The sequence below is a fragment of the Streptococcus infantis genome (assembly GCF_047465525.1).
Taxonomy (GTDB): domain Bacteria; phylum Bacillota; class Bacilli; order Lactobacillales; family Streptococcaceae; genus Streptococcus; species Streptococcus infantis_R.
In genome coordinates, this window is sequence record NZ_JASGZS010000001.1 from 115,344 (window position 1) to 168,251 (window position 52,908).

Here is a 52,908-nt window from a genome sequence, read left to right on the forward strand (position 1 = left end):
TAGACAGAGAAAGGAGAAGGTCAAGGAGACCTATAGTCCTAGTCCTATCACTATGTCTGTCTCCAAGCAGCTGACAGCAGTGATGAGAGCGGAGGCTCATATCCTCTACCGAATGATGGAACATCCTTTGGTGCTCAATGACTACCGCTTAAGAGATGACTTTATCTTTGAAACACCAGAGTTTCAGACCTTGTATGGACTCCTGATTGATAATGGAAGTATCTCGTCTGAGGATTTGGCTCATCAGACCAGAGAAGTGGAGAGTGCTTGGTATCAAGTCCTAGCCTTAGATTTGCCACCTGAGATGTCCCCTCACGAGTTAGCTGAAGTGGAAGAGTCTCGAAAAAGAGCTCTTTTGAATCAGGAAAATCTGCAAATTAAAAAGAAAGTTCAGGAAGCTAGCCATGTCGGTGATACAGACACCGCATTAGAAGAGCTAGAACGCTTAATTGCCCAAAAAAGAAGAATGGAGTAAGAATGGCAACAAAACAAAAAGAAGTAACAACCTTTGACGTCCAAGTAGCGGAATTTATTCGCAATCATAAAAAGACTGGTACAGCAACTGATGATGAAATCAATAACGCCCTCGTAATTCCCTTCACTTTAGATGTGGAAGGTATTGAGAATCTTTTGCAACGCATTCAAGATGCTGGTATCTCAATTACTGACAACGAAGGAAATCCAAGTGCGCGTGTTTTGAGCACTGAGGAAGAACCAGAGTTGACTGATGAAGATTTGATCGGTTCAACCTCAGCTAAGGTCAATGACCCAGTCCGTATGTATTTGAAAGAAATCGGGGTTGTACCTCTTCTTACAAATGAAGAGGAAAAAGAATTAGCTCTTGCTGTTGAAGCGGGTGATATCGAAGCTAAACAACGCCTTGCAGAAGCTAACCTTCGTTTGGTAGTATCTATCGCTAAACGTTATGTTGGACGTGGAATGCAGTTCCTTGACTTGATCCAAGAAGGAAACATGGGCTTGATGAAGGCCGTTGATAAATTTGACTACTCTAAAGGGTTCAAATTCTCAACTTATGCGACTTGGTGGATTCGTCAGGCTATTACTCGTGCAATTGCTGACCAAGCTCGTACCATCCGTATCCCAGTTCACATGGTGGAAACCATTAACAAGCTTGTTCGTGAACAACGTAATCTTCTTCAAGAATTGGGACAAGATCCAACTCCTGAACAAATCGCCGAACGCATGGATATGACACCTGATAAGGTCCGTGAAATTCTCAAGATTGCCCAAGAACCTGTTTCTCTTGAAACACCTATCGGTGAAGAGGACGATAGCCATCTTGGTGACTTTATCGAGGACGAAGTGATTGAAAATCCAGTGGACTATACAACTCGCATCGTTTTGCGTGAGCAGTTGGATGAAGTCTTGGATACTCTTACAGATCGTGAAGAAAATGTCTTGCGTCTCCGTTTTGGTCTTGATGATGGGAAAATGCGTACCTTGGAAGATGTTGGTAAAGTCTTTAACGTGACTCGTGAACGTATCCGTCAGATTGAGGCCAAAGCTTTGAGAAAACTTCGCCAGCCAAGTCGAAGCAAACCACTTCGTGATTTCATTGAAGATTAAGTTGAGGGAGAGTGAAGATGGCTTATACAGAAGAGCAAATTGAAAATATCAAAACACGTATTTTGACAGCCTTAGAAGAAGTGATTGACCCAGAATTAGGGATTGATATTGTCAATCTAGGCTTGATCTACGAGATTCGTTTTGATGGCGATACAGGTGAGACTGAAATTGATATGACCTTGACAACCATGGGTTGTCCCTTGGCAGATCTTTTAACTGACCAAATCTATGATGCTATGACAGATGTTCCAGAAGTTACTAACGTTGAAGTCAAATTAGTATGGTATCCAGCTTGGACAGTTGAGAAAATGAGCCGTTACGCTCGTATCGCTTTAGGTATCAAGTAAGTATATTATGAAAAGAGAAATAGTGTAGACGCCAGGAATTCCCAGCTTTTATGCTATCTCTCTTTTTATTTGCTGATTTTATTTGAAGAAAATGGTATAATGGTTACTATGGAAAAAGAGAAATTACGCATCAACATGCTAAGTTCAAGTGAAAAAGTGGCAGGCCAAGGTGTGTCTGGCGCTTATCGTGAACTGGTGCAGCTTTTAAAACGAGATGCGAAAGACCAACTGATCGTAACAGAAAATCTTCCAATCGAAGCGGATGTTACTCATTTTCATACGATTGATTTCCCTTATTATCTCTCGACCTTTCAGAAAAAACGTTCTGGTCGTAAGATTGGCTATGTTCACTTCTTACCGGATACCTTGGAAGGTAGTTTGAAGATTCCATTCTTCTTAAAGGGGATTGTCAAACGCTATGTGTTTTCTTTTTATGACCGTATGGAGCATCTGGTAGTGGTCAATCCTACCTTCATTGAGGATTTGGTTGCTGCTGGAATTCCACGTGAAAAAGTGACCTATATTCCTAACTTTGTTAACAAAGAAAAATGGCATCCACTTCCTATAGAGCAAGTTGAACAACTTCGTAAAGATATGGGAATTGATGAGAATCAGTTTGTAGTCGTTGGTGCAGGTCAGGTTCAGAAGCGTAAAGGAATCGATGACTTTATCACTCTAGCTGAGGAATTACCTGATATCACTTTTATTTGGGCTGGTGGCTTCTCTTTTGGGGGAATAACCGATGGTTATGAACGCTATAAAAAGATTATGGATAACCCTCCTGAAAATCTAATTTTCCCAGGGATTGTTGATCCAGAAAGGATGAGAGAATTCTATGCCTTGGCTGATCTTTTCTTGCTTCCAAGTTATAACGAGCTCTTTCCAATGACTATTTTAGAGGCTGCGAGTTGTGAAGCACCCATTATGCTTCGTGATCTAGATCTTTACAAGGTCATTCTTGAAGGAAATTACAGACCAACAAGTGATGTAGAAGAGATGAAAGAGGCTATCTTGGAATACCGAGAGCATCCAGAAGCATTGAAAGAGTTGAAAGAAAAGGCTAAGGCCATTTCAAAAGAATACTCCGAAGAGCATCTTCTTGAAATCTGGCTAAAATTTTATCGGGAGCAAGCAGCTTTAGGAAAAAAATGAGGTAGTATATGCGAATTGGATTATTTACAGATACTTATTTCCCGCAGGTCTCGGGTGTTGCGACCAGTATTCGAACCTTAAAAACAGAACTTGAAAAGCAAGGACATGCCGTCTTTATCTTTACAACAACAGACAAGGATGTTAATCGTTATGAAGACTGGCAGATTATCCGTATCCCTAGTGTTCCTTTCTTTGCCTTTAAGGATCGTCGTTTCGCCTATCGTGGATTTACAAAAGCTCTTGAGATAGCAAAGCAATACAAGCTGGATATTATTCATACGCAGACCGAATTTTCTCTTGGTTTATTAGGGATTTGGATAGCGCGTGAGTTGAAAATCCCTGTTATTCATACCTATCATACCCAGTACGAGGATTATGTCCACTATATCGCTAAGGGGATGTTGATTCGTCCAGGTATGGTCAGGTATCTTGTAAGAGGCTTCCTTCATGATGTTGATGGTGTGATTTGTCCGAGTGAAATTGTGCGTGACCTTTTATCTGACTATAAGGTAAAAGTTGAAAAGCGTGTTATTCCTACAGGGATTGAGCTAGCCAAGTTTGAACGACCAGAGATTGGACCAGAACATATCGCAGACTTACGGGTTAAACTAGGTATTAAGGAAGATGAAAAAATGCTTCTTAGCCTTTCGCGTGTGTCTTACGAGAAGAATATTCAGGCGGTACTAGCTGCATTTGCAGAGGTTCTAAAAGAAGAACAAAAGGTGAAATTAGTCGTTGCTGGTGATGGGCCTTATCTGGAAAACCTCAAGGAGCAAGCAGGAGATTTGCAAATTCAGGATTCTGTTATCTTTACAGGTATGATCGCTCCGAGTGAGACAGCACTTTACTATAAGGCTGCTGACTTCTTCATTTCAGCTTCTACAAGTGAGACTCAGGGGTTAACCTATCTAGAAAGTTTGGCTAGCAAGACACCAATTATAGCTCATGGAAATCCCTATCTTGATAACCTCATCAATCATAAAATGTTTGGAACGCTTTATTATGAAGAGAGAGATCTAGCAGGGGCTATTTTAGAAGCTTTAATTGCAACTCCAAAGATGGATGAGAAACTTTTGGCTGAAAAATTGTATGAAATTTCAGCTGAGAATTTTGCTAAGAGAGTCCATGAGTTTTATTTGGATGCTATCATCTCAAACAATTTTGAAAAAGAATTGACTGCAGATGAACCTGTTACGAAACGTATTTTAAAGACAGTATTTTATATACCACAACAGGCAGTTTCAGTTCCAGTCAAAAGTTCTAAACGAATGTTAAAGGCATCTAAGAAACAGTTGAATGATTTGAGAGATTATTGGAATGACTAAGATCATCGAAGAAAGGAAATGAAGAAATGAAAAAGAAATTTATGAGAAGCAGTCGAGATCAAAAAATTGGTGGAGTATGCGCTGGTTTAGCTAATTATTTTGATATTGATCCTACAATTGTACGTGTAATCTGGGGAGTTCTAGCTTTTTGTTATGGTAGTGGACTTATTGCTTACTTGATCTTGTGGGCAATTGCTCCAATTTCGGAAGAATATTAAAAATAGGGAATTATAGAAAAGGAGAAAATAATGGCATTTGGTGATAATGGAAAACGTAAAAAAACATTTTTTGAGAAATTGACACTATTCGTCGTTTTGATTATGTTGTTTGTAACCTTAGCAGGTATCTTTGCTACAGCCATTGGTGTATTTAGCAGATTTTAAAATGCTAGATTTTCTAGCAAGTAGTAATAGTTGGTGACTGGGATTTCCCAGCCCTTTTTAGAGTGAGAAAAGAATATGAGTATGTTTTTAGATACAGCCAAGATTAAGGTCAAGGCTGGAAATGGTGGCGATGGGATGGTTGCCTTTCGCCGTGAAAAATACGTCCCTAATGGCGGTCCATGGGGAGGTGATGGAGGTCGTGGAGGGAACGTTGTCTTTGTTGTAGATGAAGGTTTACGTACCCTGATGGACTTCCGTTACAATCGTCATTTCAAAGCCCAATCGGGTGAAAAAGGGATGACCAAAGGAATGCACGGACGCGGTGCAGAAGACTTGATTGTTCGAGTACCGCAGGGAACAACTGTGCGTGATGCAGAAACTGGAAAAGTTATCACTGACTTGATTGAGCACGGCCAAGAGTTTATCGTTGCTCACGGTGGTCGAGGTGGCCGTGGGAATATCCGTTTTGCGACACCAAAAAATCCTGCTCCAGAGATCTCTGAGAATGGAGAACCTGGTCAGGAGCGCGAATTACAGTTAGAACTTAAAATTCTTGCTGATGTTGGTTTGGTTGGATTCCCTTCAGTTGGAAAATCAACTTTGCTCAGCGTAATTACCTCTGCAAAACCTAAAATTGGTGCCTACCACTTTACCACGATTGTACCAAATCTTGGTATGGTCCGTACCCAGTCAGGCGAGTCCTTTGCAGTGGCAGACCTCCCTGGATTGATTGAAGGTGCTAGTCAAGGCGTGGGTTTGGGAACTCAGTTCCTTCGCCATATTGAGCGTACTCGCGTTATCCTTCACATCATCGATATGTCAGCCAGTGAAGGTCGCGATCCTTACGAAGATTATCTAGCTATTAACAAAGAGTTGGAATCTTACAACCTTCGTCTCATGGAACGTCCCCAAATCATTGTTGCTAATAAGATGGATATGCCAGAAAGTCAGGAAAACCTTGAAGAATTCAAGAAAAAATTGGCAACTAACTTTGATGAGTTCGAGGAATTACCAGCAATCTTCCCAATATCAGGTTTGACCAAACAAGGTTTAGCACCTTTATTGGACGCAACGGCTGAACTTCTTGATAAGACCCCAGAATTCCTTCTTTATGATGAGTCAGAAATGGAAGAAGAAGTTTATTATGGCTTTGATGAAGAAGAAAAACCATTTAAAATTAGTCGTGATGATGATGCAACTTGGGTACTTTCAGGTGAAAAACTCATCAAACTCTTTAACATGACTAACTTTGACCGTGATGAGTCTGTCATGAAATTTGCTCGTCAGTTGCGAGGTATGGGAGTCGATGAAGCTCTCCGTGCCCGTGGCGCCAAGGATGGAGATTTGGTTCGTATCGGTAAGTTTGAGTTTGAATTTGTGGACTAGGAGATAGCTATGGGAGATAAACCGATATCTTTCCGTGATGCTGATGGAAATTTTGTTTCTGCAGCAGATGTCTGGAATGAGAAGAAATTAGAAGAACTGTTTAATCGCCTCAATCCAAATAGAGCTTTGAGACTTGCAAGAACTAAAAAGCAAGCTGAAAATAGCAAATCATAAAATTAACCCGTGATGATAGCCATCACGGGTTTTTGTTACCGATCAAAAAATAGAGGTGGTGCAAATTGTTTGAGGCGTTCAAAGCAAGATTGAGCTTGTTCCTTATCCTCGCAGATAACCAAACAGACATCATTTCCACAGATAGTAGCCACTATTTCAGGAAAGTTTAGCGCATCCAAGATAGATCCGAAAGATTGTGCCAAACCTGGATAGGTTTTGATAACAACCTGGTGTTGGACGGGTTGCATCATGTAGAGTGCTTCTTCCATATAGACTTCTAGCCGTTTTTCCCACTTGGATGTAGAGTCAGTGTTGATTGAATAATAGGAGTGCTCACCTTCACGAATCTTAGAAAGATTCATCAGATTGATGTCTCTTGAAAGTGTTGCTTGTGTGACCTGTACTCCGTTTTCAATCAGTAGTTCTTGTAATTCAGTTTGGGTATGAATTTTTTGTTTAGTGATTAGGGCTCGGATGAGCTGGTGTCTTTGCTCGGCTTTGTTCATCTACAGTTACCTCCCTTTGAAAAGGTATCTCAAGATTGGACTGTTCAAGATCGACAGTCAAGTGATAGTCTGTATTGTCACGTACAGTAATCTCAAAGTCTGTTGTGTAAAGAACGAGACGTACTGTATCGCCTTCTTTTAGTTTGTAAATAGTTGGTTGGAGTTCAAATTGAAATTCCAACCATTCATCTGGCTTAATTTCTTCAATTTTCAATAAATCATGACGATTTTGAAGATTGAGATAGCCTTTGGTGATAACACGTTGAGCATTTGGGATAAATGGTAGCTCGCAAAGGTTTTCCAGCATATGGTAACGACCATTATCAATGGTACGAGCAGACAAGACTCCTGGATACGGTTGTAGGTATTTCTTTTGACCAAGTTCGAGAAGTTGAGCAGAAAGTAAGCCTTTATTGGTACTTGATTTGAGACGGAGGTTTAGTTTAACACGACCGTTGAGATGAAGGTCTTCTGTCACTGGCAGATCAATAGTTACCTGATTGACTTTCCCTTGATAGAGTTCATTGTTAAAGGTTTGGTAGGTCTTTCCAAAACGTTCAAAGTCTGATTCTTGGTAATGATTTTCAATGACAGCTTCTTCAGTACCTAAAGAGAAAGTTTTATGGTCACTTTGATTTCCAAAATCTTCAAGAGTCATCCAGGTTTGAGGAGCAGTATTGTCTTGCCAAACGACTCTTGGAAGTTGGTAGTCAGTTTCTTGGTCCAATAATTTCTGCGTCAAAAGAGCATTCATGGATTCACGGAAATCAATAGACTGCCAGTTGTTCATATAAACATGGGCACCGTTATGATAAAAGAGATGTTTCTTAATATTGCTTGGAAGAGCATTGAACATTTGATAGACATGAAGTGGTTTTACATTCCAGTCTTGCGAACCGTGGGTAAAGACAACTTCAGCCTTAACTTTTTTAGCATTGAGTAGGTAGTTTCTGTCATGCCAAAATTGGTTATAATCACCAGTTTTACGGTCTAGATTTTTCTTCAGTTCTTCTACAGAATCTTTATGAGCTTCGTTTCCGCGAATATAGTCACCAGCTAAGAGATTACGAGAATAAGTTAATTCATCTAATGAATCGAAGTCCTCCCCTGGATAACCACCAGGGCTTGTTACCAGACCATTTTCTCGGTAATAGTTGTACCAAGAAGAAATACCGGCTTCAGCAATGATGACCTCTAAACCATCAACTCCTGTAGTAGCAAGACCATTAGACATTGTTCCTAGATAAGAAAGACCAGTAGTTGTAACTTTTCCATTTGACCAGTCAGCCTTGACCTGACGTTCACGACTATGGTCTGTGAAGGCACGGCAACGACCATTGAGCCAATCAATGACATTTTTATAGGCTTCAACTTGTCGGTAGTCACCATTAGTCATCTGACCTTGAGAATCCTTGGTACCAAGACCAGATACGTAGATATTTGCAAATCCTCTTGGAAGGAAGTAGTCGTTAAGTGTGTAGCTGCTATTGATATGAGTCAGTTTTTCTTCAGCTTCTGGAACGAGTTCTGCTTGGCCAACTGGTTCAACAAAACTAATACTTGGTTCTTCTAAGCTAATCTCGTGAGGTTCTTTGACTGCTAATTCACCTTCCATTTTGTAGAGGGCCTTATCACTAGCCTTGTCATTAGTTCCCTGGTGGTATGGACTTGCCGTCATAACAGCTGGAATTTTGCCATGGTAAGACGGACGGATGATGTTGACTTTGACGAGGTCAGGTAGACCATCATTATCAGAATCAATACGACTTTCCACATAAACAACTTCCCGAATAGCATTGTTTGCAGAGAAGGTTGCCAAACTCTTTCCATTGAAGTAGTGGTAATCATTGTCCTCAGGGATAAGACCATCGCTAACCAATTGATCGATCAAGGTATTTCCCTTTTTAGTGCGCGTGTTAAGGAGTTGATAGAGATTGTCAATCAAATCTCCGTAAGCAATAGGGAATGCCGTTTCTTTGTGAAAAATAAGACCATCTTCAAAGTCCGTTAAGTAACTGAAACCAAGCAACTGAAAGGCAACAGTATAGAAAATTTCTGCAGTTAATTCACGATCAGAATTGAAGAAAGTGAGCAGATCAGTTTCATTATCAACCGCTAAAGTTGAGAGGGGATAATCCGTATTTTTGTAATTGAAAAAGCAAGTTCTAACAAAAGCTTCAAATAGTTCTTTCGCAGAATTTGATTGGTCAAGCTTGAATCCAAGGCTGGATAATTCCTGTAAAGCTTCTTGCTGGTTTACAGGATAGTAACTGAATTGATTAAAACGCATAGATGCCTCCTTTGAAGAATCATTAAATTTATTTTATCAAAAAAGTAGGGAAAATGATAGAAAATACAAGCAACTGTTATAATAAACTAAAAAGGATGACTTCGTGAAATGGAATATAAAAAGACAGATTCGAGGAATCTATTAAATTAAAAATACAGAAATCATAGATTTGAAAAATAATTGAAATATTTTAGATTGCACGCTTAATATAAAATAAAAAACTAGCCATGGAATTAGTAGTAGCTACTAAATTCTGTGACTAGTTGTAGAGTTTAAGGTTTTGACTTGATAATTTTAGTTTGTTTAGACAGTGATTGGAGTGTTTGGTCATTTAATTTTGAATCAGTGATAATGTTGTCGATATCTGAGATATTGTAAAATGTAAAGAAATCAAATTTATCAAATTTGCTATGGTCAGCTAGGAGATATTTTTTATTGGCGTTTTCTAGTGCTAATTTCTGTGCTTCACCTTCGTCTTCACTAAAAGTAGCGATAGCATGATCCTTGATACCATTACAACTAACGAAGGCTTTTGAAAATTGCAAACTAGCGATATCTTGAAGGGTTAGAGTACCGACAAAAGCTCCTGTAATTGAACGATAATTACCACCGATTAGAATGAGATCAGTTAGCTTACGCTCATTTAGAATGAGAAATACAGGCAAACTATTAGTAACAACACGAATGTTATCGATAGGAAGTTCACGCGCAAAGAATTCTAATGTGGTACCTGGACCAATGAAAATAGTTTCTCTTTCTTCAACTAAGTGACCTGCAAAGCGAGCAATTTCTTGTTTTTCTGCTGTTTGTAGCCCTTGTTTTTCAACGTTAGAACGCTCATTGTTTAATAAGGAACCTGTTCGAAGTTTCTCAGCTCCTCCATGAACTCGAACCAGCAAATCCTTATCCGCTAACTCTTGTAAATATCGTCTAGCTGTCATATCGGAAATATCAAGGCGATTCATAATCTCTTTAACAGTGATAGTTCCTTTTGTATTAACAATGTCTAAAATAGTATCTAATTTTTCTTGCTTCAGCATTGAACCACCCCCAAATCTAATATTATTTTATCATATTTTAAACAGCTAAGCAACTTAAAGAAAACAAAAATAAACAAAAAAAAACATCTAGTTTGTAATTAAACTTAGATGTTTTTTAGGTTAGGTATTAATTTAGTCCATAGTTATAGTCATCATCCTGCATAGCTTCAACTTCACCAAGTAGATAGCCATTACCAACTTGAGAGAAGAAGTCGTGGTTTGATGTACCAGTTGAAATCCCGTTCATAACGATCGGGTTGACATCGTCAGCTGAGTCAGGGAAGAGAGGATCTTGCCCCAAGTTCATAAGGGCTTTATTTGCATTGTAGCGAAGGAAGGTTTTAACCTCTTCAGTCCATCCGACTTCGTCATAGAGGCTCTCTGTGTAGCCTTCTTCATTCTCATAAAGAGTATAGAGAAGGTCGTACATCCATTCTTTGAGTTTTTCTTGCTCATCTTCTGGCAATTCATTGAAACCAAGTTGGAATTTGTAGCCGATGTAGGTTCCATGAACTGATTCATCACGAATAATCAATTTGATAATTTCTGCCACGTTGGCCAACTTGTTGTTTCCAAGATAGTAGAGTGGAGTAAAGAAACCAGAGTAGAAAAGGAAGGTTTCAAGGAAGACACTCGCTACTTTCTTTTCAAGAGGAGTTCCGTTTAGGTAGATTTCATTGATAATCTCAGCTTTTTTCTGAAGATATGGATTGGTGTTGGTCCATTCGAAAATCTCTTCGATTTCTGACTTAGTATTCAAGGTAGAAAAGATAGAAGAGTAAGACTTAGCATGAACAGATTCCATAAATTGGATATTGTTAAAAACAGCTTCCTCGTGAGGCGTACGAATATCAGCACGAAGGGCTTGAACACCAGTTTCTGATTGCATGGTATCAAGAAGGGTCAAACCTCCAAAAACTTTACCAACAAGGTCTTTTTCCTTGTTAGAAAGCTTTCTCCAGTCGTCTAGGTCATTTGACAAAGGGATACGCGTATCAAGCCAGAACTGCTCAGTCAGCTTTTCCCAGGTTGATTTGTCAATGACATCTTCGATGGCATTCCAGTTAATGGCTTTGTAGTAAGTTTTCATTTGAAATCTCTTTCTGTGTGTAGTAATGCGATAACATAATCATTCTTATTTTATCATAATTCTATGCTATAATCGAACAAAAAGTCGGTAGCCCGACTTTTATGTTCTTACATGATTCTATCAGCAAAATACGTTTCGTTTAATGGATTAAGTAAATGTAATTTTTTGAGAGTTGAATTAAATCACACAGCTCTCGCATTGGTTAGCACCGACTTCTCCACCATCATCTGTAAAGGTACGGACGTAGTAGATAGACTTGATACCTTTGTTGAAGGCATAGTTACGAAGGATAGACAAGTCACGTGTCGTTTGTTTGTTTTCTTTCTTCCATTCGTAAAGGCCTGTTGGAATATCACTACGCATGAAGAGTGTGAGTGAAAGTCCTTGGTCCACGTGCTCAGTCGCAGCAGCATAAACATCAATTACCTTACGCATATCCATGTCATAAGCGGAAGTGTAGTAAGGAATTGTTTCTGTTGACAAACCAGCAGCAGGATAGTAGATCTTACCAATTTTCTTCTCTTGACGTTCTTCGATACGTTGCGTAATTGGGTGAATAGAGGCAGAAACATCGTTGATGTAGCTGATAGAACCATTTGGCGCTACAGCAAGTCGGTTTTGGTGGTAAAGTCCATCTGCTTTAACTTTATCACGAAGTTCAGCCCAGTCAGCAGCAGTAGGAATAAAGATATCTTTGAAGAGCTCTTTAACACGGTCTGATTTCGGAAGGAATTCGCCAGTTAAATACTTATCAAAATAGCTTCCGTTAGCATAGTCTGATTTGTCAAAGTTGTGGAAGGTAACACCACGTTCACGTGCGATATTGTTTGACTCAACCAAGGTCCAGTAGTTCATAAGCATAAAGTAGATGCTTGTAAATTCAACAGACTCAGGTGATCCGTATTCGATCAATTGTTGAGCAAGATAGCTGTGAAGTCCCATAGCTCCAAGTCCAAATGTATGAGCTTGGCTGTTTCCGTGGTCGATAGTAGGAACAGCGACGATGTGTGAACTATCTGTAACGAAAGTAAGGGCACGAACCATAGCACGGATGGAGCGACCAAAGTCAGGTGAAGTCATCATGTTGACCACGTTTGTTGAACCAAGGTTACATGAAACGTCAGTCCCCATTTTAAGGAATTCTTGAGCATCGTTGATAAGACTTGGCTCTTGAACTTGAAGAATCTCTGAACACAAGTTACTCATGATGATCTTACCATCGACAGGATTTGCACGGTTAGCAGTATCGATGTTGACTACATAAGGATAGCCAGATTCCTGTTGCAATTTAGAAATTTCAGTTTCCAAATCACGCGCCTTGATTTTTGTCTTACGGATGTTTGGATTTGCAACTAGTTCATCGTATTTTTCAGTGATGTCGATGTAGTTGAATGGCACACCGTATTCAAGCTCTACAGAGTAAGGGCTGAAGAGGTACATTTCTTCATTTTTGCGAGCCAATTCGTAGAATTTATCTGGTACCACAACACCAAGTGAGAGAGTCTTGACACGCACTTTTTCATCGGCGTTTTCCTTCTTAGTTGAAAGGAAGGCGATGATATCTGGGTGGAAGACGTTAAGGTAAACAACCCCAGCACCTTGACGTTGACCGAGTTGGTTAGAGTAAGAGAAGCTGTCTTCGAAAAGCTTCATAACTGGTACGACACCAGAAGCAGCACCCTCATATCCTTTGATAGGAGCTCCAGCTTCACGAAGGTTGCTGAGGGAAATTCCCACACCACCACCGATACGTGAAAGTTGAAGAGCAGAGTTGATAGAACGTCCGATAGAGTTCATATCATCTGTTACCTGGATTAAGAAGCAAGATACCAACTCACCACGACGAGCACGACCTGCATTCAAGAAAGAAGGAGTAGCAGGTTGATAACGTTGGTGAATGATTTCATTAGCGATATCAATAGCAATCGCTTCATCACCATCCGCGAAGTAAAGGGCATTAAAGAAGACACGGTCTTCCATGCTTTCAAGATAGTACTCTCCGTCATTAGTTTTCAGAGCATACTGATTATAGAATTTATAGGCAGCCATGAAAGACTTAAACTGGAAGTTTTGATCCTTGATAAAATGGTGTAGTTCTTCCAAAAATTCTGGACGGTATTTCTTGATAAATGCTGTCTCAATGTAGTTATGCTCAATGAGGAAGTTGATTTTATCCGTAATTGAGTTAAAAACCATTGTATTTGGTACAACATTTTCTTTAAAGAAGGCTTCTAAAGCTTCCTTGTCTTTGTGAAGCATGATTTGTCCATTCACAGGACGGTTAATTTCATTATTAAGACGGAAGTAAGTCACATCTTCAAGTTGTTTTAATCCCATAAAAAATCCTTTATCTAATTACAAAAGAAAGGCTTCTAAGGTAGACATAGAAGCTTTTGTCCTGATTCTTAAGCAAGTTGTTTAAGTTTACCTGGTTGGAAACCAGAGAAAACTTCTGTCGGTGTCTGAATAATAGGAGCAGCACTAAAGCCAAGCTCTTTTACTTGATCAATGTATTCAGGTTGTTCATCAAGATTGATTTCTTTATATTCAACATTATTACTGTCTAAAAAACGTTTCGTCATTTTACATTGAACACAGTTGTTTTTAGAATATACGGTTACCATTTCTGTAACTCCTCTTTAAAAAATTATTACTTTCTTAGTATATCAGAAAAAAAAACTTTGTCAACTTTCTAAAACTAAATCTTGTGTACTTATTTTACTGATTTTACCAACAAACACAATATATAGTGTAGTATTAAAAAATAATTACAGAAAAAGCAATGATTTCATTATAGGTATCTCGACAAAAACTACATACTGTGTTTTGCTAAATTTAATAGAAGATTTTCAGCAAGTTATCTGAAAGGAAATTGAAGAAAGTCCATAAAATACTTGAAAAATATCAATGAAGGTGATATAATACTAAATTGTAAGGGTTATCAGATATGTAACTCAACAAGAAAACTATTAAAGGAGAGTCAAACTATGGCTTCTAAAGATTTCCACGTAGTGGCAGAAACAGGTATTCACGCACGTCCAGCAACATTGTTGGTACAAACTGCTAGCAAATTTGCTTCAGATATCACTCTTGAGTACAAAGGTAAATCAGTTAACCTTAAATCTATCATGGGTGTAATGAGCCTTGGTGTTGGTCAAGGTGCTGACGTTACAATCACTGCTGAAGGTGCAGACGCTGATGACGCTATCGCTGCAATCTCAGAAACAATGGAAAAAGAAGGATTGGCATAAGGAAATGACAGAAATGCTTAAAGGAATCGCAGCATCTGACGGTGTTGCAGTTGCAAAAGCATATCTACTCGTTCAACCGGATTTATCATTCGAGACTGTTACAGTCGAAGATACAAATGCAGAAGAGGCTCGTTTGGATGTTGCTCTTGAAGCTTCTCAAAACGAGCTTTCTCTTATCCGCGAGAAGGCTGTAGGTACGCTTGGTGAAGAAGCGGCACAAGTATTTGACGCCCACTTGATGGTTCTTGCTGACCCTGAATTGATCGGTCAAATCAAAGAAACTATCCGTGCTAAGAAAGTGAATGCAGAAGCAGGTCTGAAAGAAGTTACAGACATGTTTATCACAATTTTTGAAGGCATGGAAGACAACCCATACATGCAAGAACGTGCAGCGGATATCCGCGACGTAACAAAACGTGTATTGGCTAACCTCCTTGGTAAAAAATTGCCAAACCCAGCTTCTATCAATGAAGAAGTAATCGTGATTGCTCACGACTTGACTCCATCTGATACAGCTCAATTGGACAAAAACTTTGTTAAAGCTTTTGTAACAAACATTGGTGGTCGTACAAGTCACTCAGCTATCATGGCTCGTACACTTGAAATCGCTGCAGTTTTGGGTACAAACAATATCACTGAAATCGTTAAAGATGGTGACCTACTTGCCGTTAATGGTATTACAGGTGAAGTGATTATCAACCCTACTGAAGAACAAGCCGCTGAATTTAAAGCAGCTGGTGAAGCTTACGCTCAACAAAAAGCTGAATGGGCACTTTTGAAGGATGCTCAAACTGTTACTGCTGATGGTAAACACTTCGAATTGGCAGCAAACATTGGTACTCCAAAAGACGTTGAAGGTGTTAATGACAACGGTGCAGAAGCTGTAGGTCTTTACCGTACAGAATTCTTGTACATGGATTCTCAAGACTTCCCAACTGAAGACGAACAGTACGAAGCATACAAGGCTGTTCTTGAAGGAATGAACGGTAAACCAGTTGTTGTCCGTACAATGGATATCGGTGGTGACAAGGAACTTCCTTACTTCGATATGCCACATGAAATGAACCCATTCCTTGGATTCCGTGCTCTTCGTATCTCTATCTCTGAAACAGGAGATGCAATGTTCCGCACTCAAATCCGTGCTCTTCTTCGTGCTTCTGTACACGGTCAATTGCGTATCATGTTCCCGATGGTTGCGCTTTTGAAAGAATTCCGTGCAGCTAAAGCAGTCTTCGATGAAGAAAAAACTAACCTTCTTGCTGAAGGTGTTGCAGTTGCGGATGACATCCAAGTTGGTATCATGATCGAAATTCCTGCAGCAGCTATGCTTGCAGACCAATTTGCAAAAGAAGTTGACTTCTTCTCAATTGGTACAAACGACTTGATCCAATACACAATGGCAGCAGACCGTATGAACGAACAAGTTTCATACCTTTACCAACCATACAACCCATCAATCCTTCGTTTGATCAATAACGTTATCAAAGCAGCTCACGCTGAAGGTAAATGGGCTGGTATGTGTGGTGAAATGGCTGGTGATCAAACAGCTGTTCCACTTCTTGTCGGAATGGGCTTGGATGAGTTCTCTATGTCAGCAACATCTGTACTTCGTACACGTAGCTTGATGAAGAAACTCGACACTGCTAAAATGCAAGAATACGCTAATCGTGCTCTTACTGAATGTTCAACAATGGAAGAAGTTCTTGAACTTTCTAAAGAATACGTTAACTTCGATTAATCAATTACAAATCCTTGTAGCTTCTAGCTATGAGGATTTTTCTTCTATTTTCTAGAAAACTCCATCTGTAAAATTTATCAAAAATATGGTAAAATAGACAAGGGAAAAAACAAGGAGGCTACAATGCAAAATAGACCAATCATTATCGGAGTAACAGGTGGATCTGGAGGAGGAAAGACAAGTGTATCTAAAGCAATCTTGTCACATTTTCCAAATGAGAAAATTGCTATGATTGAGCATGATTCCTACTATAAAGATCAATCTCATCTAACCTTTGAAGAGCGTATCAAGACCAACTATGATCATCCTTTTGCTTTTGATACTGATTTGATGATTGAGCAAATCAAAGAGTTGTTGGCAGGTCGTCCAGTTGATATTCCTACCTATGATTATGCTGCCCACACCAGAAGTTCTAAAACTTACCGTCAAGAACCTCAAGATGTTTTTATCGTTGAAGGAATCCTGGTTTTGGAGGACAAACGACTTCGTGATTTGATGGATATCAAGATTTTTGTAGATACAGATGATGATGTTCGTATCATTCGCCGTATTAAACGTGATATGGAAGAACGTGGTCGCAGCCTGGATAGTGTTATTGACCAGTATCTTGGTGTGGTAAAACCCATGTATCATCAATTTATTGAGCCAACAAAGCGTTATGCAGATATCGTTATTCCAGAAGGAGTAACCAACACAGTAGCTATCGATTTGCTAACGACAAAAATTGAAAAGATTTTAGAAGAAGCACGTCTAGCCCAATAATAAGTAGATAAAAGGCTATGGGAAAGTAATTATTTTTCCAAGATTGAAGCCTTTTCCAATATCAGTGAGTCTTTACAATCATGCTTTTAGATAGAAAAAATCTTCTTTCAAAGGATTTTCTAAGTCTTTAAGATCCACTAAATGCTGGAGCAGAGTTTCAGTGCAAATAAAAATTGAGGTCGGGATTTTCCCGACCTCTTATTTTTTGATTTTTTCAAGTCTCGGAACAATAACTAGGGTAAGTATTGCTGAGATTATGAGTTCTGCGATAGAATTTGTTGAGATAACAGTAGCTAATAGTTTTTGGATATTTCCGTCAAAAACATTTCCAAAGAGGAAGAAGATTCCGCCTAGTACAAATACAGTATTTGTGAGGGAACCGAGTGCTCCCGCGAAGATGAGCCCTGCCTTGTTTCTGAGTAGTTTGTAGACAAAGTATGGAGTTAAACCAATAAGGATGCGTGGTACAATCGCAATAACTAGGGAGTAGATGTTACCATTTGGTACAAAAGGAGAGAAGAGGTAGCTAGTTGGGAGAATCGTGATTGTATTGACTGTCAAGCTAATCATTCCCATCAAGAAACCTAAGATGGCCCCAATCCGTGGTCCGTAGATGATACTAGCAATGATGACCGGGATATGGACAATGGTTGGTTTAATTGGAAATGGCAAGACATTAAAGACAATAGAACTCAGCAGATGAATGACGATCATGCTGGCAAAAAAGATAGCAATTGGAGCAATATTAGAGCGTTTGTTCATGAAGTTTTTCCTTTATCTGTTGTAAAATAGTATCAAGATCAGCAAGAGCACCCCGTCCTACGTCTCCACAGGCGAGTAGGGATTCTTTAGGAGAAATAATTGTATAACCATAATTTTCCAAAGTTTTTAGGTTTGTTTGAGTTGCTGGATGGTCATACATTTTGGTATTCATAGCAGGTGCTACTAGTTTTGGAACATAGTTTGGCAAGGCAAGAGCAGTAGAGGTTACCATATTGTCTGCAAAACCATATGCTACTTTTGCAATCGTATTAGCGGTTGCAGGGGCAAGGATAAACAAATCTGTTTCTTTGCCTAACTCGATATGATTGACTTTGTCAGGATAAGGTTCCTGCATAACATCCAGATGTACCGTATTTTGAGATAGGACTTGAAGGGTTAAAGGTTGGATAAAGGCAGTCGCAGCCTGGGTCATAAGTACCGTAACAGAATGCCCCTGTTTCTTCAAGTTACTAACCAAATCAGCAGCCTTGTAAGAAGCGATAGAGCCTGTAACAGCGAGTGTAATACGAGCCATAATTTTCCTTTCTAACGATCAAGTTCTTGAATTCTCTTGGTTAACAAGTCAGCAATTTCTTGCTTGCTAGTAGAAAGCTGATAATCTTTTTCTTCTACTAGATAAGCCAGGTGCTGATTTTCATTAATCTGAGTGAGGTCATTAGCGACAATCAAGTCAGCTTGATTCTTTTCAAGACTTTCTCTAGCGATTTGAATCAGATGCTCCTTGGTAACATCGACAAGCAGTTTAAAGCCGATGAGATGAATATTGGGGTTCCATTCTTTGACAAGAGCAATAATTTTTGGATTTTTCTTGAGAAATAGGACTTGCACCTCAGCCTTAGAGGAGATCTTTGTTTCCATATTTTTCTTATGCAAAAACTCACTTAAATCTTGGCTTGCTTGGACTTGGTCAAGACCAGTCATGTAAACAGGACTATAGTCAGAGACTGCCATGGAATGAATCAAAACTTGATAATCAGGAACAATCCGTTTCATCTTTCGAAGTAAATCGGAAGTGTTTTTGATTTCAATGATGGATAAATTTGAGTGTGGTGCTGGTTTTAGTGCTTGTTGCGTAGTAATCAGACAAACCTGATGCCCAGCCTTCAGTAAAGTCTCAGTTATAACTTTACCAAGTCTACCAGTAGAGTGGTTGGTAATGGAGCGAACTCTATCAATGGCTTCGCTTGTACCACCAGATGTAACTAAAATTTTCATAGAACTATTGTACAAAAAAATGAGCAGTAAGTAAAATGAAAGCGATAAAATATTATGTGAAATCCAAGCTTTCAACTATAGTTAAAACCTATAAAGGCATATAAAATTTTAAAAAGAAGCCAAGAAAGTCTGAAGTGTTGTGATATTTACGAACGTTATCAAGCTTTATGACTGTTAAAAATCTTATTTTATGATATAATGAATTAACACATTTGAGGTAGAGGAGTTTTGAATGAAAACAGATATTGAAATTGCACAAAGTATTGAATTGAAACCAATCGTTGATGTTGTTGAAAAACTTGGCATCTCTTACGATGATTTGGAATTATACGGAAAATACAAGGCTAAGCTTAGTTTTGATAAGATTCGTGAGGTTGAAAGTAATCCAGTCGGCAAATTGATCCTGGTGACAGCTATCAACCCAACACCTGCTGGTGAAGGAAAATCAACTATTACTATCGGACTTGCTGATGCTTTGAATAAGATTGGTAAGAAAACCATGATTGCTATCCGCGAACCTTCTCTTGGACCAGTCATGGGGATTAAAGGTGGTGCAGCTGGTGGTGGTTATGCCCAAGTTTTACCAATGGAAGACATCAACCTTCACTTTACTGGAGATATGCACGCTATTACAACTGCAAATAATGCTCTCTCTGCCTTAATTGACAATCACTTGCATCAAGGAAATGAACTTGGAATCGACCAACGCCGTATTCTCTGGAAACGTGTGGTGGACTTGAACGACCGCGCCCTTCGTCACGTAACTGTTGGCCTTGGTGGTCCACTTAATGGTATTCCACGCGAAGATGGCTTTGACATCACTGTGGCTTCAGAAATCATGGCTATCCTTTGCTTGGCAACTGATATTGAAGATTTGAAACGTCGTTTGGCCAATATCGTTATCGGCTACCGTTATGATCGTACACCTGTTTCAGTTGGTGATTTACAGGTTGAAGGTGCCTTGGCATTGATTTTGAAAGATGCTATCAAACCGAACTTGGTTCAAACCATCTATGGAACACCTGCCTTTGTACATGGTGGCCCATTTGCCAATATCGCACACGGATGTAACTCTGTCTTGGCTACAACTACAGCCCTTCACTTGGCAGATTACACAGTGACAGAAGCAGGTTTTGGTGCAGACCTTGGTGCTGAGAAATTTCTGGATATCAAAACTCCAAACTTGCCAACATCTCCTGATGCAGTAGTCATTGTTGCAACTCTTCGTGCTCTTAAGATGAATGGTGGGGTTGCTAAGGATGCTTTGACAGAAGAGAATGTAGAAGCTGTTCGTGCTGGTTTTGCTAATTTGAAACGCCACGTTGAGAATATCCGTAAGTTTGGTATTCCAGCAGTTGTTGCTATTAACGAGTTCGTATCTGATACAGAAGCTGAAATCGCAGCTTTGAAAGAACTTTGTGCTGCAATTGATGTTCCGGTTGAGTTAGCTAGCGTATGGGCTGATGGAGCTGAAGGAGGAGTGGCTTTGGCTGAAACTCTCGTCAAAACAATTGACGAAAATCCAGCTAACTATACACGTCTCTATGATAACGAACTTTCAGTACAAGAAAAGATTGAAAAGATTGTCACTGAAATCTATCGTGGTAGCAAAGTAAACTTCGAGAAGAAAGCTCAAACTCAAATCGCTCAAATCGTTCAAAATGGTTGGGACAAATTGCCAATCTGTATGGCTAAAACTCAATACAGTTTCTCAGATAATCCAAATGCTCTTGGTGCACCTGAAAACTTTGAAATTACCATTCGTGAGTTAGTACCAAAATTGGGTGCAGGCTTTATCGTTGCCCTTACTGGTGATGTGATGACCATGCCTGGACTTCCAAAACGCCCAGCAGCTCTCAACATGGATGTTGAAAGTGATGGTACAGTTCTTGGATTATTCTAATTGAACAATATAAAGACAAGCTCAACATTGAGTTTGTCTTTTTGTTACTATTAAAAAATCTCCTAGAGATAACTAGGAGATTTGAGTTTTTATTTCATAGTTGGGAATAGCAATACGTCACGAATTGTAGTTGTATCTGTGAGGAGCATGCAGAGACGGTCGATACCGATTCCCAAACCACCTGTTGGTGGCATACCGTATTCAAGTGCTTCGATGTAGTCGTAGTCAATGCCTGTTGCTTCGTCGTCCCCAAGCTCTTTGGCTTTGGCTTGAGCTTCGAAACGGCTAAGCTGGTCGATTGGGTCGTTCAACTCAGTAAAGGCATTTCCGTATTCTTTAGTCATGATGAAGAGTTCGAAACGGTCAGTGAAGCGTTCATCTTCAGGATTTTTCTTAGCAAGTGGTGATACAGCTACTGGGTGACCATAGACAAAGGTAGGTTGAATCAATGTTTCTTCAACAAATTCTTCAAAGAAAGCATTGATGATGTGACCAACTTCAGTATAGTGTTTTTCAACAGGAACATTCTTTTCAGCTGCGATAGCTTTAGCTTCTTCGAAAGTCATATCTTTCCAGAAATCAACACCTGTAATTTCCTTGATTGCATCCACCATGTGTACACGTTTAAATGGTTCATTGATCTTGATTTCAGTTCCTTGATAGATAACCGGACCATCGCCTTTAACAGCTTTAGCAGTGTGTTGAATGATGCCTTCAGTCAAGTCCATGATATCTTGGAAGTCTGCGTATGCTTGGTAAACCTCGATAGAAGTAAACTCAGGGTTATGTGTAGCATCCATTCCTTCGTTACGGAAGATACGGCCAATCTCATAAACACGCTCCATACCACCAACGATAAGACGTTTCAAGTGAAGCTCAGTCGCGATACGAAGAACCATATCAATGTTTTGAGCATTGTGGTGTGTGATAAATGGACGAGCAGCAGCACCACCAGCTTCGTTGTGAAGAACAGGTGTTTCAACTTCTAGGAAACCTTTTTGATCAAGGTAACGACGGATTTCAGAGATGATTTTTGAACGAGTAACAAAACGTTCGAAGCTTTCACGGTTTGAAATCAAATCAAGGTAACGTTTACGGTAGATTGTTTCAACGTCTGTTAAACCATGGAATTTCTCTGGAAGTGGACGAAGAGCCTTAGACAAGTGTGTAATGTGAGTCGCCTTGATAGAGAGTTCTCCCATATCCGTACGCATCACTTCACCCTCAACACCGAGGAAGTCTCCGAGGTCAGCCTTTTTAAAGATTTCGTAGTTTTCTTCACCAACAGCGTCTTTACGAACGTAGATTTGAATTTGACCTTCGCGGTCTTGAAGGTGGGCAAATCCAACTTTACCTTTACCACGTTTGGTAACAAGACGACCTGCAATAGTAGCAGTTTCGTTCAATTCATGTAGTTGTTCCTTATCGAGGTCAGCATATTTATCTTTTAATTCTTGTGAGTTAGCAGTGCGTTCAAAGCGTTTACCGAATGGATCGATTCCTTGTTCGCGGAGCGCAGCCATTTTTTCACGGCGAACGATCTGCTGGTCATTTAGTTCTTCCATATGTTCTGTTGACATGGTTTCCTCCTAGTTTTTACTCAATTCTTGATACGATGAGTCTTTTTTGCGATACTCCCATTTTATCATAAAAGTCAAATAAATTCACGGATATTCTACAAAATCTAAAAAGAACTTAACAGCGATTGTTAAGTTCAGTTCTAATTTTGATAAGAAGTGTCGTTCCAGACTAAGAGGTTAAAGTTTTTAAAGTCTTCTGTTTCGACAATAGTAACACTAGCATTTGCTAAACCTCCATCTTTTCTAAGTAGTGGAGTATCATAGCCTAGAAGAGTTCGAATACTGGCTGTGAGATTGGCACCGTGACCAACAATCATAACATGTTCAAAAGGTTTGGACTCTAATGATTTGATAAATTGAATGGTTCGTTGAGTTGTTTGATAGACAGACTCTGCTCCAAACATAGTCGAATCGAATTTTGCTAGATTGGTACGAAAAGCCTTTAATTGCTCGGGATAGATGGCTTCCAAGGTTGCAAATTTTGCACCTTCAAGTTTTCCAAGTTGCCATTCTCTTAGTGAGGGTATCTCTTCTAATGGACAGCTGTCTTTCAGTTGACTTTGGATAATTTGAGCGGAAGTTTTAGCCCGAGGAAGATCACTAGAATAAATCACATCAAATGGGGTTTCCTGGAGATACCGACCTAGTTTTTTTAAGATTTCAATAGATTCATCTAAGAGTGGAGAATCCCCACTCGCTCCTTGAAAACGTCCCTCCAGATTCCAAAGTGTTTTACCGTGACGAATAAAATAGAATTTCATGTGTTACTTGCCTCCAAGATATCTGCAAATTCAGCTTTAACAAAGGATGCTAGATCTTGAGGATTGATAATGATACTATGACCAACCTCCCCTGCGGAAACAATCATTTCATTCAGTTGAAGAGCAGTTTGGTCGATAAAGATAGGATAGTTATGTTTTTGACGGATTCCAACTGGATTATTGGCACCGTGGATATAGCCTGTTGTTTTTTCTAGGTCTTTTTGTGGAATCATGCTGACTTTCTTATTACCAGAAATCTTAGCCAGTTTCTTTTCAGAAAGATGTTCAGTGATAGGTACGATTCCAATAATTGGTCCAGTCTTATCTCCCAGAAGTGCTAGAGTCTTGAAAATCTGACTCTTTTCATAACCTTGAGGCATCTCACCTTCCAAGGCATTAATTTGAATACCTGTATGGTTTATTCCTGCCTTGGTTAAAATTTGTTGGACCAAGGTTTTTTTGACTTTTACTTTTTTAGCCATTATTTGTATTTATCCTCCAATTGACTCATCCAAATACCTAACCAAATACCTAGAGCGAAGAAAAAGGCAATGATGACATAAGACACAAGAGATAATCCACTGTAGCTGATGCTTTCAGCATTACCAGCATTTGGAATGAGGATTAAGATTGTGCTTGAAAGAACAATTCCGATGATAAAGTGGTAGACACGAGATTGATAGACTCGGAGAGCGTAGTCCATAAATTTTGAAAAAATTATAAGAGTAGCAGCAGCTCCAATTCCTATTGGAAGGAAGGTACCAAATAAATCAAAAGTCTTGAACCCTGTTAACATAGGCCCATAAAGGCCAAGAATCAAGAGAAGATTGGAAGGACTAAGCCCAGGAACCAAAATACCAAGGGCCAACAAACAACCAGCCAGTGTGAAGTTAAGGAAGCTTGCAGATAGAGAACCAACTACAAAATTCAAGGCATAGAGGGCGATACCTGAGATGATGAAGGTTGCCCAAAACCATATGTGGTCAACCTTGTCTCTATCAGAGTCACGAGTTGATTCTTTGACAAGACTTGGGATGGTACCAATGATAGCTCCAGCAAAACTCCACAATACATACACTTGATAATTCTCTAAAAGATACTCGATTGGATAGGAGAAAAGTCCGATACCTAGAAGCATCCCAATACCGACAGGAAGGAAAAAGAGTACATCTTCTTTTAAATTCTTAAAAGGATGGGCAAGAAAACGAATCATTCTTTCGTAAATTCCCAAGATAGCAGCAAGGACGCCACCAGAAATCCCTGGTAGAATGAAACCGAGAGCAATAACAATTCCCTTAATAATTTTTGATAGCCATGATAACATAGAGTTCCTCCGAGATTCATATTCTATAAAGATAAAACAGTGATTTAATACTGAAAAATAAAGAAAAGCAAGCAGAAAGCAATGTCTGACTTGCTTATGGTGATAGTGATTAAGGATTTAAAAATAATTTTCTAAAGGTTTCTTCCTTGTTTTTTGTGGAAGAAATAAGGTTCAAATCCAGATGATTTTCAAAGCCTCCAAGGCTTCCATGAGAGGTGTATTGGTGAAGATCATAGTTAAGATCTGTTTTTGGAGCACTCTCGTAGTAACCCGAGTTGGTTCCATAGGACGGTATCCAGATTGCTGAAAAATTTTCCGTACTGATACTATGCTCCTCCATAAAGTAAACACCAACATAGATGCCAATATTTTTAGCTCCCAATGAAGCTAATTTAGCACGAAAGGCCTCAACACCCTTGTTCATGTCAGACATAGTCTTGTCTTCAACATCCAACCAATAGTAGCTAGGATTATAGGGAGAAGCAGCATTATAGAAAACTTCGGCAGCTTTTTCCATTTCTTCGACATTTTTACCAGCTACAAAGGCATAAACAGCGACTGGAATATTCCGTTTTTGAAATTCTGTGATATGTTCTTTATAAGCCTTATCAACCCCATTTTTAAATGAAGCATCGTTTTCAACAGAAGCTTGAGCCCCACTATGAACCCGAACGATTGCACCTGAAATATTTTGAGTTAAGGTGTCATAATTGATCTCTGATGGTCTTTGCCAGCCAGAAACATCAATAATCGGCTTGTTGATATTATGTAAAGCTTGAGTTTCTACTTGAACTGGATTTTGCTTTGTTTTGACTGGATGGTCTTCGAACTTGGGTCTATTGATGATTAAAATACCCACGAGAGTAGCTAATACAGTAAAAATAAAAACAGGATTTATTTTCTTTCTCATACTTTTATAGTGTATCGTAAATGGTGAAAAAAATCAAAAAAAAATACTCGAAATCATCTAGAGAATGCGATGTTTTAGAGCATTTACCATCTTTTGTGTTTGAAAAAGCAAATTTATGATATAATATAAGGGAATTTCTATAGAAAAGAGAAAATTATGGCAAATTATGCAGTTATTTTAGCAGCGGGTAAAGGTACTCGTATGAAGTCAGATCTACCAAAAGTCATGCACAAGGTTGCAGGAATTTCAATGCTTGAGCATGTTTTTCGTAGTGTAGGGGCCATCAATCCTGAAAAAACAGTAACGGTTGTTGGACATAAGGCAGAACTTGTGGAGCAAGTTTTAGCTGGTCAAACTGATTTTGTAAGACAGTCTGAGCAATTGGGAACTGGTCATGCAGTAATGATGGCTGAGCCAATTCTTGAAGGACTTTCTGGACAAACATTGGTTATTGCTGGTGACACACCACTCATTACTGGTGAAAGTCTAAAGAACTTGATTGATTTCCACGTAAATCACAAAAATGTAGCGACAATCCTAACTGCAGAAGCTGATGATCCGTTTGGTTATGGGCGTATTGTTCGTAACGAGAATGCTGAAGTGCTTCGTATCGTGGAGCAGAAGGATGCGACTGATTTTGAAAAACAAATCAAGGAAATCAATACAGGAACCTATGTCTTTGATAATGCCCGCCTCTTTGAAGCTTTGAAGAATATCAACACCAACAATGCCCAAGGCGAATACTACATTACTGATGTCATCGGCATTTTCCGTGAAGCAGGCGAAAAAGTTGGAGCCTATACTCTGAAAGACTTTGATGAAAGTCTAGGAGTTAATGACCGTGTTGCCCTTGCGACAGCAGAAGGTATCATGCGTCGTCGCATTAACCAAGCACATATGGTCAATGGGGTTAGTTTTGTGAATCCTGAAGCTACTTACATTGACATTGATGTTGAGATCGCTCCAGAAGTTCAAATTGAAGCGAATGTAACCCTCAAAGGTTCTAGTAGGATTGGTGCAGGAACTGTTTTGACCAATGGAACTTATATCCTTGATAGCACTATCGGTTCAGGGGCTGTGATTACAAACTCGATGATTGAAGAAAGCACGGTTGCAGATGGCGTTACAGTTGGACCATATGCTCATATCCGTCCAGGATCAAGCCTTGCTAAAGATGTACATATCGGGAACTTTGTTGAAGTCAAAGGTTCAAGCATTGGGGAGAATACTAAGGCAGGTCATTTGACTTATATTGGTAACTGTGAAGTTGGTAGTGATGTCAACTTCGGTGCTGGAACGATTACTGTAAATTACGATGGTCAACACAAGTTTAAAACAACCATTGGCAACAATGTTTTCGTTGGATCAAATTCAACCATTATTGCTCCAGTAGAGCTCGGAGATAACTCTCTTGTTGGGGCAGGTTCAACCATTACTAAGGATGTTCCAGCTGATGCCATTGCTATTGGACGAGGTCGTCAAGTCAATAAGGATGAATATGCAACTCGCCTCCCTCATCATCCTAACAATAAATAGGAGCTAGCGATGGAATTTGAAGAAAAGACCCTAAGTCGTAAAGAAATCTATAGTGGACCAATCTTCCAATTGGTTCAAGACCAGGTTGAACTACCTTCTGGCAAAGGTAGAGCGCAACGTGATTTGATTTTTCACAATGGAGCTGTATGTGTCTTAGCAGTTACTCCAGAAAATAAGATTGTTCTAGTCAAGCAATATCGCAAGGCGATTGAAAAAGTTTCTGTTGAAATTCCTGCAGGAAAACTAGAAATTGGAGAAAACGCCGATCCTGAAGCAGCAGCCCTTCGTGAATTGGAAGAAGAAGCTGCCTACACTGGAAAACTGACTCTTTTGTATGATTTCTATTCTGCTATTGGTTTCTGTAACGAGCGCTTAAAACTTTACTTGGCAAGTGATTTGACAAAAGTTGAAAATCCTCGTCCGCAGGATGAAGATGAGACTTTGGAGTTACTTGAAGTCAGTCTTGACCAAGCTAAAGCACTGATCCAGTCAGGAGATATTTGTGATGCCAAGACTATCATGGCTATTCAGTACTGGGAATTACAAAAAAATAGTGGAGGAACCCATGGGTAAACCTTTATTAACAGATGAAATGATCGAACGTGCCAATCGAGGAGAGGACATCTCAGGTCCTCCCTTGCTAGATGATGAGGAAACTAAAATTTTACCGACTTCTTCTCAAAATTTTGGCTATTCGCGAACCAAAGATCATGGTTTTAGCCAGGATACACTGACCATCGAAGTTGAACCTTCTATTCACAAAAGTCGTCGGATTGAAAATACCAAGAGAAATGTCTTTAATTATAAATTAAACAAGATTCTTTTTGCAGTTATTTTTCTCTTGATTTTGTTAATTTTAGCAATGAGATTTATTTAAGGGGCCTATCATGAAAATTGGAATTATTGCAGCTATGCCAGAAGAACTAGCTTACTTGCTTCAACACTTGGAAGATACTAGTGAAGAAAAGGTTCAGGGAAATAGCTATCATACTGGTAAGATTGGTTCTGTTGAGCTTGTACTTGTAGAGAGTGGTATTGGTAAAGTCATGTCTGCTATGAGTGTCGCTATCTTAGCGGATCACTTTCAAGTCGATGCAGTGATTAATACTGGTTCTGCTGGTGCAGTGGCAAGTGGAATCGCAGTAGGGGATGTAGTGATTGCAGACAAGCTTGCCTACCACGATGTTGATGTGACTGCCTTTGGCTATGATTACGGTCAAATGGCTAAACAGCCTCTCTATTTTGAATCAGACAAAAAGTTTATCAGCTTGATTCAAGAGAGTTTGTCTAAACTGGACCAAACTTGGCATTTAGGTTTGATTGCGACAGGAGACAGTTTTGTTGCTGGAGAAGATAAAATCAAAGCGATAAAAGAACATTTCCCTCAAGTTCTTGCTGTAGAGATGGAAGGGGCAGCTATTGCTCAAGCAGCTTATGCTTTGAACCTTCCTTTCTTAGTCGTTCGTGCCATGAGTGACAATGCCAACCATGAAGCATCCGTTTCCTTTGATGAATTTATCGTAGAAGCAGGACGTCGTTCTGCCCAAGCCCTAATGACGCTTTTAGAGTCTATAGAGGATTAATGGAAGAATTACTGAGAGTGGGACAGAAATCGGCAATTCGTTAGAATTCGATTTCGTCGTCCCACCTCCGCACAGTTGAGTAGGGCTGTAAAAACTGATGAAATCAGCGTAGTAGAGCCCACTCAACCACTGCGCCTTGCTCGACAATCAAAAGAGAATTGAGAGGCTAGGACTTTTGTCCCAGCCTTTTCTTGTCTTGCCAACTAAAGTAATCAGAAGGCTCCTAAGAAAAGTTATTTTCAAACTTTTTTGATATAATAGAAACATTGACTTGAAGAATAAGGAAGAGAAAATGAACGAATTATTAAAGGGAATGAATGACCGTCAAGCCGAGGCCGTTCAAACAACAGAAGGTCCTCTGCTGATCATGGCGGGTGCTGGATCTGGTAAGACTCGTGTTTTAACCCACCGTATTGCCTACTTAATTGATGAAAAGATGGTCAACCCATGGAATATCTTGGCCATTACCTTTACCAATAAAGCGGCGCGTGAAATGAAGGAACGTGCTTATGGACTCAATCCAGCTACTCAGGATTGTTTGATTGCGACCTTCCACTCTATGTGCATGCGTATCCTACGTCGCGATGCGGATCATATTGGCTATAATCGCAATTTCACGATTGTGGATCCAGGGGAGCAGCGGACTCTCATGAAACGCATCCTCAAACAGTTAAACTTGGATCCTAAAAAATGGAATGAACGGACTATTTTGGGAACCATTTCCAATGCTAAGAATGATCTGATTGACGATGTTGCTTATGCTGCCCAGGCAGGAGATATGTACACTCAAATTGTAGCTAAGTGTTATACGGCCTATCAGAAAGAACTTCGTCAGTCAGAGTCGGTGGACTTTGATGACTTAATCATGTTGACCTTGCGTCTCTTTGATCAAAATCCTGATGTTTTGACTTATTACCAACAGAAGTTCCAGTACATTCATGTTGATGAGTATCAAGATACTAACCATGCTCAGTATCAACTCGTTAAACTCTTGGCTTCTCGTTTCCAAAATATCTGCGTAGTTGGGGATGCTGACCAGTCTATCTACGGTTGGCGTGGTGCTGATATGCAGAATATCTTGGATTTTGAGAAGGATTATCCTCAAGCCAAGGTTGTTTTGTTGGAGGAAAATTACCGCTCAACCAAAACCATTCTCCAAGCAGCTAATGATGTCATCAAAAACAATAAAAATCGCCGTCCTAAAAATCTCTGGACTCAAAATGCGGATGGGGAACAGATTGTCTACTATCGTGCTAATGATGAACAAGACGAGGCTGTCTTTGTTGCTAAAACCATCGATGAACTTGGTCGAAGCCAAAACTTCCTTCACAAGGACTTTGCAGTTCTTTACCGTACTAATGCCCAGTCTCGTACCATTGAAGAAGCTCTGCTCAAGTCCAATATTCCTTATACTATGGTCGGTGGAACTAAGTTCTATAGCCGTAAGGAAATCCGTGACGTTATTGCATATCTGAATCTCATCGCCAATTTGAGTGATAATATCAGTTTTGAACGCATCATTAATGAACCTAAACGTGGCATTGGACCAGGAACAGTAGAGAAAATCCGTGACTTTGCCAACCTACAAAATATGTCTATGCTAGATGCTTCAGCTGACATCATGTTATCAGGGATTAAAGGTAAGGCAGCTCAGTCAATCTGGGATTTTGCCAATATGATTCTTGATTTGCGGGAACAACTGGATCAATTAACCATTACTGAGTTAGTGGAAGCAGTCTTGGAAAAGACAGGCTACGTGGATATTCTCAATGCTCAAGCGACTTTGGAAAGCAAGGCTCGTGTTGAAAATATTGAAGAGTTCCTTTCTGTTACCAAGAACTTTGATGATAATCCAGATAATCAGGAAGAGGAAACTGGATTGGATAAGCTCAGTCGCTTCTTGAACGATTTGGCCTTGATTGCAGATACAGACTCTGGCAGTCAGGAAACATCAGAAGTAACCTTGATGACGCTCCATGCGGCCAAGGGACTCGAGTTTCCAGTTGTATTCTTGATTGGGATGGAAGAAAATGTCTTTCCACTTAGTCGTGCAGCAGAAGACATGGATGAACTAGAGGAGGAGCGCCGTCTAGCCTATGTCGGTATCACGCGCGCAGAGAAAATCCTTTATCTAACCAATGCTAACTCACGCTTGCTGTTTGGTCGAACGAACTATAATCGCCCAACACGCTTTATCAATGAGATTAGTTCAGATTTGTTAACTTATCAAGGTTTGGCGCGTCCTGCTAATAGTAGCTTAAAAGCATCCTATAGTAGTGGAGGTGTTGCCTTTGGTCAAGGCATGAGCCTAGCTCAAGCTCTACAAGATCGTAAACGCAACGCAGCACCAAGATCAATTGAATCAAAAGGACTACCTTTTGGACAGTTTTCAGCTGGTTCTACATCGGCTTCTAGTGAGACAACCTGGTCTATTGGTGATATTGCCCTTCATAAGAAATGGGGCGAAGGAACTGTTCTAGAAGTTTCAGGAAGTGGATCTACTCAGGAATTGAAAATCAATTTCCCAGAAGTCGGCCTCAAAAAACTTCTAGCCAGTGTAGCACCGATTGAGAAGAAGTAGTCAATAGTTTAAGTTTTTGAAGATAAATATATTTTTCAATGACAACAGATTCATTTGATTCCACAGAGTTTAGTGGTATATAACTATGACAAAGAAGACGAATTTAACACCTTTACAGGTTATTGAAATTGGTAAAAACTTTCATTCTAATAATAAACTTGAGGGTAAATGTGTTTTAGATCCTAACCTTTTAAGATTAGAGCACTCTTATCCATATGAGTTTGAAAAGATGGATTACAAAGGTTCAACATTATGGTTTATGTTAGTTAAGTATCCGCCAAATAATTTTTTATTCGAAGACTATACATTAGTAATTTCAGATAAGGAGGCGAAGGTAGTTTTTTATTTGGATGTAAATGGTCATCCGAGATTTTTTAAATAATAATAGTATGATAAAACTGTTAGCCACCATACCTTTTCTAAAGATAAGAACAAAAAGTTACCTCTGGTCACAATCTTGTGATAATTTACATTCTCTTAACAAAAAAGTTTTTTGCTTACACGATTAAAACAAATAGTGTATAATTGAAACTGTTTTTGAAAGGAGAAGAAAATGACTGAAAAACAAATGAAAAAATTAGGTTGGATTGCAACCTTTATGTCTGTAATGATGTATATCTCATACATTCCTCAAATTATGAACAACCTTGCGGGTCAAAAAGGAAACTTTATCCAACCAGCAGTAGCTGCAATTAACTGCAGTCTTTGGGTATACTACGGACTCTTTAAAAAAGAACGTGATATCCCTTTGGCAGCAGCTAACGCACCAGGTATTGTTTTTGGGATTATTACCGCATTGACAGCTTTAATTTAATACAGAAAAAAAGCAATTAGCAGAATGAACTGTTAGTTGCTTTTTAATATTCTACAAAATATATTTCTCAATAGCGCGTGCAACACCATCTTCTTCATTGCTAGCAGTTACGGAATCCGCGAGAGATTTGACATAGTCGCTAGCATTTCCCATGGCAATCCCAAGCCCTGCAAATTCTAACATCTCAATATCGTTATTGGCATCACCCATTGCCATGATTTCAGAAGGTTGGATATCCAAAATCTCAGCCAAACGAGAAAGTGCAGAAGCCTTAGTTGTACCGAGTGGCATTGCTTCATAGATAACTGGTTGTGAACGAACTCCGCTAAATCTCTGACAAAGTTCATCAGCAAATCGTTGTTCAAAATCATCTGTTTGTTCTTTTGTACCTAAGAACATACCCTGGAACATGCGATATTTACCACTGGTAGCTTCCTCTAGTGAAATTTCAGTCAGGTCAGAAAAGACGAGTGTCGCATCGTATTTTACGATAGGATTTGGTTTGCCTCCGAGAACGAAGTAGTGTTCCTCGTCAAAGAGAGTCAATTGAACCTCACTTTTTTCTGCTAGGTCATTCAGGTATTCAATGTCTGATTTGCTAAGTTCTCTCCAGTCAACAAGGTCCCAATCACTAGTTTGGTGGGTAGAACAACCATTGTTGACGATGACGTATTCATTCTGCAAATCAAGACCAAGTTTCTTATAGTAGGGAAGAACCCCAAAGAGAGGACGACCAGTACAGAGAACCAGTTTGACGCCTTTGTCAATAGCCTTATGAATGGCATCAATATGAGCCTGAGGGATTTCCTTGGCTTCGTTGAGTAGAGTTCCATCCATATCAAGAGCAAGTAATTTAATCATAGTATTTCCTTTTCACGTATTTTGTCTATATTATAGCATATTTTGGATGAAATAAGGATTACTATGTCAATTTAGGACGTTTCAATTACAATTCATGATTGGAAGAAGCTTTTTGGCAAATATATGCTATACTAAACTTGCAATATACTGATAATGGATAAAAAAGCAGAGGGTTTATCATGAAAAGAAGAACAGTACAGATTTTACTAGCTTTATTAGTAATTATTTATAGAAAGACATGGTTTTGGTGGATTTTTAATCACTTTTCAGCTAGATTTGTAGCCGCTAGTCGAGAATTTTTTCAGATTCTTGCTTTTTTAGAGCTTAGCGTAAGTCTTCTAGCTATTCTTTATTTACTAGTATTCGAAGGTAGAAAAATTCTTGAGTTGAAGTGGAAATGGAGTTATCCAGTTTATTTGCTCCTTGCTTATGGAGTCAGTTATCTTTCAGATATTGTGTTTTCTTTTTTAACCCCAGCAACGTCCAATCAAATCGCTTTAAATGAAACGATTGAGATGACAGGGCGACAAGAGTTACCTTATCTTTTACTGATTGTTTGTCTACTAGGACCAATTACAGAAGAATTGGTTTATCGAGGAGTTCTGATGAAAACATTTTTGAAAGATACACCTTGGTATGGAGATGTTTTACTATCAGCCTGTGTCTTTGGCTATGTGCATGTCAGTTCAGGTTTAACACCACTCGCCTTTTTCACCTATGCAAGCGGAGGAGCAATTTTAGCTTTCCTCTACCGAAAAACTCATTCTCTCTATTATCCTATTTTACTTCACATCATGATTAACATTGCTGCATTTTGGGAATTATGGATGCTTGTATTTTCATGAAGTTAGTGATTATCGATCAATGCCGGAAATTTCCGGTATTTTACTTTTTATCAGTAGTTTAAGAATTCTCTATTTATAGGATTAGCAGTCAAAAAATGGTATAATGAAAGGTAATGAAAAAACAGACGAGGCTGAGATGAAACTACTTTATACCGATATTCGGACTTCTTTGACAGAAATCCTGACCAAGGAGGCTCAAGGACTGGTTGCCCAAGGCAAACGAGTCTTTTACATAGCTCCTAACTCTCTTTCTTTTGAAAAGGAACGTGCCGTGCTGGAGTGCTTGAGTCAGCAGGCTTCTTTTGCGATCACAGTCACGCGCTTCGCTCAGATGGCTCGTTATCTGGTTTTAAACGATATACCCGCGAAGTCAAGTCTCGATGATATTGGTCTGGGTATGGTTTTTTATAAATGTTTGTCTGAGATAGACGCTAAGGATTTACGTGTTTACGGGGCTATTAAGCAAGATCCGCAAGTCATCCAACAACTGATTGAGATTTATCATGAAATGACAACTGCGAAGATGAGTTTTTTGGACTTGGAAAGTCTAGCTGACGCTGATAAACGTTCTGATTTACTCTTGATTTTTGAAAAGGTAACAGCATATCTCAATCAAGGACAAATTTCACAGGGGAGTCCATTAACCTATCTGATCAATGCTATCGAAGAAAACAAAGTAAGTAGTGATTTTAGTAAGATTGCCCTAGTCATTGATGGTTTTACCCGATTTTCTGCAGAAGAAGAACACCTAGTGGATCTACTTTATCGTAAGGGTGTTGAAATTGTTATCGGGGCTTATGCGACTAAAAAAGCTTATACAAGTCCATTTAGTGAAGGTAACCTCTATCAAGCCAGTGTTGAGTTTTTGAGACATTTGGCCTATAAATATCAGACCAAGACAGAAAATGCTTGTCAAGACCATGAGAAACTTGATGCCTTTGCCAAAGCTTCAAGACTACTCGAAAGTGCTTATGATTATTCTGAAATCAGTTTAGAAGTGACTGATGAGGATAGAGAAGATTTACAAATCTGGTCCTGTTTGACCCAAAAAGAAGAGTTGGAGTTAGTTGCTCGTAGTATTCGCCAGAAATTGCACCAAGATTCAGAACTTAGTTATAAGAATTTTCGAATTCTACTTGGAGATGTAGAGTCTTATAAACTGTCCTTACAGACAATTTTTAATCAATATCAGATTCCTTTTTATTTGGGCAAGAGTGAGTCTATGGCTCATCATCCTCTAACTCAATTTGTAGAATCCATCGGACGTTTGAAACGATACAATTTTCGTCAAGAAGATTTGATTAATCTCCTACGCACTGGCTTGTATACAGACCTAAACCAAGAGGAAATTGATTGCTTTGAACAATATCTTCGTTATCTAGGTATCGATGGTCTTTCTAACTTTAAACAAGAATTCACAAAAAATCATCATGGGAAATTTGATTTAGAGAAGTTAAACAAGCTTCGTGTTCGTGTTCTAAATCCACTAGAAACTTTATTATCTAGTCGTAAGCAAAAAGCTGAAAATATACTAGAAAAATGGAATAATTTTTTGAAGAATTCCTTTGTGACCAAGCAACTGCAAACCTTATCTGCAACGATGGAAGCAGCAGAGCAAGAAAGACAAGAGGAGGTCTGGAAGGCCTTTTGCCACGTAATGGAGCAATTTGCAACCGTGTTTGAAGGTTCCCAGGTTACTTTAGATGATTTCTTGGCTTTGCTTCATTCAGGCATGAGCTTGTCCAATTATCGTACGATCCCAGCAACGGTAGATACTGTCCTGGTGCAGAGTTATGATTTGATTGCACCCTTGACAGCTGATTACATTTATGCACTTGGCTTAACTCAAGACCACTTGCCTAAAATTGCTCAAAACAGCAGTTTGTTGAGCGATGAAGAAAGAGAAGTGCTAAACCAAGCGACTCAAGAAGTTTCTCAATTACTGATTGCAAGTCAAGAAAACCTCAAGAAGAATCGCTATACCATGCTTTCTTTGGTCAACTCTGCTAAGAAGCAATTGGTCTTATCGGCGCCAAGTTTACTCAATGAAAATGAGAGTAAAGAGTCGGTATATCTGAAAGAATTACAAGACTTTGGTTTTAGCAAGATTGAAAAGAGAATTGATCGAAAAAATCTATCGAAAGATGACATTGGTTCTTATCACAGTCTTTTGTCTAGTCTGGTTGCCTATCATCAGCAAGGTGAGAGTGAGACAAGCGACCAAGACTTAACCTTTGTCAAGGTTTTGGCTCGTGTGATGGGTAAAAAGTTGGAAGACCAAGGTTTAGAAAATCCAGTTTTACCAACAAGTCCAAAGAGCAAGATTTTAGATTCTGAAACTTTGAAAGCCTTGTATCCGCAGGAACAAGATTTCTATCTATCAACTTCTGGACTAACAGAATTTTACCGTAATGAATACAGTTATTACCTTCGTTATGTATTAGGCTTGCAAGAAGAATTGCGTCTGAAACCTGATGCTCGAAGCCATGGGAATTTCTTGCATCGTATCTTTGAGCGGGCATTGAAAATGCCGAGCGATGAATCCTTTGATCGACGTTTAGAACAAGCTATCTCTGAAACCAGTCAAGAACGTGAGTTTCAAGCTATTTATCAGGAGAGTTTGGAGGCTCAATTTACTAAGGAAGTCCTCTTGGATGTCGCACGCGCTACTGGCCATATTCTTCGACATAATGCGGATGTTGAAACGATTCAGGAAGAGGCGGTCTTTGGTGGCAAGGAACAAGCCTTTATTCAGCTAGATAATGGTCGAAATCTCTATGTTCGTGGTAAGGTTGACCGAATTGACCGTCTAAAATCAGATGGAGCTATCGGTGTTGTAGATTATAAGTCTTCTTTGACTCAGTTCAAGTTTCCTATGTTTTATAATGGTCTTAATTCGCAATTACCAACCTATCTAGCTGCCCTCAAGCAAGAAGGGAATATGGATTTCTTTGGAGCTATGTACCTAGAAATGGCTGAACCAATTCAGTCATTGCAAACTGCAAAAACTCTTTCTAAAGCAGTAGCAGAAACCAATAAGACTATGAAATACCAAGGCCTCTTTCTTGAAAAAGAGATAAAAAACCTTGGAGAGTTTTACAATAAAAATAAGACTTACCAGTTGTCTGATGAGGAATTCCAGTTATTGTTGGACTATAATGCCCTTCTCTACAAAAAAGCGGCAGAGAAGATTTTATCTGGTGAATTTGCGATCAACCCTTATACAGAAAACGGTAGAAGTATTGCACCCTATGTTCAACAATATCAAGCTATTACAGGTTTTGAAGCTAATTATCATTTAGGTCAGGCGAGATTGTTAGAGAAAGTTGCCAAGAGCAATGCCAAGGAAGCTTGGTTTAATAAAATCAGAGAGGAGTTGGAGCGATGAAATTTTTAACCCAAGAAGAGATTGCAGCGTTGCAAGTAGCAGAAGCTCAGTCTAATAAGAAGCCTAAGAAAACAGCTGAACAAATTCAAGCGATCTATAGTTCTGGTCAAAATACTTTGGTCTCAGCTTCAGCTGGTTCAGGGAAAACCTTTGTCATGGCTGAACGAATTCTTGACCAACTAGCGCGTGGCGTAGAAATCCGCCAACTCTTTATCTCTACCTTTACCGTTAAGGCAGCAACCGAGTTAAAAGAACGCTTGGAAAAGAAAATCAGCCAACAGATCCAAGAAACGCAAGATGTGGAACTAAAAAAACATCTTGGTAGACAATTAGCCGATTTACCCAATGCTGCAATTGGAACCATGGACTCATTTACCCAAAAATTCCTGGCCAAGCATGGATATCTACTAGATCTTGCTCCAAACTTTCGTATCCTTCAGAACGAAAGTGAACAACTTCTCTTAAAAAATGAGGTTTTTGGACAAGTTTTTGAAAGTCATTATCAAGGTAAAGAACAAGGCAAGTTTAGTCAGCTAGTTAAGAACTTTGCAGGTAGAAGCAAAGACGCGCGTGGACTGCGTAAACAGGTCTATATGATTTATGACTTTTTACAATCTACCAGCAATCCTCAGGCTTGGCTAGAAAATTCCTTTCTAAAAGGCTTTGAAAAGGCTGATTTTACGGTTGCTAAAGAAAAACTTGCAGAGGATATTAAAGAAAGACTCTGGGATTTAGAAAGCTTTTTCCGTTATCATTTGGATAATGATGCCAAGGAATTTGGCAAAGCAGCTTATTTAGAATCTATCCAACAAGTTCTTGACGAGATCGATTCTTTAGGCCATGAATCAACTTTTAATCAATATCAAGTAGTTTTAGACCGAGTTGTTAGTATCTCTAAGGATAAGGGAGGTCGTGCTCTTACAAATGCCAGTCGTAAGGCCGAACTGCAAGACTTGAAAGAAACCTACAACCAAGAGAGAAAAGCAAAATTTGAAAAGCTGATTGCACTCAATGACCAAATCACTTTACTAAAATTCCAAGAAGATTATCATCAAGATTCCTGGGACTTGGCAAAGACATTCCAAGTCTTCATGAGGGATTTTGTTGATGCCTATCGACAACGGAAGCGCGAAGAAAATGCCTTTGAATTTGCTGATATTAGTCATTATACGATTGAGATTTTAGAAAACTTCCCACAGGTGCGTCAAGAGTATCAGGAACGCTTCCACGAAGTTATGGTCGATGAATATCAGGATACCAACCATATCCAGGAAAGAATGTTGGAACTCCTCTCAAACGGCCATAATCGTTTTATGGTAGGAGATATTAAGCAGTCCATTTATCGATTTAGACAGGCAGATCCCCAGATCTTCAACGAAAAATTTCATAGATTTGCTCAAGATGGCAAAGAAGGTCAGTTAATTCTGCTTAAGGAAAATTTCCGTAGTAGTTCAGAGGTTCTAGATGCTACAAATGATGTCTTTAAGCATCTTATGGACGAGGAAGTTGGGGAAATTTCATACGATGGTATGCATCAACTTGTTTTTGGAAATACTGATATTCAAGCAAATCCTGAAAACAAGGCAGAAGTTCTCTTGTACGATAAGGATGATGATAGCGATTCTGATGATGAGGAAGAACTTGCAACCAACAAATTAACTGGTGAAATGCGCATGGTGCTTAAGGAGATAATTCACCTTCATAATGATAAGGGTGTACCTTTCAAGGACATGGCTCTCTTAACTGCCAGCAGAAGTCGCAATGATCAGGTTTTACTTGCTTTATCGGAATATGGGATACCAGTTAAGACTGATGGTGCTCAAAACAATTATTTGCAATCCCTAGAAGTCCAGGTTATGTTGGATACCCTTCGCGTTATCCATAATCCTCTACAAGACTTCGCTTTAGTGGCTCTTATGAAGTCTCCTATGTTTAGCTTTGATGAAGATGAATTGGCTCGATTAGCTCTTCAGAAATCCGAGGATGAGGTTCAAGAAAACTTTTATGAGAAACTAGTTAATGCTCAGAAGAAAATTGGTCTTCAAAAGGATTTAATCAAAGCTGAATTACAAAAGAAACTAAGCTTTTTCATGGAAACCGTCCAGGCTTGGCGCTTGTATTCTAAAACGCACTCACTTTATGATCTCATTTGGAAAATCTATAGCGACCGTTTTTACTATGACTATGTCGGTGCTTTGCCAAATGGTCAAGCTAGACAGGCAAATCTCTATGCCCTTGCTTTAAGAGCAGATCAGTTTGAAAAGAGTAATTTCAAGGGATTATCTCGCTTTATTAGAATGATAGATCAGGTCTTGGAAGCCCAGCATGATCTTGCCAATGTCGCTGTGGCACCTCCTAAGGATGCTGTAGAACTTATGAGTATTCATAAAAGTAAGGGCCTTGAGTTCCCTTATGTCTTTATCCTTAATATTGATCAGCAATTTAACAAGCAAGATTCCATGTCTGAGGTCATCCTAAGTCGAAGAAATGGCCTTGGTCTCAAGTATGTTGCTAGAGTTGCTACAGATGCCAAAGAGGAATACGTTCCATCTACGATTAAGTTATCTATTCCAAACTTGACTTATACTCAAAATGAAGAAGAGCTCCAATTAGCAAGTTATTCTGAACTCATGCGTTTGCTTTATGTGGCTATGACGCGAGCTGAGAAGAAACTCTATCTAGTTGGAAAAGGATCTCGTGAAAAATTAGAAGCAAAAGAATATCCAACAAATGGAAAAGGTCTTTTGACTCGAGAAACTAGACTAGATGCTCAAAATTTCCAAGATTGGATTTGGGCTATTTATCAAGCATTTTCTAAAGAGGACTTACACTTCACTGTGCACTTTGAGGGTGAAGAAGATTTAACCAAAGAAGCTATCGGAGAATTGGAAAATAAAAGCCAGCTCCAAGACCAATCCCAAGCAGATAATCGCCAGTCAGAAATCATCAAAGATGCGTTGGAAATGCTAAAAGAAGTGGAAGTGTATAACGAAATCCACCGTGCAGCAATCAATCTTCCAAGTGTACAAACCCCAAGTCAGATTAAGAAGTTTTATGAACCAGTCATGGATATGGAAGGAGTCGTAGTGGCTGGTCAAAGTCAGCCAAAAGAAAAATCCATTCAATTCAACCTTCCTGATTTCTCTAAAACTAAGAAAGTTACTGGTGCTGAGATTGGTAGTGCTACCCATGAACTCATGCAGAGAATTAATCTAGCTAAGAAACCCACTTTAGAGACTTTAACAGAGGCCTTGGAGCAAGTTCAAGTAAGCTCGGATGTCAAATCCAAAATCAATCTAGGAAAAATTTTGTCCTTCTTTGATACAGCTCTAGGTCAAGAGATTCTTGCAAATCAAGATAAACTTTATCGAGAACAACCTTTCTCAATGTTAAAGAGAGACGAGAAGAGTCAGGAAAACTTTGTTGTCCGTGGAATCTTAGATGGTTATCTCCTCTATGAGGATAAAATTGTTCTCTTTGACTACAAGACAGATCGTTATGAGCATGCTAGTCAGCTTGTTGAACGCTATCGAAGACAATTGGATCTCTATGCAGAGGCTCTATCTCGCTCTTATCAGATAGAAACAGTTGAGAAATATTTGATTCTACTTGGTAAAGACCAAGTAGAAGTCGTTAAACTCTAAAAAGAAAGGAGACATCATGTCCATTCCTGTTAGAAAAAACTTATATGATGCAGTTTTAGAGGCATCTAAAGCCGATACTTGGGAACAAGCTACCAAAGAATGGAGTGAAGTTTCCTTGATTTTTAATGGAATCGGTCGAAGCAATTGTGTCTGCGGTAATGCTATTAAGTATGCTTATGAACTTTTTAACGGAGTTACTGGCAAACGTCTCTTTCCCATTGGGAGTGACTGTGTTCGCCATTTCCAGAGAATTAGCCTAGATCAACAGCTAGAAGAGGAGGAAAAACTTCTCAGAAAGCTTGAAAATCTAACCAGAAAGGTCCAGAAAAAAGAAACCATTCGAGTTAATAAAACAGATTTTGATGAGCGACTGATCAACTGGCTATGGAAAAAGGGAGCTTTTAAGTCAAATCGAGGTAATCAATTCTCACCAGAAAAGGATTATCAACTCTTTTTGGAGGTATTTCAAGGTGGAAGTTGGACTAAGGCAGAGCCTTTGAAGAAAGCTCGTATGGAAGAAGTCCTTGAGAAATTTATCAAACCCTTTCTACTTGGAAAATCTGACGATCAACTTTATCTAGTTAAACTAGGAAAAGAAAAAATTGACTATGAGCAAGAACTTCGAATCAAAGCTGAAAAGGAACGAAAGAAGCGAGACAAGATTGCAAAACAATATGCGGATAACCTGGTTCTAGCAATGGGACCAGCTGAACGTGCCTATCAAGATTACTTTGGACTGAGCGAAACACTGACTCTAGAAGAACGCCAGTGGGAAAAGATTCTCTTTGGTAAAAATCGGACAGAACGTTCTATAAAATCAAAACAGTATCAAAGAGAACTCGAAAAGGATCAACGTATTGCTAGTCAAGATCCCCTTGAAAGAAAACAAAAGCAAGTATGGTTGTTAAACTCTTATTTTCAAGATATTCCAGAAGAAAAAGCTCGCTTTTCTCGACTTTTAACCATGTATCGAAAAACTGGAGAAATCCCATTTTCAACTGACTATCTCTCTAACACTTTGTTTGACTTTTTCTACAAAATGAAGGCTTTTGAATTTGAAATAGAACCTGATCAGGTACGGGATTTTCTAAAGGAATGTTTAGATGCGGAAAACCTATCGTCCGCTCAAAAATCTTGGATAGAAGGCATTTTAACCAACTGCATGAAACCCTTTTTAGAAAGAATGATAGTATAGCAGTAGTTTTCGTTCTGCATGGAGAGACTCATTATTGTTAAAATTAGTCTTAAAAGCATTTTACATAATTTATTTTATGTATAAACTGAAAATGTTTGTGTCAACATTAAAAAAATAGAAAGAAACTATGTCAAAAGAAATCGATATCGAATATTATCACCAACTAGCCTTGCAAAAACAAAAAGAGCATCGGAAGTTTTTAGGAAATCTGAAAAAGAAAGCACCTAAAAATTTGGATAAAATTGCCCTTGAAATCCATCAAGAAGTTTTTACTGAAATTGATTGTACAGCCTGCGCTAACTGCTGTAAGAGTCTTGGTCCAGACTTCAAAGAAGCAGATATCACACGTATCGCAAAATACTTTAAAATGAAATTGCCAGCCTTTGAAGCTGAGTTTTTGCAAGTAGATGAAGACGGTGATAAAGTCTTTAAGTCAATGCCTTGTCCCTTCTTAGGAGGCGATAATCTCTGTTCCATCTACGATGTCCGTCCAAAAGCCTGTCGTGAATTTCCACATACTGACCGTAAGAAGATTTACCAAATCAATAATCTTACTATTAAAAATACTCTAACCTGCCCCGCAGCTTATCTCTTTGTTGAAAGATTAAGAGAGAAAATAGACTAAGTACTCTCATTGTATGATAAGATTCATCCTCAAATACAGTTACTATTTGGGGATTTTTGTATATTTATTTTTATCTGAAAATTCAAACCATATTTTTTATTAATTGATAAGTCTTTTCTTTAAGCTTAAAGTTTTTTAAACCTTATCTTAAAGAAAACTGATATAAGGTATTTTTAAGCGATGTTCTGTATAGTTATACCATCACCAAAGAAAGAGGTATCGATATGAACTACATAGTCATTCCAGCTTATCAACCAGATAATAAACTTATCAAACTCATCGAAAAAATTCATGAAAAGAGTGATTTTCATATTTTAGTCATAGACGACGGCAGTTCATCAAAGTGCCAAAAAATCTTTGATAAAGCAAAACAATTTGCTACTGTCATTCGTCACCAAGTGAACCAAGGTAAAGGGCAGGCTCTAAAAACAGCCTTTACTTATATCCAAGAACAAAACATTTATGGTACGGTTGTCACAGCAGATGCGGATGGACAGCACAAGGTATGGGATATTTTCCGCACGGCTAATAAAGCTTCCGAAAATCCAAACAAGCTAATCTTGGGTGTACGTGCCTTTTCTGGAAAAGTTCCTCTTCGTAGCCGTTTTGGTAACAGTTTAACCAAAGCTCTCTTTAAGCTTCAAACAGGAGTAGGAGTAACAGATACGCAGACAGGTCTTCGTGCTTTTACTACAAACTTGATACCGTTTATGCTTAAGATTGAAGGCCAACGTTACGAATATGAAATGAATATGTTGCTCGAAGCAACGAAAGAATACGAGATTTTAGAAGTTCCTATTGAAACTGTCTATATTAATGACAATGAGGCTTCACACTTCCGCCCAATCCAAGACGGGCTCATGATCTATAAAAATATCTTTAAATTTGCCTTATCATCTCTCAGTAGCTTTGTTGTAGACTATATCGTTTACGCCCTAGCAATTTTGATTTTACCGACAGTTCCGACGAGTCTACGAATCTTTCTAGCAAACGGAGTAGCTCGTGTAACTAGCTCTATTTTTAACTATTCTACAAATAAAAAACTAGTATTTAAAAATGACGATAGTCTTGTGAAAACAGGGATGGGTTACTTTGGTCTAGCAGTCGGACTCTTTGTCTTAGACACGCTACTGATTCGTCTCTTCTTTACAGTCTTTGGTATCAACCTTCTGATTGCCAAAGTTATCGTTGGCATTCTTCTCTTCGCTGTCTCTTGGACAGTGCAGAAGAAATTCATCTTTAAGGAAAGGACATCAACTGTATTATGAAATTTTTAAAGAAACGCTATGCTTACGCCTCAGTTCTTGGCCTACTCTTGACAGGATCCTTTAGTTACTCAATGCTAAAGACCTTTGTCCTCGCTGAAACTATCTCGACAGTTGCCACAACTAGCACAAGTTCCAATGCTGCAGCAGCAAGTCAAGCTGCTAAGACAGCTACTGTCACTGACTCTAGTTATAAAGATGACAATATTTCAGTCAATTTGTCTGAAACGACGGTCAATAATACACAAGTCTACGTTGCTGATATTACTCTGAGCTCATCAGATTATCTGAAAACTGCCTTTGCTCAAAATGCTTATGGAACTAACGTAACTGCAAAAACCTCTGTAACCGCAGCTGACAACAATGCCATTTTAGCAGTAAACGGGGACTACTATGGTGCTAACTCTACAGGTTATGTTATCCGTAATGGCGTTGTCTATCGTGATACTGTTCGTGAAGATTCTAGTAATGGCGACTTAGCTATTTATAAAGACGGCTCTTTTAAGATTATTTACGAAGATCAGATCTCAGCTGAGCAACTAGTAAATGACGGTGTCGTCAATCTCTTGGCTTTTGGACCAGCCTTGGTCGAAAATGGTGAAATTGCAGTTGATACCAATACAGAAGTAGGACAAGCAATGGCTTCAAATCCTCGTACAGCTATTGGTATTATCGATGAAAACCACTATATCATCGTTGTTTCAGATGGACGTACATCAGAAAGTGAAGGTCTCTCTCTTTATCAGCTAGCTGAAGTCATGAAATCTTATGGTGCAAAGACTGCCTACAATCTTGATGGCGGTGGATCATCTACACTTTATTTCAACGGTCAGGTTATCAATAAACCAACGACTGGTGGAAACAAAATTTCAGAAAGGGCGGTGAGTGACATTGTCTACATCGGTTACTAATCTTGGCAAAAAACGGTTTAAGAAAACAGTCATTTCTTACACACTAATCACTATTTTCTTCTTTGCATTTTCTAGAATTTATGAAGCTTTTAGTTTTGGAGAAACTTCTGTTCATATGCACTATTTATTTGTAGCACCTCTTGTAGGGGGGATTCTACTAGCAATCTTTCTCAAGGTTCTCCCTCATTTCTCTCGTATTAGTCTAAATCTATGGAATTCGGCAGTAGCGATTATTACAGCGGGTACACTTTTCCGAGGAATTGTCAATCTTTCAGGACGCTCTACAACCTTGGATACACCCTACTGGTATGTTGGGATTGGTTTTGCAATACTAGCGATCGTCACTATTTTCATCAATCCAAACCTTTGGAAGAATTCTACTAAAGCAACCAAAACAAATCGCAAAGAAGTCTATGGTCAGGCATAATGTTATAAAAAAGTAGTCGTTCAGCTGATGTTCGACTACTTTTTATTGACTTTTATTTCTAAAATATTTTAAAAATATTACAAGTTCTTTTCTTCTGAAAGATACTACTTTTATATTTAACAGAATATTGTATAATATAGTGGATAATTACTGTTTTTTACACAATATATAGAAACATCAAATCCCCTATTTAGGTATTTGCAAGGAGAAAAGAATGAAAAAAATATTGCTGGCAAGTACAGTTGCCCTCTCTATGGCAGGTTTTGCAAAAACGACAGTCTATGCCGAGGATTCTCAAGCTACCAATAATGTTCAATCATCAGAAAAGATTGCTACGAATACAGTAAGCAATGAAAAGAAAAATCAAAGCGAAGCTGAAAAAGCAACTTCTCAAACTCCAGAGACAAAAGAACAACCTTCAAAAGAAGCAGTAGTAGAAGTAGTTAACAAAGAAGGTTGGCAAAAAGAAAATAACCAATGGCGTTATTATGAGAATAATCAACCAGTTTCGAATTGGAAAAAAATAGCTGGTGTTTGGTACTATTTTAATCAAGATGGTATCATGCTTAGTAATACTATCTTTAATGATTACCTATTGAATAATAGCGGTGCTTTGACAGAATCTTCTTGGGTAAAAATTGACAACCAGTGGTATTATTCCACTGAGGACGGGAAAGTTACTCGTAATAATTGGAAAAAGATAGCTGGAGTTTGGTATCGATTCGATGAAAATGGTATCATGATCAGTAATGCTGTTTACGATGACTATCTATTCAAATCAAGTGGAGCCATAGCTGAAAATAGCTGGGTAAAAATTGCTGATAAATGGTATTATGGGAATCAAGAAGGTAAAATCAATCGTGACAAGTGGGCAAAGATTGATGGCCTATGGTATCGATTTGATGAATCTGGTGTCATGCTAAGTGCTACTATTTATAAAGACCATCTTCTCAAGACTAGTGGAGCTATGGCAGAAAATGCCTGGGCAAAACTCGAAGATAAGTGGTATTATGCTACAACATCAGGAAAAATTATTCGCGATAAGTGGGAGAAAATCAGCGGTTCATGGTACTATTTTAATAAAGACGGTGTCATGTTAAGTAGCCAATGGAAAGAGAAATACTATCTAAAAGATAGTGGTGCCATGGCTAAAAGCGAATGGATTTTCGATGAAAAATACAAGAGTTGGTTCTACCTCAAGTCGGACGGTACCTATGCTGAAAATCAATGGGTAGGTTCTTACTATCTCAAATCTTTTGGTTATATGGCCAAAAATGAATGGATTTTCGATAAGGACTACAACGCTTGGTATTATCTAAAAGAAGATGGAGTCTATGTAACTGGTAACTTCACCATTAATGGAAAAGACTATACTTTCCAAAGCAACGGAAAATGGATTACTGATACAGCCTCATACTATAAAGTAAAACCAATTACAGCAAATGTCTATAGTGCTTCTGGTGAGAAACTTAGCTATATTTCGCAAGGAAGTATTGTAGCGATTGATGGAGCTGAAGCCAAAGACGGTCGACTTCCGGTCAAAATTTCTGGCCTTTCAGGATATATGAACAAGAGTGATTTAGTAGCAGTCAGCTCAGATAGTGACTTCATTCCTCACTATGCCACTGACGGTAATTATCTTTACCATGAGTTATCACCTTACGCAAGTATTCGTGTAGCACCTCATAGTTCATCAATGGCAATTGGTAAAAAATACTATTCAGCTGATGGCAAGAACTTTGAGAACTTTACAGTTGAAAATCCTTTCTTATTTAGAGATTTAAGAAAACCAACCAATTACACAGCTGAAGAATTAGATAAAGTCTATTCTCTTATGAATATCAAAGGAAGTCGTCTGGCAGGTAAGGGAGCAATCTTTAAAGAAGCTGAAGAACGTTATCAGATCAACGCTCTCTATCTAATTGCCCATAGTGCCATAGAAAGTTCATGGGGACGTAGCCAAATTGCTAAGGATAAAAACAACTTCTTTGGTATCGCTGCTTATGATACAACACCATATGATTCAGCAAAAAGCTTTGACGATGTTGATAAGGGTATCTTAGGTGCAGCCAAGTGGATCCGCGAAAATTACATCGATAATGGCAGAACATACCTTGGAAATAAAGCGTCAGGGATGAATGTTCTTTATGCATCAGATCCATACTGGGGAGAAAAAATTGCAAGTATCATGATGAGAATCAACAGTCAGCTAGGTGAAAAAGATTAAAAATCATTAAAATCGATAACAACTGCAAAGTGGTTATCGATTTTGCTTATCATGATAAACTTGAGAAATGAACTTTATGAAGCAGAATTTTGAACATATACATACAAGAGGGATAAATTTAAATCACATAGGGATCAACGCATACGCTTATGATTATTCAGCAATCCCAGACTTACTTGATAATCTCAAAGCCAATAATCAAATTATACTAGGTGGGGATGTTTTTTGCTACAAGAATGGCCAATTGAAACATACTTATGATCATTGGTATTACGAGAAACAAGATCCAACCATTGATAGCAGTAAATCCATTTTTCAAACAGAAAAATATATCAGCAACTATGTTAAAGATCATGGTGAACACTATTATTTTTCAATTGTTTTAGACAATGAGGAATTTAATTTGTGACTGATTGACTTAGAAAACATTTTACAATCGGCATTGAATCAAGCGTCAAATATGAGAAATCATGTTATAATAAAAGATAGTGATTTATTTTTAGAAAAAGGATATCTATTTAATTTTTAAATATGAAAGAATAGATACAAATCCAATAAAAGAAAGGAATTTTACAGAATGGCAACTATTCAATGGTTTCCTGGACACATGTCTAAGGCGCGTCGTCAGGTTCAGGAAAATTTAAAATTTGTTGATTTTGTGACAGTTTTAGTTGATGCACGTTTGCCCTTGTCTAGTCAAAATCCGATGCTGACGAAAATCATCGGAGATAAACCAAGACTATTGATTTTGAACAAGGCAGACCTAGCAGACCCAGCATTAACAAAAGAGTGGCGTCAACACTTTGAATCACAAGGCATTCAAACACTGGCAATCAATTCTAAAGAGCAAATTACAGTTAAAGTCGTTACAGATGCCGCTAAGAAACTCATGGCAGATAAGATAGATCGTCAAAAGGAACGTGGGATTCAAATCGAAACCTTACGTACCATGATAATCGGGATTCCAAACGCTGGTAAATCGACGCTAATGAACCGTTTGGCTGGTAAGAAAATTGCTGTAGTTGGTAATAAGCCAGGTGTGACAAAAGGCCAACAATGGCTCAAAACAAATAAAGATTTGGAAATCTTGGATACTCCAGGGATTCTCTGGCCAAAATTTGAAGATGAAACTGTCGCCCTTAAACTTGCTCTTACCGGAGCGATCAAGGATCAATTGCTTCCAATGGATGAGGTAACTATTTTCGGTCTCAATTACTTTAAAACCCATTATCCCGATAATCTTCAAGAACGTTTCAAACAAATGAATCTGGATGATGAAGCTCCTGAAATTATTATGGATATGACGCGTATCCTTGGTTTCCGTGATGATTATGATCGTTTTTACAATCTCTTTGTTAAAGAAGTTCGTGATGGAAAACTTGGTAATTACACATTAGATATATTGGATGATCTAAATGGCAACGATTAAAGAAATAAGAGAAGCATTAGCAAAGATAACTGATCTTGAAAGTCCCTTGTTCAAGGAATTTGAAAAAGATTCTCGTTCAGGTGTACAAAAGGAAATTGAAAAACGTAAGAAATCTATTCAAGCTGAAATTGATGAAAATCTCCGCTTAGAAGCCATGCTTAGCTATGAAAAAGAGTTTTACGCTCAAGGTCTTAGCTTAATTGCAGGTGTAGATGAAGTTGGACGCGGTCCTTTGGCCGGACCTGTTGTTGCTGCAGCGGTCATTCTTCCAAAAAATTGTAAGATTAAGGGCTTGAATGACAGTAAAAAGATTCCTAAGAAAAAACATGAGGAGATTTTTCAAGCCGTTAAAAACAATGCTTTAGCAGTTGGCATTGGTATTATGGATAATAATGTTATTGACCAAGTAAATATCTACGAAGCGACTAAACTAGCAATGAAGGAAGCAATTTCTCAGCTTCAGCCACAACCAGAACATCTTTTGATTGATGCTATGAAGTTAGATCTGCCGATTTCGCAAACATCCATCATTAAAGGAGATGCTAACTCGCTTTCTATCGCAGCAGCATCTATCGTTGCGAAGGTTACAAGAGATAAGATCATGGCTAACTATGACCAAGAATTTCCAGGCTATGATTTTGCTCAAAATGCTGGCTATGGAACTGCTAAGCATCTAGAAGGAATTGAAAAGCACGGTGTCACACCTATTCATCGCACCAGTTTTGAACCGATTAAAACGATCGTTTCAGAAACTAGTAAAAGATAATTAAAGGAGAGAATTATGGAGGAACAGTCGCAAATACTTAGTTCCAAGAAAGAATTTGCCTTCGCGTCCAGTACGATCTTAGCTCAAGTAGGGCGAGGTATTATTGTCGGATTAGTCGTAGGACTTATTGTAGGATCATTTCGATTTTTGATCGAAAAAGGCTTTCATATCGTTCAAGGATTTTATCAAGACCAAGAGAATCTGATACGGAATCTATTGATCATTTTATTGTTTTATATCCTCATTTGCTTACTTAGTGCCAAATTAACACGCTCAGAAAAAGATATCAGAGGTTCTGGTATTCCTCAAGTTGAAGCGGAGTTAAAAGGTCTCATGTCTCTCAACTGGTGGAGTGTCCTCTGGAAAAAATACATTCTAGGTATCTTGGCCATTGCGAGTGGGCTCATGCTCGGTCGTGAAGGTCCCAGTATTCAGCTAGGTGCCGCTGGAGGCAAAGGAATTGCTAAATGGCTCAAGTCTAGCCCTGTTGAGGAGCGTTCTTTGATTGCTAGCGGAGCTGCTGCTGGACTTGCTGCAGCCTTTAATGCACCGATTGCAGGACTCCTATTTGTAGTAGAAGAAGTCTACCATCATTTTTCACGATTTTTCTGGGTTTCTACCTTGGCTGCTAGTCTAGTAGCAAACTTTGTTTCCCTTCTCATCTTTGGCTTAACACCTGTACTTGATATGCCGGATAATATCCCTCTCATGGACTTGAGCCAATATTGGATTTATCTGGTGATGGGAATTTTTCTAGGACTCTCAGGTTTTCTCTATGAAAAAGCCGTTCTTAACGTTGGAAAAGTATATGATTGGATTCGTCAAAAGATTCATCTGGATAAGGCCTATTATCCTATTCTGGCCTTTCTTCTTATCATTCCAGTAGGAATTTTCCTGCCACAGATACTTGGTGGAGGCAATCAGGTTGTCTTATCCTTAACAGAACAGGATTTTAGTTTTCAAATTCTCTTGGCTTACTTTATTATTCGCTTTATCTGGAGTATGATCAGTTATGGTAGTGGACTGCCAGGTGGTATTTTCTTGCCAATTTTAGCTTTAGGATCCTTACTTGGTGCCCTGGTAGGTGTTATTTGTGTCAATCTTGGACTTGTCAGTCAGGAGCAATTCCCTATATTTGTCATTTTAGGAATGAGTGGCTACTTTGGAGCAATATCCAAGGCTCCCTTAACTGCCATGATACTCGTAACTGAGATGGTAGGAGATATTCGCAACCTCATGCCACTTGGATTAGTCACCTTAGTTGCCTACATCATCATGGATCTGCTCAAGGGTGCGCCAGTCTATGAGGCTATGTTAGAAAAAATGCTGCCAGAAGAAGCGACAGATGAAGGAGAAGTCACTCTCATTGAAATCCCTGTTTCAGATAAAATAGCAGGAAAACAAGTACACGAACTCAACTTACCACATAACGTACTAATCACTACTCAAGTCCATAATGGCAAGAGCCAAACAGTTAACGGCTCAACCAGAATGTACCTCGGTGATATGATTCACCTAGTTATTCCAAAAAGTGAAATTGGGAAAGTCAAAGATTTGTTGTTGTAGGATCGGTTGTTTACATAACTTATGTTATGTCTCGTATATAGTTGGTCTAAAATTAGTAATTAAAATAATAGACCGAGTCATATGAATCAAAACTCGATTCCTAAATAATGGTATCGAGTTTTTATATTTTATTCTGATAAACTGTAGAAGCTTTAGAAATTTTTTAAGTCAATAAATTAATGATCAATAATTCACTTAGCGTATCTAGTCATTTTTTAGAAAACTAAAAGTTTATGTACAATTGACTTAACGTGAGCTAAACTATTGATACAACTGAATTAGAAGCATAAAGTACATTCTTTAAGGAGTTACTTTATTTTTATTTTGTACATTATTTTGAAGTGTTATTTTGTATATTTTCTAGTTCATAACATCATCTGATTTAAGAAATTGATTTGTACATTTTTACTCTAATAGGTGCAGAAGAAGTAGTGGTTCAATTGTACATTTTTTGCTACTCATTTAAGGTCTTATTGATAGTAAGATATAGATTTTTACTCGTAGTGCTAGTTAATCTCAAAGTATCTCAGATTATAAGACAGTACAATTTGCTCCATTCTCAACTGCAATCCTGTTAAGCCTCATCAAAAAAAGCACAAAGTTCTGAAAATCGAGTTTCAATAGTCCGTCTCATAGCCATTAGTTTCCAATGATTATGTTGTTTAGCTCTTGCCACATTTTGACGTAAAGGCGTCCAAAGATGGTAACCTTTCTGTTTCAACTGTTCTATGAGTTCATAGCTAAGATAAGCTAAATCAGCTAAAACATAGGGTTGAGAACAATTTTCTAGTAAGTCATCAACTGCCCTAATATCATGTACTGAGGCAGGCGTTACAACATAATTCAGAATATAGCCTGATAGGGTGACCAGCATATGTACTTTGAATCCATAGAACCAAAGGTGCTTAGAGGAATTGTAACCAATGTCGTCTAGTTCATTAAAAACATGTGCTCTATGGTTACGGACTGGTTGACAAAGTGATAAGAGGAAACTATCTATGATGACAATGTTATTGGGAGAAATTTGAGTATTTATGGCTTGCCGAATAATTTGGACTAACCAAATCAACTGCCTTGACCGTCGATTAAACCGACTTCTTTCAAGGAGACACCCACAAGGATTCTTGTTTAGAAGCACCGAATCAATCAAGAAGGATCACCCAGAGGTTCCAGCATTTGAAGAATATGACGAGCTACTTGAAGCAATCAAAAAAAATCCCTTTATAGGGATTTTTTTATACCTATAATACCTTGTGCAAAATAGTCGTATATATCAAAATCAGAGTCACGTTACCTACTATTAGACCAAAAGTCGCAAGCAAGGTCTTTGCTGTACCCGGCTTAAAATCTGCACTAATCAAGTATGGCCAAAAGCATACCATTGGGAAAACGGCTACTAACACGCATACATAGGTAGGAAAGCTTGTCCAAAGAAAGCGTGTCGTCTCTAACCAGTGACCCCATGAAGGTATCACTATTTTGCTTATAGTGAAAAGTATGCATATAAGGTGGATCACTAGAAGATAAATAGCATACTTTGTCTGTACTGACCCCAAAAAGTTAGACAAATAATTATTGAAAGGATTTAGTTCTGTACTGCACAGGACTAAATCCTTTTAGTTTTACCTTAATTCGTTTGTTGTTGTAATAATCAATATAGTCTACAATAGCCTGTTCCAATTGGTTAAGTGATTGGAAGGTCTTCTCATAGCCATAAAACATTTCGGATTTCAAAATG

Annotated in this window: 49 protein-coding genes and 1 pseudogene (1 of these 50 cut by a window edge); 33 read left to right on the forward strand and 17 right to left on the reverse strand. The window is 38.6% G+C overall.

Annotated features, from left to right (window positions below; all coding sequences use genetic code 11):
• From dnaG to QM374_RS00600, 9 genes are all read left to right on the forward strand, one after another.
• Positions 1-475, forward strand: partial view of a DNA primase gene (dnaG, locus tag QM374_RS00560; RefSeq protein WP_414310576.1) — the end only. The gene continues 1,286 nt to the left of window position 1, outside the view; 475 of the gene's 1,761 nt are visible here — the last part of the coding sequence; the start codon falls outside the window, past its left edge; it ends in the stop codon at positions 473-475.
• Positions 476-477: 2 nt separating this feature from the next.
• Entirely contained in the window at positions 478-1,587 is a 1,110-nt protein-coding gene (gene rpoD, locus QM374_RS00565) for an RNA polymerase sigma factor RpoD (protein ID WP_000201894.1), read from the forward strand.
• A gap of 17 nt (positions 1,588-1,604) precedes the next feature.
• Positions 1,605-1,934 (forward strand): metal-sulfur cluster assembly factor, encoded by a 330-nt coding sequence (locus QM374_RS00570; RefSeq protein ID WP_000331926.1) that lies wholly within the window; start codon positions 1,605-1,607, stop codon positions 1,932-1,934.
• Between the two features lie 99 nt (positions 1,935-2,033).
• Positions 2,034-3,086, forward strand: a complete 1,053-nt coding sequence (locus tag QM374_RS00575; protein WP_414310577.1) for a glycosyltransferase family 4 protein — start codon at positions 2,034-2,036, stop codon at positions 3,084-3,086.
• An 8-nt stretch (positions 3,087-3,094) separates the two neighbouring features.
• Positions 3,095-4,411 (forward strand): glycosyltransferase family 4 protein, encoded by a 1,317-nt coding sequence (locus tag QM374_RS00580; protein WP_153224709.1) that lies wholly within the window; start codon positions 3,095-3,097, stop codon positions 4,409-4,411.
• Between the two features lie 26 nt (positions 4,412-4,437).
• A complete protein-coding gene (locus QM374_RS00585) occupies positions 4,438-4,629 on the forward strand; it encodes a PspC domain-containing protein (protein ID WP_414310578.1) in 192 nt (63 codons plus the stop codon).
• Positions 4,630-4,659: 30 nt separating this feature from the next.
• On the forward strand, positions 4,660-4,794 hold the full coding sequence (locus QM374_RS00590; protein WP_049548929.1) for a DUF4044 domain-containing protein: 135 nt from the start codon (positions 4,660-4,662) through the stop codon (positions 4,792-4,794).
• A gap of 75 nt (positions 4,795-4,869) precedes the next feature.
• Complete coding sequence (obgE, locus tag QM374_RS00595; RefSeq protein ID WP_414310579.1) at positions 4,870-6,180, forward strand: GTPase ObgE; 1,311 nt, start codon at positions 4,870-4,872, stop codon at positions 6,178-6,180.
• 9 nt (positions 6,181-6,189) lie between these two features.
• The gene (locus QM374_RS00600; RefSeq protein WP_000502583.1) at positions 6,190-6,354 is read left to right on the forward strand and encodes a hypothetical protein; all 165 of its coding nucleotides are present in this window, start codon (positions 6,190-6,192) and stop codon (positions 6,352-6,354) included.
• 35 nt (positions 6,355-6,389) lie between these two features.
• Here QM374_RS00600 and QM374_RS00605 read toward each other — a convergent pair whose 3' ends face one another.
• The 6 genes from QM374_RS00605 to nrdH all read right to left on the reverse strand — a co-directional run bounded on the left by QM374_RS00605 (position 6,390) and on the right by nrdH (position 13,904).
• The gene (locus tag QM374_RS00605) at positions 6,390-6,860 is read right to left on the reverse strand and encodes an arginine repressor (protein ID WP_075231622.1); all 471 of its coding nucleotides are present in this window, start codon (positions 6,858-6,860) and stop codon (positions 6,390-6,392) included.
• Positions 6,811-9,150 carry a Xaa-Pro dipeptidyl-peptidase gene (locus QM374_RS00610; RefSeq protein ID WP_414310580.1) on the reverse strand — a complete coding sequence of 780 codons (2,340 nt, stop codon included), beginning with the start codon at positions 9,148-9,150 and terminating at the stop codon, positions 6,811-6,813. The genes QM374_RS00605 and QM374_RS00610 overlap by 50 nt, the downstream gene beginning before the upstream one ends.
• 272 nt (positions 9,151-9,422) lie before the next feature.
• Entirely contained in the window at positions 9,423-10,190 is a 768-nt protein-coding gene (locus QM374_RS00615) for a DeoR/GlpR family DNA-binding transcription regulator (RefSeq protein ID WP_414310581.1), read from the reverse strand.
• Between the two features lie 127 nt (positions 10,191-10,317).
• Positions 10,318-11,280: a class 1b ribonucleoside-diphosphate reductase subunit beta gene (gene nrdF / locus QM374_RS00620; RefSeq protein ID WP_049526102.1), complete on the reverse strand. Its 963-nt coding sequence runs from the start codon at positions 11,278-11,280 to the stop codon at positions 10,318-10,320.
• 177 nt (positions 11,281-11,457) lie between these two features.
• Positions 11,458-13,617: a class 1b ribonucleoside-diphosphate reductase subunit alpha gene (gene nrdE, locus QM374_RS00625; RefSeq protein WP_414310582.1), complete on the reverse strand. Its 2,160-nt coding sequence runs from the start codon at positions 13,615-13,617 to the stop codon at positions 11,458-11,460.
• Between the two features lie 68 nt (positions 13,618-13,685).
• Positions 13,686-13,904 (reverse strand): glutaredoxin-like protein NrdH, encoded by a 219-nt coding sequence (nrdH, locus tag QM374_RS00630; protein WP_000259242.1) that lies wholly within the window; start codon positions 13,902-13,904, stop codon positions 13,686-13,688.
• Between the two features lie 363 nt (positions 13,905-14,267).
• Here nrdH and QM374_RS00635 point away from each other — a divergent pair, with 363 nt between their 5' ends.
• The 3 genes from QM374_RS00635 (at position 14,268) to udk (ending at position 17,031) form a co-directional block, all read left to right on the forward strand.
• A complete protein-coding gene (locus QM374_RS00635; protein ID WP_000146952.1) occupies positions 14,268-14,531 on the forward strand; it encodes a phosphocarrier protein HPr in 264 nt (87 codons plus the stop codon).
• Between the two features lie 4 nt (positions 14,532-14,535).
• Positions 14,536-16,269: a phosphoenolpyruvate--protein phosphotransferase gene (gene ptsP, locus QM374_RS00640; protein ID WP_414310583.1), complete on the forward strand. Its 1,734-nt coding sequence runs from the start codon at positions 14,536-14,538 to the stop codon at positions 16,267-16,269.
• Positions 16,270-16,392: 123 nt separating this feature from the next.
• Positions 16,393-17,031, forward strand: a complete 639-nt coding sequence (gene udk, locus QM374_RS00645; protein ID WP_006151141.1) for a uridine kinase — start codon at positions 16,393-16,395, stop codon at positions 17,029-17,031.
• Between the two features lie 198 nt (positions 17,032-17,229).
• Here udk and QM374_RS00650 read toward each other — a convergent pair whose 3' ends face one another.
• Genes QM374_RS00650 through QM374_RS00660 form a run of 3 tightly spaced genes read right to left on the reverse strand, consistent with a single transcriptional unit; the run spans position 17,230 to position 19,029 of the window.
• The gene (locus QM374_RS00650; RefSeq protein WP_315639200.1) at positions 17,230-17,793 is read right to left on the reverse strand and encodes an ECF transporter S component; all 564 of its coding nucleotides are present in this window, start codon (positions 17,791-17,793) and stop codon (positions 17,230-17,232) included.
• Entirely contained in the window at positions 17,777-18,328 is a 552-nt protein-coding gene (gene coaC, locus QM374_RS00655; protein ID WP_414310584.1) for a phosphopantothenoylcysteine decarboxylase, read from the reverse strand. Before coaC ends, QM374_RS00650 begins: the two co-directional genes overlap by 17 nt.
• Positions 18,329-18,339: 11 nt before the next feature.
• Positions 18,340-19,029 (reverse strand): phosphopantothenate--cysteine ligase, encoded by a 690-nt coding sequence (locus tag QM374_RS00660; protein ID WP_075231313.1) that lies wholly within the window; start codon positions 19,027-19,029, stop codon positions 18,340-18,342.
• Positions 19,030-19,261: 232 nt separating this feature from the next.
• Between QM374_RS00660 and QM374_RS00665 the strand changes: the two genes are divergently transcribed.
• Positions 19,262-20,932, forward strand: coding sequence for a formate--tetrahydrofolate ligase (locus QM374_RS00665; protein ID WP_414310585.1), 1,671 nt, complete (start codon positions 19,262-19,264; stop codon positions 20,930-20,932).
• A gap of 89 nt (positions 20,933-21,021) precedes the next feature.
• Here the strand turns inward: QM374_RS00665 and lysS are convergent, their stop codons facing one another.
• The 5 genes from lysS to QM374_RS00690 form a co-directional block, all read right to left on the reverse strand.
• Positions 21,022-22,512: a lysine--tRNA ligase gene (gene lysS / locus QM374_RS00670; RefSeq protein WP_414267633.1), complete on the reverse strand. Its 1,491-nt coding sequence runs from the start codon at positions 22,510-22,512 to the stop codon at positions 21,022-21,024.
• 140 nt (positions 22,513-22,652) lie between these two features.
• On the reverse strand, positions 22,653-23,273 hold the full coding sequence (locus tag QM374_RS00675) for a histidine phosphatase family protein (RefSeq protein WP_414310586.1): 621 nt from the start codon (positions 23,271-23,273) through the stop codon (positions 22,653-22,655).
• A complete protein-coding gene (locus tag QM374_RS00680) occupies positions 23,270-23,755 on the reverse strand; it encodes an aminoacyl-tRNA deacylase (protein WP_301559664.1) in 486 nt (161 codons plus the stop codon). The genes QM374_RS00675 and QM374_RS00680 overlap by 4 nt, the downstream gene beginning before the upstream one ends.
• A complete protein-coding gene (locus QM374_RS00685; protein WP_248034219.1) occupies positions 23,755-24,597 on the reverse strand; it encodes a DUF368 domain-containing protein in 843 nt (280 codons plus the stop codon). The genes QM374_RS00680 and QM374_RS00685 overlap by 1 nt, the downstream gene beginning before the upstream one ends.
• A gap of 109 nt (positions 24,598-24,706) precedes the next feature.
• Positions 24,707-25,507: a glycoside hydrolase family 25 protein gene (locus tag QM374_RS00690; RefSeq protein WP_414310587.1), complete on the reverse strand. Its 801-nt coding sequence runs from the start codon at positions 25,505-25,507 to the stop codon at positions 24,707-24,709.
• A 156-nt stretch (positions 25,508-25,663) separates the two neighbouring features.
• Here QM374_RS00690 and glmU point away from each other — a divergent pair, with 156 nt between their 5' ends.
• The 7 genes from glmU (at position 25,664) to QM374_RS00725 (ending at position 32,021) form a co-directional block, all read left to right on the forward strand.
• Positions 25,664-27,043 carry a bifunctional UDP-N-acetylglucosamine diphosphorylase/glucosamine-1-phosphate N-acetyltransferase GlmU gene (gene glmU, locus QM374_RS00695; RefSeq protein ID WP_414310588.1) on the forward strand — a complete coding sequence of 460 codons (1,380 nt, stop codon included), beginning with the start codon at positions 25,664-25,666 and terminating at the stop codon, positions 27,041-27,043.
• Positions 27,044-27,052: 9 nt separating this feature from the next.
• On the forward strand, positions 27,053-27,616 hold the full coding sequence (locus QM374_RS00700; protein ID WP_414310589.1) for an NUDIX hydrolase: 564 nt from the start codon (positions 27,053-27,055) through the stop codon (positions 27,614-27,616).
• Positions 27,609-27,920: a cell wall synthase accessory phosphoprotein MacP gene (gene macP, locus QM374_RS00705; protein ID WP_414310590.1), complete on the forward strand. Its 312-nt coding sequence runs from the start codon at positions 27,609-27,611 to the stop codon at positions 27,918-27,920. The genes QM374_RS00700 and macP overlap by 8 nt, the downstream gene beginning before the upstream one ends.
• 10 nt (positions 27,921-27,930) lie before the next feature.
• Positions 27,931-28,626, forward strand: a complete 696-nt coding sequence (locus QM374_RS00710; RefSeq protein ID WP_414310591.1) for a 5'-methylthioadenosine/adenosylhomocysteine nucleosidase — start codon at positions 27,931-27,933, stop codon at positions 28,624-28,626.
• A 292-nt stretch (positions 28,627-28,918) separates the two neighbouring features.
• On the forward strand, positions 28,919-31,207 hold the full coding sequence (gene pcrA, locus QM374_RS00715) for a DNA helicase PcrA (protein ID WP_414310592.1): 2,289 nt from the start codon (positions 28,919-28,921) through the stop codon (positions 31,205-31,207).
• An 85-nt stretch (positions 31,208-31,292) separates the two neighbouring features.
• Complete coding sequence (locus QM374_RS00720; RefSeq protein WP_414310593.1) at positions 31,293-31,589, forward strand: hypothetical protein; 297 nt, start codon at positions 31,293-31,295, stop codon at positions 31,587-31,589.
• A gap of 171 nt (positions 31,590-31,760) precedes the next feature.
• Complete coding sequence (locus QM374_RS00725; protein ID WP_414310594.1) at positions 31,761-32,021, forward strand: SemiSWEET family transporter; 261 nt, start codon at positions 31,761-31,763, stop codon at positions 32,019-32,021.
• Positions 32,022-32,072: 51 nt separating this feature from the next.
• On the opposite strand, the gene QM374_RS00730 is transcribed toward QM374_RS00725, so the two are convergent.
• Complete coding sequence (locus QM374_RS00730; protein WP_414310595.1) at positions 32,073-32,882, reverse strand: Cof-type HAD-IIB family hydrolase; 810 nt, start codon at positions 32,880-32,882, stop codon at positions 32,073-32,075.
• 179 nt (positions 32,883-33,061) lie between these two features.
• Here QM374_RS00730 and QM374_RS00735 point away from each other — a divergent pair, with 179 nt between their 5' ends.
• From QM374_RS00735 to QM374_RS00795, 13 genes are all read left to right on the forward strand, one after another.
• Positions 33,062-33,727: a lysostaphin resistance A-like protein gene (locus tag QM374_RS00735; protein ID WP_414310596.1), complete on the forward strand. Its 666-nt coding sequence runs from the start codon at positions 33,062-33,064 to the stop codon at positions 33,725-33,727.
• Between the two features lie 136 nt (positions 33,728-33,863).
• Complete coding sequence (rexB, locus tag QM374_RS00740; RefSeq protein ID WP_414310604.1) at positions 33,864-37,115, forward strand: ATP-dependent nuclease subunit B; 3,252 nt, start codon at positions 33,864-33,866, stop codon at positions 37,113-37,115.
• A complete protein-coding gene (gene addA / locus QM374_RS00745; RefSeq protein WP_414310597.1) occupies positions 37,112-40,759 on the forward strand; it encodes a helicase-exonuclease AddAB subunit AddA in 3,648 nt (1,215 codons plus the stop codon). The genes rexB and addA overlap by 4 nt, the downstream gene beginning before the upstream one ends.
• 16 nt (positions 40,760-40,775) lie before the next feature.
• Entirely contained in the window at positions 40,776-41,954 is a 1,179-nt protein-coding gene (locus QM374_RS00750) for a hypothetical protein (RefSeq protein ID WP_414310598.1), read from the forward strand.
• Between the two features lie 127 nt (positions 41,955-42,081).
• On the forward strand, positions 42,082-42,579 hold the full coding sequence (locus QM374_RS00755) for a YkgJ family cysteine cluster protein (protein WP_049509707.1): 498 nt from the start codon (positions 42,082-42,084) through the stop codon (positions 42,577-42,579).
• A gap of 218 nt (positions 42,580-42,797) precedes the next feature.
• On the forward strand, positions 42,798-43,847 hold the full coding sequence (locus tag QM374_RS00760) for a glycosyltransferase (protein WP_414310605.1): 1,050 nt from the start codon (positions 42,798-42,800) through the stop codon (positions 43,845-43,847).
• A complete protein-coding gene (locus tag QM374_RS00765) occupies positions 43,844-44,755 on the forward strand; it encodes a phosphodiester glycosidase family protein (protein WP_049529663.1) in 912 nt (303 codons plus the stop codon). Before QM374_RS00760 ends, QM374_RS00765 begins: the two co-directional genes overlap by 4 nt.
• Positions 44,736-45,182, forward strand: coding sequence for a hypothetical protein (locus QM374_RS00770; RefSeq protein WP_414310606.1), 447 nt, complete (start codon positions 44,736-44,738; stop codon positions 45,180-45,182). The genes QM374_RS00765 and QM374_RS00770 overlap by 20 nt, the downstream gene beginning before the upstream one ends.
• A gap of 214 nt (positions 45,183-45,396) precedes the next feature.
• Entirely contained in the window at positions 45,397-47,409 is a 2,013-nt protein-coding gene (locus QM374_RS00775; RefSeq protein WP_375554969.1) for a glucosaminidase domain-containing protein, read from the forward strand.
• 76 nt (positions 47,410-47,485) lie between these two features.
• The gene (imm40, locus tag QM374_RS00780; RefSeq protein ID WP_049509702.1) at positions 47,486-47,818 is read left to right on the forward strand and encodes an Imm40 family immunity protein; all 333 of its coding nucleotides are present in this window, start codon (positions 47,486-47,488) and stop codon (positions 47,816-47,818) included.
• Between the two features lie 168 nt (positions 47,819-47,986).
• Positions 47,987-48,838 (forward strand): ribosome biogenesis GTPase YlqF, encoded by an 852-nt coding sequence (gene ylqF / locus QM374_RS00785; protein WP_414310599.1) that lies wholly within the window; start codon positions 47,987-47,989, stop codon positions 48,836-48,838.
• A complete protein-coding gene (locus tag QM374_RS00790) occupies positions 48,825-49,604 on the forward strand; it encodes a ribonuclease HII (RefSeq protein ID WP_414310600.1) in 780 nt (259 codons plus the stop codon). Before ylqF ends, QM374_RS00790 begins: the two co-directional genes overlap by 14 nt.
• A gap of 15 nt (positions 49,605-49,619) precedes the next feature.
• Positions 49,620-51,170, forward strand: a complete 1,551-nt coding sequence (locus tag QM374_RS00795) for a chloride channel protein (protein WP_414310601.1) — start codon at positions 49,620-49,622, stop codon at positions 51,168-51,170.
• A gap of 506 nt (positions 51,171-51,676) precedes the next feature.
• Here the strand turns inward: QM374_RS00795 and QM374_RS00800 are convergent.
• Positions 51,677-52,290, reverse strand: a pseudogene (locus QM374_RS00800) (IS982 family transposase); the annotation flags it as partial.
• A 452-nt stretch (positions 52,291-52,742) separates the two neighbouring features.
• Positions 52,743-52,908, reverse strand: a 166-nt coding sequence (locus QM374_RS00805) for an IS3 family transposase (protein ID WP_414310607.1), incomplete at its 5' end; no start/stop codon positions are given.

Excerpts from the sequence above, each read along its gene's own strand:
- rpoD (WP_000201894.1), top strand. The coding sequence starts at position 478 with ATGGCAACAAAACAAAAAGAAGTAACAACCTTTGACGTCCAAGTAGCG.
- QM374_RS00570 (WP_000331926.1), top strand. The coding sequence starts at position 1,605 with ATGGCTTATACAGAAGAGCAAATTGAAAATATCAAAACACGTATTTTG.
- QM374_RS00575 (WP_414310577.1), top strand. The coding sequence starts at position 2,034 with ATGGTTACTATGGAAAAAGAGAAATTACGCATCAACATGCTAAGTTCA.
- QM374_RS00580 (WP_153224709.1), top strand. The coding sequence starts at position 3,095 with ATGCGAATTGGATTATTTACAGATACTTATTTCCCGCAGGTCTCGGGT.
- QM374_RS00585 (WP_414310578.1), top strand. The coding sequence starts at position 4,438 with ATGAAAAAGAAATTTATGAGAAGCAGTCGAGATCAAAAAATTGGTGGA.
- QM374_RS00590 (WP_049548929.1), top strand. The coding sequence starts at position 4,660 with ATGGCATTTGGTGATAATGGAAAACGTAAAAAAACATTTTTTGAGAAA.
- obgE (WP_414310579.1), top strand. The coding sequence starts at position 4,870 with ATGAGTATGTTTTTAGATACAGCCAAGATTAAGGTCAAGGCTGGAAAT.
- QM374_RS00600 (WP_000502583.1), top strand. The coding sequence starts at position 6,190 with ATGGGAGATAAACCGATATCTTTCCGTGATGCTGATGGAAATTTTGTT.
- QM374_RS00605 (WP_075231622.1), bottom strand. The coding sequence starts at position 6,860 with ATGAACAAAGCCGAGCAAAGACACCAGCTCATCCGAGCCCTAATCACT.
- QM374_RS00610 (WP_414310580.1), bottom strand. The coding sequence starts at position 9,150 with ATGCGTTTTAATCAATTCAGTTACTATCCTGTAAACCAGCAAGAAGCT.
- QM374_RS00615 (WP_414310581.1), bottom strand. The coding sequence starts at position 10,190 with ATGCTGAAGCAAGAAAAATTAGATACTATTTTAGACATTGTTAATACA.
- nrdF (WP_049526102.1), bottom strand. The coding sequence starts at position 11,280 with ATGAAAACTTACTACAAAGCCATTAACTGGAATGCCATCGAAGATGTC.
- nrdE (WP_414310582.1), bottom strand. The coding sequence starts at position 13,617 with ATGGGATTAAAACAACTTGAAGATGTGACTTACTTCCGTCTTAATAAT.
- nrdH (WP_000259242.1), bottom strand. The coding sequence starts at position 13,904 with ATGGTAACCGTATATTCTAAAAACAACTGTGTTCAATGTAAAATGACG.
- QM374_RS00635 (WP_000146952.1), top strand. The coding sequence starts at position 14,268 with ATGGCTTCTAAAGATTTCCACGTAGTGGCAGAAACAGGTATTCACGCA.
- ptsP (WP_414310583.1), top strand. The coding sequence starts at position 14,536 with ATGACAGAAATGCTTAAAGGAATCGCAGCATCTGACGGTGTTGCAGTT.
- udk (WP_006151141.1), top strand. The coding sequence starts at position 16,393 with ATGCAAAATAGACCAATCATTATCGGAGTAACAGGTGGATCTGGAGGA.
- QM374_RS00650 (WP_315639200.1), bottom strand. The coding sequence starts at position 17,793 with ATGAACAAACGCTCTAATATTGCTCCAATTGCTATCTTTTTTGCCAGC.
- coaC (WP_414310584.1), bottom strand. The coding sequence starts at position 18,328 with ATGGCTCGTATTACACTCGCTGTTACAGGCTCTATCGCTTCTTACAAG.
- QM374_RS00660 (WP_075231313.1), bottom strand. The coding sequence starts at position 19,029 with ATGAAAATTTTAGTTACATCTGGTGGTACAAGCGAAGCCATTGATAGA.
- QM374_RS00665 (WP_414310585.1), top strand. The coding sequence starts at position 19,262 with ATGAAAACAGATATTGAAATTGCACAAAGTATTGAATTGAAACCAATC.
- lysS (WP_414267633.1), bottom strand. The coding sequence starts at position 22,512 with ATGTCAACAGAACATATGGAAGAACTAAATGACCAGCAGATCGTTCGC.
- QM374_RS00675 (WP_414310586.1), bottom strand. The coding sequence starts at position 23,273 with ATGAAATTCTATTTTATTCGTCACGGTAAAACACTTTGGAATCTGGAG.
- QM374_RS00680 (WP_301559664.1), bottom strand. The coding sequence starts at position 23,755 with ATGGCTAAAAAAGTAAAAGTCAAAAAAACCTTGGTCCAACAAATTTTA.
- QM374_RS00685 (WP_248034219.1), bottom strand. The coding sequence starts at position 24,597 with ATGTTATCATGGCTATCAAAAATTATTAAGGGAATTGTTATTGCTCTC.
- QM374_RS00690 (WP_414310587.1), bottom strand. The coding sequence starts at position 25,507 with ATGAGAAAGAAAATAAATCCTGTTTTTATTTTTACTGTATTAGCTACT.
- glmU (WP_414310588.1), top strand. The coding sequence starts at position 25,664 with ATGGCAAATTATGCAGTTATTTTAGCAGCGGGTAAAGGTACTCGTATG.
- QM374_RS00700 (WP_414310589.1), top strand. The coding sequence starts at position 27,053 with ATGGAATTTGAAGAAAAGACCCTAAGTCGTAAAGAAATCTATAGTGGA.
- macP (WP_414310590.1), top strand. The coding sequence starts at position 27,609 with ATGGGTAAACCTTTATTAACAGATGAAATGATCGAACGTGCCAATCGA.
- QM374_RS00710 (WP_414310591.1), top strand. The coding sequence starts at position 27,931 with ATGAAAATTGGAATTATTGCAGCTATGCCAGAAGAACTAGCTTACTTG.
- pcrA (WP_414310592.1), top strand. The coding sequence starts at position 28,919 with ATGAACGAATTATTAAAGGGAATGAATGACCGTCAAGCCGAGGCCGTT.
- QM374_RS00720 (WP_414310593.1), top strand. The coding sequence starts at position 31,293 with ATGACAAAGAAGACGAATTTAACACCTTTACAGGTTATTGAAATTGGT.
- QM374_RS00725 (WP_414310594.1), top strand. The coding sequence starts at position 31,761 with ATGACTGAAAAACAAATGAAAAAATTAGGTTGGATTGCAACCTTTATG.
- QM374_RS00730 (WP_414310595.1), bottom strand. The coding sequence starts at position 32,882 with ATGATTAAATTACTTGCTCTTGATATGGATGGAACTCTACTCAACGAA.
- QM374_RS00735 (WP_414310596.1), top strand. The coding sequence starts at position 33,062 with ATGAAAAGAAGAACAGTACAGATTTTACTAGCTTTATTAGTAATTATT.
- rexB (WP_414310604.1), top strand. The coding sequence starts at position 33,864 with ATGAAACTACTTTATACCGATATTCGGACTTCTTTGACAGAAATCCTG.
- addA (WP_414310597.1), top strand. The coding sequence starts at position 37,112 with ATGAAATTTTTAACCCAAGAAGAGATTGCAGCGTTGCAAGTAGCAGAA.
- QM374_RS00750 (WP_414310598.1), top strand. The coding sequence starts at position 40,776 with ATGTCCATTCCTGTTAGAAAAAACTTATATGATGCAGTTTTAGAGGCA.
- QM374_RS00755 (WP_049509707.1), top strand. The coding sequence starts at position 42,082 with ATGTCAAAAGAAATCGATATCGAATATTATCACCAACTAGCCTTGCAA.
- QM374_RS00765 (WP_049529663.1), top strand. The coding sequence starts at position 43,844 with ATGAAATTTTTAAAGAAACGCTATGCTTACGCCTCAGTTCTTGGCCTA.
- QM374_RS00775 (WP_375554969.1), top strand. The coding sequence starts at position 45,397 with ATGAAAAAAATATTGCTGGCAAGTACAGTTGCCCTCTCTATGGCAGGT.
- imm40 (WP_049509702.1), top strand. The coding sequence starts at position 47,486 with ATGAAGCAGAATTTTGAACATATACATACAAGAGGGATAAATTTAAAT.
- ylqF (WP_414310599.1), top strand. The coding sequence starts at position 47,987 with ATGGCAACTATTCAATGGTTTCCTGGACACATGTCTAAGGCGCGTCGT.
- QM374_RS00790 (WP_414310600.1), top strand. The coding sequence starts at position 48,825 with ATGGCAACGATTAAAGAAATAAGAGAAGCATTAGCAAAGATAACTGAT.
- QM374_RS00795 (WP_414310601.1), top strand. The coding sequence starts at position 49,620 with ATGGAGGAACAGTCGCAAATACTTAGTTCCAAGAAAGAATTTGCCTTC.